This window comes from Rhodoferax sp. (assembly GCF_010365055.1).
Taxonomy (GTDB): Bacteria; Pseudomonadota; Gammaproteobacteria; order Burkholderiales; family Burkholderiaceae_C; genus Rhodoferax.
In genome coordinates, this window is the sequence record NZ_JAAFHA010000017.1 from 1 (window position 1) to 55,848 (window position 55,848).

Sequence of the window (55,848 nt, forward strand, 5' to 3'; positions counted from 1 at the left end):
CCGCCGCCGCTGCTACCGCCGCCGCTGCTACCGCCGCCGCTGCTACCGCCGCCGCTGCTACCGCCGCCGCTGCTACCGCCGCCTCCGCTGTTGCCAGACGCCTTACCCTGCTGGCGATTCTCATAACCAGCACCGTAAGGCATGACAACAGCTGCACCGGTATCCTCCTGGCTGCTTGCGCCGCCGGGCTGAACCGGGCTGGTGACTTGGCCTTCTTTGTCAACAAGCAGTACCGTGGGATCAGCCGCCGGCGCAATGGGTTTGCGCACCGACAGATTCAACGGACGGCTTGACATGGGCTCTGAGTCCCTTGGCAGGGACTGAGCACCAATGCCAGACACAAAGGTCACAAGCAGCAATGAGCAGATGAAAGTGCGGGTGTTCATGGTGTTTGTTTTCCGGGTAGGTGTATGGTCCAGCGCGCGTGTCGCTGCAGGATGTCAGAAAAGCCTTGTTGTGTCTCTGTTTGTCGCAGCGGGTATCGCCAGGTGTCAGACGCGCTCAAAGCGCCGGGGCGCGGCGTAAACTGCCTCAAAATCTACCATGAACGCCGTGACCAACCCCCATATTCTTGTTGTCGACGATGATCCGGACCTGCGCGACCTGCTCGCGACTTATCTGGGTGCGAACGGCTTTGTGGTGGCCAGTGCGGGCGACGGCGCGGCCATGTGGGCGGCACTCAACGGGCCAATGCCCGATGCCATCGTGCTCGATTTGATGCTGCCAGGTGAAGACGGCCTGTCGCTGACGCGTGCCCTGAGGGCCAAATCGTCGGTGCCGATTCTGATGCTGTCGGCACGTGGCGAAGAACTTGACCGCGTCATTGGCCTGGAAGTCGGCGCTGACGATTACCTTGCCAAGCCCTTTGGCCCACGTGAACTGCTGGCACGGCTGCGCGCGCTGCTGCGCCGCAGCCATGTGCCAGAGCCCGAGCTGGCCGCAGCGGCAGTGCCGCCCCGTTTTGGCCCCTTTGCGCTCGACACCCTGGGTCACCGGCTGTTGCGGGGCGGTCAGGAAGTGGCGCTGACCAGTGCCGAATACGAGCTGCTGGCCGCTCTGGTGGCGCACCCGAACCGCGTGCTCTCACGCGACACGCTGGTGGATATGTTGCGCGGCTACGAGCGCGACCCGTTTGACCGCAGCATCGACAACCGCGTCACCCGGCTGCGGCGCAAGATTGAACCTGAACCCGCTGCGCCCGTGTTTATTCGCACCGTGCGCGGGGAGGGTTATCTTTTCAATCCCCGGGGTGGACAGCCTTGAGAGCCCCCCGAAGTCTGGCGCGCCAAAACACGCTGGCGCTGGCCATCGCTTTTGTGCTGATCGAACTGCTGACCATCACCCTGTTTGCGCTGTGGGTCTTGCTGCCGCTGGCACGGCGTTCCGCGGACGACCTGGCCGGGCTGATGGTGTTGTCAGCGCAGACCTGGGCCGAATTGCCCCCCCAAACCCGCCCGGCATTTGAAGAAGAGCTGCTCAAAAGCCACGCGCTGGCGCTGCGTGCAGACCGGCCCGGCATGGGGCATGACGAATGGCTTCCACCGTACTTTTATGTGCTGGAGGACGCTTTGAATCGCCGTACCGGCCTGCAGCAACATCTGCGCAGCGAGACGCTGGACAGTGGCACCTGGTACTGGGCGAACGTGTCGACCGGCAGTGGCCTGTTGACGGTGGGTTTGTCGGCGACCCGCGTTGACAGTCAGCCGTTGATGGCTTTCTTTATCGCGCTGCTGGTCGGTTTGATCTTCGCCTTTGGCGTCGCCCTCTGGCTGGCGCGCCGCCTGACCCGGCCGCTGGCGCAACTGGAAGCCGCCAGCGCGCTGATCGGGCAGGGCGGCAGCCCGACGCTGCTGCCCGAGACCGGACCGCGCGAGATGGCGGCCTTGAGCCGGCGTTTCAACGCCATGGCGCAACAGGTGCGAGAGTTGCTTTCAGCCCGCACCACCTTGCTGGCCGGCGTGTCGCACGACCTGCGCACCCCGCTGGCGCGCATGCGCCTCGCCCTTGAAATGCTCAAAGACAAGCCCGACCCCCAGCTGATCGAGCGCCTGGAGCGCGACATTGAGCAGATGAACCGTTTGATTGGCAATGTGCTGGACCTGGCGCGTGGGCTGGCGCATGAGCAACCGGTGCGCACCGCACTGGCAGACTTTCTGCATCAGATCGCATCGGACTTTTCAACGCCAGCCAGCCCGGTCACGGTGAGCTGCCCGCCGTGCCCGTGGGACATCGCCCCCACCGCCTTGCAGCGCGCCATCGGCAACCTGCTGCAAAACGCCCAGCGCTATGCACCGGGCTCGCCGGTGGAACTGGTGGCCGTGCTGGCGGGGCAACAATGCCGCATCGGTGTGCTGGACCGTGGCCCGGGCATTGCGCCGGATCAGCTGGCAGCGGTGTTTGAGCCCTTTCACCGGCTGGATGCCTCACGCAGCCCGGCCACGGGCGGATCAGGATTGGGGCTGACGATTGTCAAAGAACTGGCCCGCGCCAACGGCTGGCAAGTGACACTGGAAGCCCGCCCCGGTGGCGGCTTGCAGGCGTGGATTGAGCTGTCAAACGCAGCCGCGAAAAATTTACTATTAAAAATGTAGCTACTTACGCATATAGAATAAGGGCTAGAGCTCGATTTCTTATAAATTTTATGGAACAGACGCTGCCATGACCTTCCCCTCGGCCCTTGAAAACCTGAACGTGCTGTCGCAGCAGCCCTTGTTATCGCCCAGCGCCTTGCACGACGCCGTGCCCGCCACGGCGCGTGCCAGCCAGACCGTGAGTACGGCGCGCACCACCGTGGCCAACATCCTGCAGGGGCAGGACAAACGTCTGCTGGTGGTGGTGGGGCCGTGCTCGATTCACGACATCAAGGCCGCCAAAGACTACGCGCAGCGTCTCAAAGCGCTGGCCGATGAATTGACGGACCAGTTGTTCATCGTGATGCGGGTCTACTTTGAAAAACCCCGCACCACGGTCGGCTGGAAGGGCCTGATCAACGACCCACACATGGACGACTCGTTTGACATTGAAGCGGGGCTGCGCGTCGGGCGCCAGCTGCTGGTGGACCTGAACGACATGGGCCTGCCCTGCGGCACCGAAGCGCTGGACCCGATCACGCCGCAGTACCTGGGCGACCTGATCGCCTGGAGCGCCATTGGCGCGCGCACCACCGAAAGCCAGACGCACCGCGAGCTGGCCAGCGGCTTGTCGAGCCCGGTCGGCTTCAAGAACGGCACCGACGGCAATCTGGAGGTGGCCCTGAACGGCATGCTGTCGGCAGCGCAGCCGCACGCGTTCCTGGGCATCAACGGCGAGGGGCAAGTGGCCTTGACGCAAACGCGCGGCAACGCCTTTGGCCACTTGATCCTGCGCGGTGGCGCCGTGCCCAACTACGACTCGGTGGCGGTAGCGCAAGCTGAAAGCGCGCTGCAGGCGGCCCACCTGCCGGTCAACATCGTGATCGATTGCAGCCACGCCAACTCGCGCAAAAACCATGCGCTGCAGACGCTGGTGCTCAAAGACGTGGTGCACCAGATTGCCGATGGCAACCAGTCGATCAAGGGCGTGATGCTGGAATCCAACCTGTTCGAGGGCAACCAGAAGCTCGGCAAACCGCAAGAGTTGCGCTACGGCGTCTCCATCACCGATGCCTGCCTGGGCTGGGACAGCACCGCCGCCAGCCTGCGCGAAGCCGCAGCCCGCCTGCGCACCATGGCGCCGCGCTGACGGCCGGCGCAGACTACCGTGCAACGCGCTGCCGTGCACCCATGAAGGAAAAGAACGCCCTCGCGCGACCCGACCAGGGCCTGCAACGACCCGGCTTCAGTTCCGGTTTCGGCGTGCTGGCCGCCACGCTGGGCTCAGCGGTCGGTTTGGGCAATATCTGGAAATTCCCGTATCTGACCGGTGCCAATGGCGGTGCGGGCTTTTTGCTGGTGTATTTGCTGGCGACCTTGCTGGTGGGTCTGCCGGTGATGATGGCCGAGATTTCGCTCGGACGTGAGGCCAAGGCCAATCCCATTTCTGCGCTGCAAGCGTTGGCGCCCAAGGGCCAACCCTGGTGGCTGGTCGCCATGGCCGGCATGCTGGCTGCTTTCTTGATCCTGTCGTTCTATTCTGAAGTCGTCGCCTGGGTCTTTGCCTACGTGGTCAAGGCGCTGCGCGGCTCCATCCTCAGCAGCGATCCACAGGTGACCGAGGCCGCTTTTGGCGCGCTGATCAGCGACCCCCTGCAGTCGCTGCTCTGGCAGTGGGCGGTGCTGGTTTTTATCGGCGGCATCCTGCTGATGGGGGTGACCAAGGGCATTGAGGCGCTGACCAAAAAATTGATGCCGCTGTTGTTCCTGCTGCTGTTGCTGCTGTGCGCGGTCAGCCTGTCGCTCGACAAGGCGGCCGAAGGACTGGCGTTCCTGTTTCAGCCCGACTTCAGCAAAATTACTGCGTCGGTGGTGCTGACGGCCATGGGACTGGCTTTTTTCAAGCTGTCGATCGGCATGGGCACCATGATGACCTATGGCAGCTATTTTCGGGACGACCAGAACATCCCGCTCACCACCTTGCGCGTCATGAGTGCCGATCTGTGTGTCTCGATGTTGGCTGGGATTGCCATCTTCCCGGCGGTCTTTACGTTCGGCTTTGCGCCAGCCGCCGGCCCGGCGCTGGTGTTCATCACCATTCCGGCCGTTTTTTCCCAGATGCCCATGGGGCAATGGCTGATGGTCGCCTTTTTTGTGCTGGCAGCCGTTGCCGCCACCGGGGCCATGCTGTCCCTGATGGAAGTGCCGGTGGTCATTTTGCACGAGCGTTTTGGCCTGTCGCGCCCCAAGGCGACCCTGCTGACGCTGTCACTGCTGCTGGTCTTGGGTGCCAGTTGCGCGCTGAGCAACAGCGCGCTGGCTGACTTCAAGCTGTTCGGGCTGACCATGTTCGACTTGTTCGATTTCGTGTCGTCCAACATCATTCTGCCGGCCGGGGGCATCTTTATCGCCCTGTTTGTCGGCTGGGTCTGGGGTGCGGGCAAGTTCCGGGGGGCGCTCACCAACCACGGCCAACTGGCCAATGAAAAACTGGCGAACGCGGTGTTTTTTCTGTTGCGCTATGTCTCTCCGTTGCTGATCCTGATCGTGATGCTTAAGGGCTTGAATCTCTTTTAAGGCGCTTCATGTCGCCTGGAAGAAATCCGAGCACCCTGGCAGCAGGCCATCAGATCGACAGTGAAACGCTTTTCTCGTAGGAATGGATGTCGGGGGTGACCTGCTCGGGCAACATGGAGCCGGTGTCACGGTAGCGGGAATGCCACGACAGCGCTTCCTCCAATATATGCGGCGTGTGGCCGCCCCGCTGTTTCGCGCGGGCCACGTAGGCCTGCAGCATTTGCCGGTAAGGTTGCGCCACGCAGTGGTCAATGATGACTTCGGCACGCTCGCGCGGTGCCAGACCGCGCAAATCAGCCAGACCGACTTCGGTCACGATGATGTCCACGTCGTGTTCGGTGTGGTCCACGTGCGACACCATCGGCACGATGCTCGATATCTTGCCGCCCTTGGCGATCGACTTGGTCGCAAACACCGACAGGTAGGCGTTGCGCGCAAAGTCGCCCGAGCCGCCAATGCCGTTCATCATGTGCGTGCCCAGCACGTGGGTGGAGTTGACGTTGCCATAGATGTCGGCTTCCAGCGCGGTGTTGATCGCGATCAGCCCCAGGCGCCGGATGATTTCGGGGTGGTTGCTGACTTCTTGCGGACGCAGCACCAGCCGGTCCTTGTATTTGCCGATGTCGTTGAACACCTGCCGGCTTTTTTCCGCCGACAAGGTGATCGAGGAGCCGGACGCAAAGTCGAGCTTGCCGGCGTCGAACAGGTCAAAGGTGGAGTCCTGCAGTACCTCGGAGTACATCGTCAGGCGCTTGAACGGGCTGTCGATAAAGCCCGCCATGACCGCGTTGGCGATGGTGCCGATGCCGGCCTGCATCGGCAGCAAGCTCTCGCTCAAACGGCCCTGGGCCACTTCTTCCTTGAAAAAATTCACGAGATGCGCTGCGATGGCCGCCGTCTCAGTGTCGGGCGGCAGGATGGTGGAGGAACTGTCGAGCTTTTCCGTGAAGACGATGGCGACGATCTTTTCGGGTGGAATCTCGATCGCAGTGGTGCCGATGCGGTCATACGGCGTCATCAAAGGCATCGGTTCGCGGCGCGGGCGGTGCTTGGGGATGAAAATGTCGTGCAAGCCTTCGAGTTCCAGCGACTGGGTGAGGTTGATTTCGACGATCACCTTGTCCGCCAGAATGGCAAAACTGGCGCTGTTGCCGACCGACGTGGTCGGGATGATGGCGCCGCTCTCGGTGATGGCGATAGCCTCGATGATGGCGACATCGATCGGGGCGATCTGCCGCGTGCGCAGCAGCTCGACCGTCTCCGACAGGTGCTGATCGACATACATCACCTCACCCCGATTGATGGCCGCGCGCAGCACCGGATCGGCCTGGAACGGAATACGCCGCGCCAGCACGCCCGCTTCGGTCAGTGTCTTGTCGACATCACTGCCCAGCGAGGCGCCGGTCATCAGCGTGATCTTCAACTTTTCATAGCGCGCCCGTTCCGCCAGTGCCAGCGGCACGACCTTGGCGTCGCCCGCGCGGGTGAAGCCGCTCATGCCCACCGTCATCCCGTCCTGGATCCATTCGGCCGCCTTGGCGGCGCTGGTCACGCGCTCTTTCAAAAATGGCAGGCGGATGCGGCTGTCAATATTGTTGTGCATTTCTTTGTTCCTCTTTAGTTGGTGTTTTTGCCATCCGGTCAGGCAAGCGTGGATCAGCGCCAGCGGCGCGGGGACCGGCGCATCGCCCAGCGATTCGCGCAAGTGGATTCAATAGGTCGATCAATCACTATCAGAGGCCGCTCATGGGCGTGGGGGTCGGCCACAATGGCCAGCACTTTGTTCACACGCGACCACCGCAGCATCCGCGGCAGGACTGTCTTGCGTGCGCAAGGGCAATGCCTGACCATCGAGGCCGCGCGCCGCATTCGGATCCAATGATTAAAATGGCTCACTAACATGTTAGTAGTTTAATCACTAATATATTAGTAAGTAAAGAGACGTCATGGAGTCCCGTTTGAAGCCCCGAATTGCTTATCGCAACCTGCCCCAGCGCTTTCTCAAAGCGCGGGAGTGCCTGATGGCTCACTTCCGGCCGATCCTGAATCACTATGGCCTCACCGATCAGCAGTGGCGAATCCTGCGCTTGCTGGATGAGCACGATCTGCTTGAACCGCGTGAAATCTGCAGTTTGTGCCAGATTCACAGCGCCAGCATGGCGGGCGTATTGGCGCGCATGGAGGCGCTGGCGCTGATTCAACGCAGCCGGGTGGCCGGCGATCAGCGGCGGGTTGTGGTTCGTTTGGCGCCGAAGGGGGATCAGCTGGTGCGCGAAATGGCGCCGTTGATCGATTTGCAGTACCAACTGATTGGCGACGCTATCGGGGTGGAAATTTTTGACGATCTGTTTCATTCACTGGAGGCGTTCATCGGCGCTGGGCACGAATCGGTTGGGCATATTGAACTGCCGTCAACGATGCCCGCCGCAAAAGACACCGTGGCTTCTCGTTAAAATTACGTCTTGCACAAGGGATGAGATGGGCCGCTACCGGGGCCCGTTGCCTGCGGCACCCTGCCGATCGATAACTGTTTCACAACTGGGAAAAGAAATGAAAAAACGCGTTTTGTGTTTGATGGCTGGCCTGCTGGCCGCGATGGTGTTGACGGGCTGCGGCAAGAAGGAAGAGCCTGTGGCCGTGGCTCCGGCGCCTGCCCAAGCGATTGTCATTGGCCTGGATGACAATTTCCCGCCGATGGGTTTTCGTGATGACAAGAATGAGCTGGTCGGCTTTGACATCGACCTGGCCAAAGAGGCTGGCAAGCGCCTCGGTGCGACGGTGAGCTTCAAGCCCATCGACTGGAACGCCAAGGAAGCTGAACTCAATGGCAATCGCATCGATGTGCTGTGGAACGGCCTGACGATCACCGAAGAGCGCAAGGCCAGGATCCTGTTCACCAAGCCCTACCTTGAAAACCGCCAGATCATCGTGGTGACCGAGAAGTCGCCGATCACGACCAAGGCGCAACTGAGCGGTGCGGTGGTGGGCGTGCAGGATGGCAGCAGCGCGGTTGATGCCATTCAAAAGGACGAAGCTACCGCCAAGTCGATCAAGGAACTCAAGAAGTTCGGCGACAACGTCACGGCGCTGATGGACCTCTCGGCTGGACGTCTGGACGCATTGGTGGTGGACGAAATCGTTGGCCGCTATTACACCGGCAAGAAGCCGGGCGAGTACCGTGTGCTGGAGGAAAATTTCGGCACCGAAGACTACGGCGTTGGCACACGCAAGAGCGACACCGAACTGTTGTCCAAGTTGGACAAGGCACTGGACGACATGAAGGCCGATGGCACCGCCGCCAAAATTTCGACCCAGTGGTTCGGCAAGGACATCGTCAAAAAATAAGCAACTCAAGCTCCGGGACTGACATCGGTCATCCAGCCATCCGGTAGGCGCACGGCGCGTCTACCCGGCCGGATTTTTATTTCCGGGCCCTGAGACTTTGCCATGAATTACCTTGCCGACATCTTGCCCCCCCTGTTGCAGGGCAGCGGCGTCACGCTTCAGGTCTTCCTGATCACGCTGGTGCTCGCGGTGCCGCTCGGTCTGGGCCTGGCATTGATCAGAATTTCGCGCTTTGGCTTTCTGAGTGGGCTGGTCAATGGCTATATCTGGCTGATGCGCGGCACGCCGCTGATGCTGCAGATGCTGTTCATCTACTTTGCCTTGCCCTTCATACCCATCATTGGTGTGAGTCTGCCCGATTTCCCGTCGGCGATTGTCGCCTTTGTGCTGAACTATTCCGCCTATTTTGCGGAGATCTTCCGCGCCGGAATCCAGTCGATCGACCGCGGCCAGTACGAGGGTGCCAAGGTGCTGGGCTTGAGCTATCCCCAGACCATGCGCCGCATCGTGCTGCCGCAGGTGCTCAAGCGCATCCTGCCGCCGATGAGCAACGAGACCATCACGCTGGTCAAGGACACCTCCCTGATTTATGTGCTGGCCATGAACGACCTGCTGCGGGCGGCACGCGGGATTGTTCAACGCGATTTCACGACGATGCCGTTTGTCGTGGCGGCCGCCTTCTATCTGATCATGACCCTGGTGCTGACCTACGGCTTCCAGCGTCTGGAAAAGAAATACGCTGTCTATGATGAATAGCTTGATGATTCGCGCGGTCGATGTGCACAAGCGATTCGGCGCGGTGGAAGTGCTCAAGGGGGTATCGCTGGACGTCGACAAGGGCGAGGTGCTCGCCGTTATCGGTCCGTCAGGATCGGGCAAGAGCACCTTCCTGCGCTGTTTGATCCATCTGGAGACCATCCACCGCGGCAGCATCGAGATTGAGGGCGAGGCGCTGGTGACCACCGATGTCCAAGGCCATTGCAGCTACGTGCCAGAGGCCGAAATTCGCCGCGTCTGCCGCAAGATGGGCATGGTCTTTCAGCACTTCAACTTGTTTCCCCATCTGACTGTACTGCAAAACCTCATTGAGGCACCGCTGACGGTGAAGGCGGCGCGCCTGGACGAGATCGTGCCCAAGGCGGAGGCCCTCTTACGCAAGGTCGGGCTGTTCGACAAGCGCGACAGTTATCCCTCGCGCCTGTCTGGCGGCCAGAAGCAACGCGTGGCCATCGCGCGGGCCTTGGCGATGGAGCCAGACATCATGCTGTTCGACGAGCCCACCTCGGCGCTGGATCCTGAACTCACCGGCGAAGTGCTGAGCACCATGCGCGCACTGGCCGAGGAGCGCATGACGATGATCGTTGTGACGCATGAAATGGCCTTTGCCCGTGAAGTGGCTGGCCGTGTCGTCTTCATGGACGGTGGCACCATCGTCGAGGCGCGCCCGGCGCGCGAGCTGTTTGCTGCCCCCGCCCATCCCCGCACGCGGGCGTTCCTGGAGAAAATGCTCTAGCCCTGCGGCTCGTTGCGAGTGCCGTGGCATGGCCGGCGGCGCGACCAAGCGGCCATGCCCCGCGTTGAGGTTTCGCAAGGAGCGCCGCCAGAAAAGCCTGGACACTGCTTGGCATGCACCCACGCCATTCTCTTGTTCGGGCCGTGTTTCTGGCGCTCTTTGGAGCTGCTGCCGCGCTGTCGGCGTGGGCGCAGAACAGTCCTGCTGACAGCGCCCCCACTGTCGATCTGCGCCAGCAGGCCATCGCGTACGAAAACGGCGAAGGCGTGCCGCGCAACCTGGAACTGGCCATCTCCCTGTACTGCAAGGCCGCGTTGTTGGGCGACGCCCAAGCCCACTACAACCTGGGCTGGATTTATGCCAACGGGCGCGGCGTGCCACGCAACGACGCGACGGCTGCCTATTTTTTTCAGTCCGCCGCCGCGCAGGGGCTGGAGGCCGCCCAACGCATGTTGAAGATCGTCGGCGGGGCGACCACTGACGTACCCGAGTGCCTGCGTCCGCCGGCACCCTTGCGAGCGCCCGTGTTGCCAGAGCTGGCGCCGGAGCCGGGTGTGGACTACCACGCAGTTGCGCCCCGCAAGATTTTTGAGCTGGTGATGAAAATGGCGCCCCAGTACCAGGTGCAGCCGCAGCTGGCGCTGGCCATCATTGCCGCCGAGTCCAATTTTGACAGCCAGGCGCTGTCCCCCATGAATGCGCAAGGCCTGATGCAACTGATCCCCGAGACCAGCCAGCGCTTCAAGGTGCGCAACCCGTTTGATGCGGCGCAGAACATCCGCGGTGGTCTGGCCTATCTGCGCTGGTTGCTGGCCTATTTCGAGGGTGATATTGCCCTGGTGGCCGCAGCCTACAACGCGGGCGAGGGCAAGGTGGAGCGTTACCGGGGCGTGCCACCGTACCAGGAGACCCGCGCCTATGTACGGCGCATCCTGCGCGCGGTGGGCGCGCTGGTGCATCCGTTTGACGCCAGTGTGACGCGGCCCTCACCGGCGCTGGCCCTGATCCGGCCGCCGTGGCAGGTCAACTGAGCCGGCTCAGGCCGCCAGCGCCGCTTCAATGTCTCTGGCCATGCCGGCGGGCGTGTCGGTCGGCGCATAGCGCTTGAGCACCTGGCCGTCCTTGCCGATCAAAAATTTGGTGAAATTCCATTTGATGGCCTTGCTGCCGAGCAGGCCGGGCGCCTCTTTGGTCAACCACTGGTAGAGCGGGTGGGCTTGCGGGCCGTTGACGTCGATCTTGGCCATCATGGGAAAGCTCACGCCATAGTTCAACTGGCAAAACTCGGCGATTTCGTCGTTGCTGCCGGCGTCTTGCGCGCCAAACTGGTTGCACGGGAACCCCAGCACCACCAGCCCCTTGTTGCCATAGGTTTCGTGCAACTCTTCCAGGCCGGCAAACTGCGGTGTGAAGCCACAGGCGCTGGCCGTGTTGACGATCAGCATGACTTTGCCCCTGAACTGGCTCAAGGACACCGATTGGCCATTGATCTGCCGGGCTTCAAAATCGTACGCAGTGCTCATGGACGCTCCCGATGGGTGGATGGGGCGGCCAGTGTCGCACTTCTGGCGCAAAGCCGCAGGGCGGTCGTGGGCTGACCGTGACGGCGGGCGAAGCGCTAGATCCCGTGGCTCTCCAGCATGACGATGCCTTTGGGTGTATGTAGCGTCGCGGTGATATTGGCTGGGCCGGTTTCAAGGCCAATGTCGGTGAGTCCGATGGCCTCAAACGCCGCTTGCAGCTTGGCAGCCGTCGGATGCGTGATGCCAAGCTGCTGCAGCGTGACACCGGAGCGCGGCAAGCTGTTTCTGGGGTGAAGGCGCAAGGGCTCGGCCGCATCGGGTCTGCCCCATTGAATCAAGCTGGGCAGCGCGCCGTTGAACAGGCGTTGCCCGTCGTCGCGCACCGTGATTTGCCATTGCAGCACACCACGGCGGGTGTGGCGCTTGCCTTGCACCGCCGGTCCGCTGTCGATACCCTGCGCTTTCAACGCGGTTCGCGCGGCCTGGATGTCGCTGGTATTGACCACAAAATGCACGAGACGCGGCTCAATCGCAACGGCGGCTTGCAGCGCCGCATCGTCCATGTCAAACCAACGCTTGGCCGGCGAATTGGCCGGCCTTTTGGCGGCCGGATTGATGGCGATGATTTCAAGATAGGCCAGCGGATGGACCGGCGTTGCGATCTTGAACAAGCGGTTGTGTGTGCCATACAGCGCCTGTTCATCGCCCGGGCCGGGGGTGATGCCGAGTTTGTCCTCGCACCACTGCACCCCCAACTCCAGCGTTTTGGCGACGACGACCAAATGATCAATTTGTGTTTTCATGACTCAACCATAACATTTGCTGCCACCTTTACGGCGCGTCCCACCGGCCCCAAGCAAGGATATACGGTCGGTCGGCGGTCCTTGCATGAGCGCCAGTGGCTGCCGACGTTCCAAGTCGGTCCCCTCAAGCCGGCTGGCGAAACGACAGCACTGACAGCAGCGACGCCAGCAGGATCAATGCGCCGCCGATCAGGGTGCGCGTGGACAGTGTGCCGGCCCCCAGCAGCACGGAGGAGCCGCTGGCAAAGACCACTTCAGACAGCATGATGAGCGAGGTCGCGCTGGCGCTCAGGTGGGCGGCGCCGTATTGCAGCGCGAAGTTGCCCGCCAGGAAAGCCAGGCTGATCAGCAGCACCCAGGCGACCCAGGCCAGGTCGGGCGTGGGCAGCGGCGTGACCACGTCCAGCCCCAAGCCCAGCACGGCAGCCGCGCTGGCCAGCACGGCGCCGCCCGCAAACATGGCCAGCATGCGGGATTCGCCCGGGGTCTGATTGAGCCGGCGCAGCAGGATGTTGGTCAAGGCAAAACAAAAGCCGCCCATCAGGGCCAGCCAGTCGGCCAGGCTCTCGGGCACCGGCCAGGGCGACGCCGGCGTCTTGAGCACAATCACCACACCTGCCAGCGCCAGCAGCAGGCGAAGCAGCGAGCCGGTGGTGGGCTTTTCGCCCAGCAGCGGCCAGGCCAGCAGCACCACCCAGGCCGGCATCAAATAGAACAGCAAGACGACCCGCACCACGTCGCCCACCGTGACCGCCCAGTTGAAGCCGACGTTGGTCAATCCGGCCGCCAGCAGGAGCCACCACAGCTCGGGGTGGCGCAGAAAACCGCGCCAGGCGCGCGGCTGCACCAGGCCCAGACAGAGCAGGGCAAAGGCATAGATCAGGGCGGTGGTCCACAGCGGGTGCAGGCCCAGGTCCTGCAAGGCGCGAAACGGCCACCAAGACACGCCCCAGACGAAGGCGTTCAGCGTCAGTGCCGCCGCGGCGAGTGCCGTCTTGCTCAAGGGAGGGCAGCGAAATAGGGCTTGGCTGACTTCAAGCGCATCAAACCTCAAACTTGTCGTTGCGCGCAATGCTCAGCAGATGCTCGATCTCCACCCGATGCACCACGCAATTGTGCGCGTGCCAGCGCCGGATCAGCCACATGAAGCCGGCGATCACCAGGCCAAAGCCGGTGATGGCGGCGAAGGTCGGCACGCCCAGCCCGGTGGACAGGCTGTAGGCCGCGCCGAGCCCCAGAATGCAGGCCTGCTCGTTGAAGTTCTGCACTGCGATGGAGCGCCCCGAGCCCATCAAGTTGTGACCACGGTGCTGCAGCAGCGCGTTCATCGGCACCACCAGGAAGCCGCCCAGCGCGCCCAGCAAGATCAGAAACGGCGCCGCCACCCAGACGTTGCTGATAAAGATCAGCAGGATGATCAGGACGCCCATCACGATACCCAGCGTGATGACCCGGGGACCGTCCTCCAGCCGCATGCGCATCGACGCTACCACCGCGCCGGCCGCCATGCCGATCGCCACCACGCCTTGCAGGGCCGAGGCTTGTGTGACGGAGTAACCCAGCGCAGCGGCGGCCCAGGCAAGCACTATAAAGCGCAAATTGCCCGCCACACCCCAGATCAGCGTGGTGGCGGCGAGCGAGATTTGGCCCAGCTTGTCGCGCCACAAACGGGCGTTGCAGGCCCAGAAATCGGGCAACAGCGAAGTGATGCGCCGCGGCAACGGCCGCATCTCGACCCCGGTCAGGGGGATATGGGTGTTGAACCAGGTCGCCAGCAAATAAACAAAAATCAGCACGCAAATCGCGGCCTCGGGCGCGTTGTTCACGCCGGTGTCTATCAGGGGCATATCAATGGCCAGGAGCCAGGGCGCGATCACCGGCCCCACCAGTTGCCCGCCCAGCAACACGCCCAGAATGATCGAGGCAATGGTCAGTCCTTCAATCCAGCCATTGGCCTTGACCAACTGCGAGGCCGGCAACAATTCCGTCAGGATGCCGTATTTGGCCGGCGAATAGGCCGCGGCACCCAAGCCCACAATGGCGTACGCCAGCAAGGGGTGCGAGCCAAACAGCATGAACAGGCAGCCCACCACCTTGATGAAGTTGCTGATCAGCATCACTTTGCCCTTGGGCATGGAGTCGGCAAAGGCGCCGACAAAAGGCGCGAGCACCACGTAAAACAGCGCAAACATGGGCACCAGGGCGGCTTGCTGCCATTCGGGTGCATGGCTGCTTCGGAGCAATTGCACGGCAGTCACAAACAGGGCGTTGTCGGCCAGCGAGCTAAAAAACTGCGCCGACATGATGGTAAAAAAGCCGCGTTTCATTGTCTACAGGCGCGCATCAGTGGCTGATGCAGTGGGTATGGGGTGTCTTGAACGATGCGGGTTTATAGCACGCCCCCGTAGTGTCAAAATCCCTACCTCACGCTTTAACCCCAGAGTGCCCATGCCGCGTCCAATCCAAGCCACCATTCACACGGCTGCACTGCGCCACAATTTGGCGCGCGCGCGCCTGGCCGCGCCGGAGGCAAAAGTCTGGGCCATCGTCAAAGCCAATGCCTACGGCCATGGCATTGAGCGCGTGTTTGAGGGTTTGCGCGCGGCCGACGGCTTTGCCCTGCTGGACTTGGACGAGGCGCAGCGCGTGCGGACCCTGGGCTGGCGTGGACCGATTCTTTTATTGGAGGGCGCGTTCGAACTGCGCGACCTGGAACTGTGTTCGCGGCTGGACCTGTGGCATACGGTGCACTGCGACGAGCAGATCGACATGCTGGCGAGCCATAAGACCAAGGTGGCGCAGCGGGTGTTTCTGAAAATGAACTCCGGCATGAATCGCCTTGGCTTTACGCCAGCGCGTTACCGCGCCGCCTGGACGCGCCTGAATGCCCTGCCGCAGGTCGATGAAATATCGCTGATGACGCATTTCAGTGACGCCGATGGCGCCCGCGGTATTGCAGAGCAGATGGCGGTGTTCGCCGAAGTCACGCGCGACTTGCCGGGCGAGCGCAGCTTGAGCAACAGCGCCGCCACCTTGCGCTTCACGTCCGTCAAGCCAACGGACGACCTGCCGGGCGACGGATCTATCGCCTCCGACTGGGTGCGCCCCGGCATCGCCGTTTATGGCAGCGCGCCTGACTTTCCCCAGCACAGCGCGGCCGACTGGGCGTTGCAGCCCGGCATGACACTGACTGCAAAAATAATAGCTACTCAATCAATAGATACTGGGGCTAGCGTCGGATATGGCTCAACATTTGTGGCGGAAAAGCCGATCCAGGTCGGGGTCGTCGCCTGTGGCTACGCCGACGGTTACCCGCGCGTCTGCCCCACGGGCACGCCGGTGCTGGTCAATGGCGTTCGCACGTGCACGGTGGGCCGCGTGAGCATGGACATGCTCGCCGTTGACTTGAGCGCCGTGACCGCCGCCGGTGGCCATGTAGGGATCGGCAGCGATGTGACGCTCTGGGGGCGCGCCGCCAATGGACTGGTACTGGGCATTGACGAGGTGGCCCAATCGGCTGGGACGGTGGGCTACGAACTGATGTGCGCACTGGCACCGCGTGTGCCCGTGCTGGTGGCCGACTGATGGATTACGTCGCGCTGCCCCTGGCCCGACTCAAACTCGGCAACACGCTGCCCGTTGATGTGTTGGCCCCTGACGGGCGCCTGTTGTTGCGCCGCGGGCAGGCGATCCTGTCGGAGCAGCAGCGTGAGACCTTGCATGCCCACCAGGCCTGCATGACCGCCACTGATGCCCGCGCCTGGCAAAAAAGCTATGAGCGGCTGATCAACACACTGGTGCGGCGGGGCGTCGATCTTGACACCATCCTGCAAGCGGATCTTCCCAGTGAACTTGTGGAGGCCGATTACCTGTTCGGCGCCCAAGTGCTGGGGGGCTGGCTCGATTTGCAGGAGATTCTGCGCGGGCTGCTGTACCAGGGCGAGGCTGCCATCAACCCCTTGCCCCGGCTGGCGGGCATTGAGACTCGGGCGCTCGAGTTGCTGAGCAGCGATCCGGATGAATGCCTGTTTATCCTGTTTCAGGCACTGGCCGAGGTCAGCTTGGGTTACTGTGCGACCCACGGCCTGCTGTCAGCGGTGGTTTGTGCGTTGACTGCAGAAAAACTTGACATGGTGGCGCTTACCGGCGGCGGCCTGTTTCGTGCCGCCCTGGTCATGAACATCGGCATGGCGCGGGAGCAGGATAAGCTGGCCATGCAGAGCTCGTTGCCGACCGAGGCGCAGCGAGAGTTGGTGCGGCAACACCCTCGCAAAAGTGTCGAACTGTTGCGGCACATGGGGGTGAGCGACGAAGACCAGTTGGACATCGTGCGCTGGCACCATGAATCCGACGAGTCACACGGGCTGGCGCACAACGCAATGGCCAGGCGCCTGCTGCGCCTGGCGGATGGGTTTGTCGCCAAGATGGCGGCGCGCAAGACGCGACTTGCGATGTCGGCCTTGGGCGCGGCGAAATCGGCATTTTTGGGCGCGACGCCAGACACCGCCAGCATCGGTTCGGCCATGGCGACGGCACTCGGGTTTTATCCTCCGGGCACTTACGTGCAATTGGTCAACGGCGAAAAAGCGGTCGTCGTTGCGCGCGGGTCGCGCGCCAATCTTCCACACGTCGTGAGCATTGTCAATGCGGGCGGCATGCCCTTGAGCAAATATCTCTACCGCGAGACCAGCAATGTTCAGTTTGGCATTCGCACGCCGATCAATGCAGAGCGGATCAAGGTCAAGGTCAGCCTGGAGAAGGTGCAAAAATTGCGCAAGGAACACGCGCACTGACGTCGATGGACGCGGCCCCTGAGCGGGGTGACAATCAATCCGGCGTCAGCGAAGCGCTTGCGCTGGTGGGCCGTATTTATGGCCGGGAGGATGCAAGTGGAATTCAAGGACTATTACAAGACCATGGGCCTGGAGCGCAGTGCGACGCAGGACGAGATCAAGCGCGCGCACCGCACCCTGGCCCGCAAGTACCACCCCGACGTCAGCAAGGAGCCCAACGCCGAAGCCCGTTTCAAGGAAATTGGCGAGGCCTATGAGGTCTTAAAGGACCCGGAAAAGCGCGCCGCCTATGACCAGCTGGGTGCCAACTGGAAAGGCGGACAGGAGTTTCGACCGCCACCGGACTGGAACGCCGGGTTCGAAACGGGCGGTGCGGGATTTGGCGCGGGTGAGGCCGGCGACTACAGCGACTTTTTCGAGTCACTGTTCAGTCGCGGCTTTGGCGCGCAGCGCGGTGGTCGGCACGGGGGTGCCGCCTTTCATGCGCCGGGACAGGACCGGCACGCCAAAATCCAGATCGACCTGGAAGACGCCTACCACGGCGCCACGCGCCGGGTCACGCTGCAGGTGCCCACGCTTGACGCCCAGGGCCATGTGGCCACGCGCGAACACACCATCGAGTTCAACATTCCCAAGGGCGTGCGCGCCGGACAGCAAATTCGACTGGCGGGCCAGGGTGACGCCGGCATGGGGCAGGGCGCGCCAGGTGATTTGTACCTGGAGATCGAGTTTCGCCCGCATGCGCACTACCGCATTGACAAGCATGACGTTTACCTGGACTTGCCGGTGGCGCCATGGGAAGCGGCGTTAGGGGCGCAGATCGACGTGCCCACACCGAGTGGCTTTGTGGACCTGAAGATTCCGCCCGGTTCGGTCGAAGGCCGCAAGCTGCGCCTGAAGGGGCGCGGCATTCCGGCGCGCACGCCCGGCGACTTTTACTTCGTGCTGAAAATTGCCTTGCCCCCGGCCGACAGCGAAGCGGCCCAGGCGTTTTACCGCAGCATGGCCACACAGTTCAAAGGTTTCAACCCCCGTGCCAGACTGGGAGCCGCCGCATGAGTACCACGCCAAAGCGCGCCGCCACCCGCGCCGCGACAGCAGAACCGGCCGCCGAGCTGACCCTGCTGGAGATCAGTCGCACCTGCGCTGTGCAGACCGATTTCATCGTCGAGTTGATTGAGGAAGGCGCCTTGGCACCGATGGCTGGCAATGAGCCAGCGAACTGGCGCTTCACCAGCGCGCAGACCCGCCACGTCACGGTAGCGGCGCGCCTGCAGCGCGACCTGGGCGTGAACCCGGCCGGTGCCGCGCTGGCGCTGCAGTTGCTTGATGAAGTGGAAACATTGCGGGCGCAGCTCGTAGCCAGTGCACTGGTCGATGACTCCGCTCCATCCGGCACGCGATCAGATTGACACAACTTTTGCTGTCTGGCGCTGACCGAGTTTGACCGCCTCAAACCACAGCATGCTGGTCAACCCCAAGCCCAGCGCGGCAGTCAAGTAGGGCAGGGGCAGCGGTTCAAACACAAACAAGCGCGCCAGCCACGGCAGATACAGCGCCAGCGCCATCAGGGCGAGCGCCGCGCTCGTCACGATCCAGAGCGTACGGTTGGGCACCCACAAACTGGCCCACAGTGAGCCGACACGGCTGCGGTTGGAGAAAATCAGCGCCAAGTTGGTGCAGACCAGTGTCGCAAAAGCGAAGGCACGCGCCGCGCCTTCGGTCAACTGGCTGGCGCCCCAAACGGTAGCGCCCATCACGAACGCCAGCGCGCCAAGACCTTGCAAGAGCGCCAGCAGCAGCGTCATGCCGCCAAACAGGGGCGTGTTGACCTTGCGCGGGGGGCGCTGCATCACACCGGACTCGGTCGGCTCGTTCTCGAACACCATGGAGCAGGCCGGGTCGATCACCAGCTCCAGAAACGCAATGTGCACCGGGAACAGCATGGTGGGCCAGCCCAGCAGCACGGGCAGCAGCGCCATGCCGGCAATGGGTACATGCACCGCCAGGATGTAACTCATGGACTTGCGCAGGTTGTCAAAAATGCGCCGCCCCAGCCGCACCGCGCGCACGATGGAAGCGAAGTTGTCGTCCAGCAGCACCAGCGACGCGGCCTCGCGCGCCACGTCGGTGCCGCGTCCGCCCATGGCGACGCCCACATGCGCGGCCTTCAGCGCCGGTGCGTCGTTCACGCCATCGCCCGTCATGGCCACAATCTCGCCATTGGCTTTCAGCGCCTGAACAATGCGCAGTTTTTGCTCGGGGGCGATGCGGGCGCAAACACTGACCGTTGCCATACGTTGCTGCAGTTCGGCGTCGCTCATGCCCGTCATGGCGTCACCGGTGAGCACCGCTTGCGCGTCGCCCGTGTCCAGCTGCGCCGCTCTGGCAATGGCGCTGGCGGTGGCGGGGTAATCGCCGGTGATCATGACCACGCGGATGGCCGCCGTTCGACACTCGGCCACGGCCGCTGGAACATCGCCGCGCAGCGGGTCCGCCAGCCCCAGCAGGCCGACAAATTCAAACTCAAAATCATGCTCGATCGCGGGCCACTGCTCGCCCGCAAAGCGCGCCTGGGCCACACCCAACACCCGCAAACCGCTGGCGGCCATCTCATTCACGGCCGCCGCGATGCGTGCCTGCGCAGGGCCGTCCAGGTGGCACAAATCCATGATCGCTTCCGGCGCCCCTTTGGCCGCCACCACATGCACCTCCCCCGCCACCGCTTTCCAGACGTGGGACATGGCACGCAATTCAGAGGTCAGGCCGTATTCCTGCATCAGGGTCCAGTCGTGGTGCAGATGCTCGGTGTCTTTGAGGAAATGCTGGCCGAGCCGGTGAAAGGCCTTTTCCATCGGGTCAAACGGCTCGGCGACGCTGGCCAGAATCGAGAACTCCACCAGGGTGTGAAAGCTCTCGGGCAGATCCGCAGTGCCGGCGTAATCGACCATCAAACGTTCCCGCGGGCCGTCGTTCGCGCGGCTGGCATCCTCGGCGTACAGTTGCGCCACGGTCATGCGGTTCTCGGTCAGCGTCCCGGTCTTGTCCACACACAGGACCGAGGTTGCACCCAGGGTCTCAATCGCGGCGATGCGTCGGGTCAGCACGTTTTGTTTTGACAGGCGCCAAGCGCCCAAGGCCGGAATCACTGTGAGCACCACCGTGAACTCCTGCGGCAGCATGGCCATGGCCAGCGCGATGCCGGCCAGCAACGCGGCCATCCAGTCACCGCGCAGCAGGCCATAGGCCAGCACCAGCAGCAGACTGGCGCCAAAGGCAATCAGCGCCAGCACTTTCACCAGCCGGGCGGTCTGCTTTTTGAGCGGCGACGGTTCACTGGTGAGGGTCTCCAGCGCGGTGCCGATGCGTCCGATCTCGCTGCGCGGGCCGGTCGCGGTCACGCGCGCGCTGCCGTGCCCCTTCACCACCAGGGTGCCGGAGAACAGGTAGGGCAAACCGTCCCCGCCGGGGCGCGCTGCGGGTTGCGCAGTGGGTCGCAGTGTCGCGATCTTGCTGACCGGCACCGGCTCGCCGGTCAGCAGGGATTCGTCGACCTGCAGGTCGGTGCCGCTGATCAGCAGCGCATCGGCGGCAATGCGGTCGCCCTCGGACAGCAGCAGGATGTCGCCCTGCACCACGTCGCGCCCGGCAATGCGCAGCGGTCGCCCCTCGCGCAGCACCAGCGCGCGCGGGCTGGTGAGATCGCGCAAGGCGGCCATGGCCCGCTCGGTCTTGCCTTCCTGGTACAGCGTCAAGGCCAGCACCACCAGCACCAGTCCAAACAACACCAGTCCTTCGTGCAGGTCACCCAACACCAGGTAGAGCGTGCCCGCTGCCAGCAACAGCATGAACATCGGCTCTTGCAGGGTCTCCCGGACGATGGCGTGCAGGGTGCGACGCTGGTCGCCGGGCAATGCGTTGGGGCCGTCGGCTTGCAAGCGCTGGGCGGCCTCGCCCGCACTCAAGCCCGCATCAGGCGGCGGTAGAACCATTGCTTGCCTCCTTCCACGGCCAGCAGGTAGGCGATCAGCAAGGGCATCAGCAGTCCGAAAAACCCCATCGGCAGCGGCGTGAACCCCAAGTAAGGAGCCAGCGGGGTGAACGGCAGCGACATCGCCGTGACCACCACCGCCAGAGACGTCAGCACGAGCCAGCGGTTGGGGTGGCTGCGCAAGGGGTTGCGCCGGGTGCGAATCACAAAAATAACCAGTACCTGGGTGGCGATGGACTCAACGAACCAGCCGGTGCGAAACAAGGATTCATGCGCGTTGAAAAGGCTGAGCAGCAGGTAGAAGGTCAGAAAATCAAACAGCGAGCTGATGGGGCCGATGGTCAGCATGAAATTGCGGATGAAACCCATGTCCCACCGTCTCGGCTGCGCCAGGTCCTCCTCGTCCACGTTATCCATGGGCAGCGTGATTTCCGATACGTCATACATCAGGTTGTTGAGCAAAATCTGCAGTGGCAACATCGGCAGAAACGGCAGAAACAAGGTGGCCGCCGCCATGCTGAACATGTTGCCGAAGTTGGAGCTGGTGGCCATCATGATGTACTTCATCACATTGCCAAAGGTGCGTCGGCCTTCCAGAATGCCTTGGTGCAGCACCATCAGGTCGTGCTCCAGCAGAATCATGGCCGCCGCCTGCTTGGCCACGTCGACCGCGCCTTCCACCGAAATACCGACATCGGCCGTGTGCAGGGAGGGTGCGTCGTTGATGCCGTCACCCAGATAGCCCACTACATGACCGCGCGCTTTCAGTGCCAGGATGATGCGATTCTTTTGCGCCGGGTTGACGCGGCAAAACAGGTTGACGCCTTCCACCCGTGCCCGCAGGGCATCGTCTTGCATGGCCGACATCTCCGCGCCGGTCAGCACGCCCTCAATGGGCACGCCCAGTTGGGTGCAGACATGGCGGGTGACGCGCTCGTTGTCACCCGTCACAATTTTGACGGCCACGCCGCTGGCGGTCAGTGCCTTGAGCGCCTCGCCCGCGCTGGCCTTAGGCGGGTCCAAAAAGGCCGCGAAACCGGCAAAGATGAGCGCACTCTCGTCTGACACCACCGCATGCGGGTGATCGCTGGGCACCTCGCGCCAGGCGATGCCCAGCGCCCGAAAGCCCTCTTCACCCAGACTGTCAAACAGCGCGTTGATGCGCGCGCGCGCCGCCTCATCAAGCAGCACCGTGGCGTCCGCACTGTCCTGGTAGTGCGTGCACAGGCGAACCATGTCTTCGGGCGCGCCCTTGACGACCAACCGGCGCGCAGCGCCGCGCTCCACCAGCACCGACACGCGCCGGCGCTCGAAATCAAACGGCACTTCGTCAATCTTGTGCCAGCTTGATACGTCGATCTCTTCGTGCGCCAGGATGGCATCGTCGAGCGGGCTTTTCAGGCCGCTCTCGAAAAAACTGTTCAGGTAGGCAAGTTCCAGCACATGGGGGTCATCCTCGCCCTGCGCATCGACATGGCGCTCCAGCCGGATTTGGGCCTCAGTCAATGTGCCGGTTTTGTCGGTGCACAGCACATCCATCGCGCCCATGTCCTGAATGGCGGACGGGCGTTTCACAATCACTTTCAGCGCGGCCATGCGCAGGGCGCCGCGGGTCAACGTCACCGATACCACCATCGGCAACAACTCGGGCGTCAGGCCCACCGCCAGTGCCACGGCAAACAAGAATGATTCGAGCAAGGAGCGGTGCAATGCCACATTGACCAGCAAGGTGAACAGCACCAGCAGAAACGTCAAGCGCATGATGAGCATGCCGAAACGCCGGGTGCCGATCTCGAACGCGGTGGGAGGCGATTTTTCTGCCAGGCTGACTGCGACAAGCCCCAGCGCGCTGGCGCTGCCGGTGCGGCCAATCGTCACGCGCGCCGAACCACTGATCACGGAACTGCCCATGAACACGGCGTCCGGCGCATCCAGGGCCCAGGCCTCGGCTGGGGCCGGTTCGGCGCCGGCATCGCCGGGTTTGACAACGCGCTTTTCGACCGGAAAAGGTTCGCCGGTCAGCTGCGCCTGGTTGACAAAGAAGTCATCCGCCTCCAGCAACCGCGCATCGGCTGGCACCAGATTGCCGGCCGACAGCAGCACCACGTCGCCGGGCACCAGCTCGGTCACCGGCAACTCGCACGGGTGATCGTCGCGCAGCACGGTGGCGGTGACGGCCACCTTGAGGGCCAGTTGTTCAGCCGCGCGGCCGGCCCGGTAAGCCTGCACAAAGTCCAGCGTCACGCTCATCATCACAATCACACCGATGATGACGGCGCCCGTGAGGTCACCCGTCAAGGCCGACAGGCCGCTGGCCGCCAGCAGCACCAGCACCAGTGGATTTTTGAAGTGCGCCAGAAACTGGAGCAACACGGCCTGTTGGGTGGCGGCTTGAAGCCGGTTAGGGCCGTATTGCCTGAGCCGCTGGGCCGCATCGAGCTGGGTTAATCCACTCATGGCTCGCTCCCAATGCGCAGATGAAGCCGCGCTGGGTTCAGCAACGAATCGATGGCGGCAACAAGGGGGAGGACAACGGTCATGATGAGAGCGGCTTAGCTTCGATTATCTTGGCGTGGCAAATTGCGCCGGTATTGACGGTGCGCAAGATCGCGGCATTTTGCGGTGCAGCCGTGATGAGGCTGAGTCATTGAGATTTCGCAAGCAAGAGCCGGTCGTCTCTGTCAATCCTATTTGAGAGGTCTCATGGATTGACTCGGCTTGAGCGCATCGGCTGCCCGAGCTTTTGCACAGTCTGTGCCTCACTACAGGAGAATAAATATGACTGGCTGGTATGAACTGAGCAAGAGCAGTGACGGGCAATCATCAGGTCATTGGCACCAGCCAGATGTACGCCACCGAGGCAGCGCGTGAATCTGACATCGCTCGCGTCAAGGCGGACGGCGCGTCCAAGACGGTCAAAGAAAAAATCTGACATTTCCGCCCATCTCGCGGGCGTCCTCCATACACACTTCGTTGAGAGATTAATGGGTCATATCGGGCTCTAGCCCTTGTCCCGTATGCCTTGGTAGATATTATTATGGTAGCAGTGTTTAATAACCACGGACCGCAGCGGCAGCAGCCGCCGGCAGCTTGAACTTCTCCAGCAGCGCTGTCGCCGCCGCCGACAGCAGCATGGTGTCGACGCCCACCGCCACGAACAAGGCCCCGGCCGCCAGCCACTTGCGTGCCTGATCCTCGCTGGTCGCCAGTGTGCCGGGCGCCTTGCCGGCCTTGAGAATGCGGGCGATGCCGTCTTCAATCGCGGCCTGGACCTCGGGATGACCGGGGTTGCCTGGAAAACCCATCGAGGCCGACAAATCGGCCGGGCCGATAAAGACGCCGTCGACGCCCGGCGTGGCGGCGATGGCGTCCAGGTTCTCCATGGCCTCCACCGTCTCGGCCTGCACCAGCAGGCACACCTGGTCATTGGCTTCATGAATGTAGTTGGGGTAGCCCTGCCAGCGCGACGACCGTGCGATCGGACTGCCCATGCCGCGAATGCCCTGCGGCGGGTAACGCATGGCTTGCGCCAATTGGGCCGCCTGGGCCGCCGTGTCCACCATCGGCACCAGAAGGGTCTGCGCCCCCAGTTCCAGGTATTGCTTGATCAGCGCCGTGTCGCCCACCGGCACGCGAACCACGGGGTGCGAACCGGGGCCAGCCAGCGCACTGGTGGCGCTGGCAATGGCTTGCAGTTGCCCGAGGACCGAGCGCAGATCGTTGGGCGCGTGCTCGCCGTCGATCACCAGCCAGTCATAGCCGGTGCCGGCCAGGAGTTCGGCGCAATAGGGGTCAGCCAGGCCGAGCCACAGGCCGATCTGGGTCTGCTGGTGCTGCAGGGCTTGTTTGAAGGTGTTGACAGGTGTTTTCATAGGGGTTGTTTTTTCATCTGGTGTGCGTGCCATGGCGGCGCTGGCCGCTCTAATTTTGATAGCTTTCGGCAAGCTGGTCAATACGGCTGCTGACGCCTACGTGCAACGCTGCCACATTTCGCCCTAAGGCGCCCTTGAGACTCGGCCGCGCGCAAGCTGGAAGCGCCCGAAACCGAGCAGACTGTCCACATCACGGACTTGTGGGTGGCCGCTGACGGAATGGGCGTCCCCGTGGGTTTGATCAAAATCAAACGCGCGTGGAAGGGCATTCCTAGAATGAGCCGGACAGTATCAAACTGCGGCTGCGACCGGTCGCGATGTTCAATTCATCACTAAGTTATCCGTGACCGCGCCACTGCTTCTTGCCTGCATCTGTGCGGCACTGCTGTTTCAGCTTGCGGTCGGGATCGGCGTCATGGTGTGGCGACGACGCGGTGTGGCGGCCAAGACGCCGGCCGCCGAGGGCGTCCAAACCCTGCCCGTTTCATCGGGCGCCTGGCCCGGCTGGCGCGAGTTCCGCGTGCTGCGCCGCGAATTCGAGGACGACACCCACACGCAGTGCTCCTTCTATCTTGAGCCGGCCGACGGCGCTGCGCTGCCACCGTTCAGGGCGGGCCAGTTCCTCACCTTCATGCTGCAGGTCGTCGACGCAGGCGCGCCAGGCGGGCAACGCATGATCACGCGCTGCTACTCGCTGTCCGATCGGCCGGAGCCGACGTGCTACCGCATCACCATCAAACGCATCCCGGCCCCAGCCGACCGACCGGAGGTTCCGCCCGGCGCGGCCTCGAGTCACTTTCATGACCGGATCCGCGAGGGTGATGTGCTCCAGGTCAAGGCGCCGTCGGGTCACTTCTTCATCGATCCCGACCCGCAGGTGCCGGCCGTGTTCATCGCAGGTGGCATCGGCATCACGCCGATGATGAGCATGCTGCGCTGGTGTCTGGCCGAGCAGCCCGAGCGCACGCTTCACCTCTACTACGGGGTGCGCCAAGGCGGCGAACATGCGTTCAAGCTGCAGCTCGAACAGTTGGCCAACTCGCATCCCAACTTTCGCCTGAGCGTGGTCTACAGCCGCCCGGGCCCGAACGACGTGCTGGAGCGCGACTACCAGCATGCCGGGCACGTGGACATCGATCTGCTGCGGCGGACCTTGCCGCACGGCCGGCATCAGTTCTATGTCTGCGGCCCGGCGGCCATGATGGAGAGCCTGGTGCCGGCGCTGGCCCGCTGGGGCGTGCCATTGCAGGACATCCACTTTGAAGCGTTTGGCCCGGCATCGGTGCGTTTGCCGGGTGCCACACCCCAGGCGCAGCCTGCGGGTCTGGCCGCCCCGCTCGCCATACATTTTCGCCGCTCTGGCCGCACGCTGATGTGGGACGGGCAGGACGAAACCTTGCTCGATTTCGCCGAACGACACGGCGTGGCGGTCGATTCGGGTTGCCGTTCTGGCAGTTGCGGGAGCTGCGAGACTAAGTTGCTCAGTGGCCGCGTGCGCTACGCCAACCCGCCAGAGCATGACATCGCACCAGGGCATTGCCTGCTGTGCGTGGGCATGCCGGAATCAGCCTTGGAAATTGAGGCCTGACGAGAATGAAAGCCAGACTGATTCGCCGCGAAGTCCTGCCCTTCCTGCTGTCTTTGGGCATGCTGGCGCTGGCCACCGTGTTGATCGACGCCTTGTTGCACTTGGCCAACATCGCCTGGATCGGTCGTTATCTGGGGATTCCAGGGACGCTGCTGATTCTGGGTTCATTCGGCTATTCGCTGCGCAAACGCCAGCTGATCAAATCGGGGCATCCGGTGCAGCTGCTGCGCTGGCATGAGCGCATGGCCTGGCTCGGCTCCTTGCTGGTGCTGGTGCACGCCGGCATTCATTTCAATTCGATTCTGGCCTGGCTGGCGGTCGTGGCCATGCTGATCAACGTCGCCAGCGGGCTGACCGGCAAATTTTTGCTCGACCGTTCGCGCCGGCGACTGGAAGAAGCACGGCAGAGGATGCGCCAGCACGGCATGGCCGCCGATGAACTCGACGAGCACCTGTACTGGGACAGCCTGACGTTTGACGCGGTCAAGCAGTGGCGCTCGGTTCACTTTCCGATCACGCTGGCGTTTGCCGTGCTCGCCCTGGCACACATCACGGCCGTCTTTTTATTCTGGGGCTGGAAATGAAACGCGGCTGGCTCATGGTCCTGATAGCGGCCAACCTGCTGGTGCTGGTCGTTCTGGTCTTTACCTATCCGCACCTGATGGTGAGCCCGGGTCAGGTGGTGGCGGCCCACGCCGAAATTGCCACCGACTGCTTCGCCTGCCATGCGCCGTGGCGCGGCGCGCTGCGTCAGCTGCCATGTCCTGCCCGACATCGGACTGCGCACCAGCAAGGGCGTGGCCATTGTTCAACGCACGCGCAAGACCTCGTTCCACCAGGCGCTGATCGAGCAGGACTGCATGGCCTGCCACAGCGATCACGCAGCCCCCAAACTCACCCAGCGCAGTCGCAAGCCGTTCTCGCATTTATTGCTCAAAACAGCGGTGCGCGAGCAATGCCAGAGTTGCCACCAGGCGCCGACCGACAAGCTGCACGGTCAGATCACAGGCAACTGCAATCAATGTCACAGCCAGCAAGCCTGGAAACCCGCCACGTTTGAACATGACAAATTGTTTTTGCTCGACAGGGACCACGCAGCCTCATGCGAGACCTGTCACAGCAACAACGACTACCGCCGCTACACCTGCTACGGTTGCCATGAGCACAGCCTGGACAACATACGCTCGGAGCATCAGGAAGAAGGCATTCAAAACTTCGACAATTGCGTTGAATGTCATCGCAGCGCCAAGGAGGAGCCAGAGAACAAAGGGTCGGGCAAGCGCAAGGACAAGGAAGACGACGACTGAGTCTGAATTTTTCAGAGGTGAAACTGGCTGTAGCTCCCGTCATTGCTGCATAATTTGCTATTAATAATGTAGTACGCACAAACTGGCAAGCCGGCTCCGCCGATATCTGTTTTTCCATACAGTAACATCGCCTGCATGGCCAAAGAAAAAACCGTTTACGTTTGCTCCGACTGTGGCGGCACCAGCCCCAAATGGCAAGGCAAATGCCCCAGCTGCAACGCCTGGAACACGCTGATCGAGTCGGTCGCCGAGAGCAGCGCGCCCGCCAAAAACCGCTTCGCCTCGCTGGCCAAAACAGCCGAAGTCGCCATTCTGAGCGACATTGATGCCGTGGACATGGCGCGCACGCCCACCGGTCACGAGGAGCTTGACCGGGTGCTGGGCGGCGGCATGGTCGAAGGCGGCGTGGTGCTGATCGGCGGCGACCCCGGCATTGGCAAGTCGACGCTCTTACTGCAGGCGCTCGATTCGCTGCAGCGCAGTGGCCAAAGCACTTTATATGTGACGGGCGAAGAAAGCGGCGCCCAGATCGCCCTGCGCTCGCGCCGCCTCGGGCTGGACCACTCGCAGGTGCGGGTGCTGGCCGAGATTCAGCTGGAAAAGATCCTCGCGATTCTCGATGCCACGCAGCCCGATATCGCCGTCATCGACTCGATTCAAACCGTGTATTCCGAGCAGCTCACGTCCGCCCCCGGCTCGGTGGCGCAGGTGCGCGAGTGTGCCGCGCACCTGACGCGCTACGCCAAAGCCAGCGGACGATCAGATGGGGTCACCCGAGGCCGGGCGACTTGCATTGTGCTGGTCGGTCACGTCACCAAAGATGGCGCCCTGGCCGGGCCGCGCGTGCTGGAGCACATGGTGGACACGGTGCTGTATTTCGAGGGCGACACGCATTCGAGTTTTCGGCTGGTGCGCGCCATCAAGAACCGTTTTGGCGCGGTCAACGAGATTGGCGTGTTTGCCATGACCGAAAAAGGTCTCAAGGGCGTCTCCAACCCGAGCGCCATTTTCCTGAGCCAGCACGCCGAGCCGGTGCCCGGCAGTTGCGTGATGGTGACGCTGGAGGGCACACGGCCGATGCTGGTGGAAATTCAAGCGCTGGTCGACAGCGGTGGGCCCTCACCCCGGCGTTTGAGTGTCGGGCTGGACAAAGACCGCCTCGCCATGCTGCTGGCGGTGCTGCACCGCCACGCCGGGGTTGCCTGCATGGATCAGGACGTGTTTGTGAATGCGGTAGGCGGCGTGCGCATCTCTGAGCCCGCTGCTGACTTGGCGGTGCTGCTGGCGATCACGTCGAGCTTGCGCGGCAAGCCGCTACCGAAAGGATTTTTTGCCTTTGGCGAGGTCGGCCTGGCCGGCGAAATACGGCCAGCGCCGCGCGGGCAGGAACGGCTCAAAGAAGCGGCCAAGCTCGGTTTCAGCGTGGCGCTGGTGCCCAAGGCCAATGCGCCGAAAAAGCCGATTGAAGGCTTGACGATTCATGCGGTGGAGCGGGTCGAGCAAGCCATGGACGTGGTGCGCGGGCTGTAGTTGCTTGATGCCAATGCCGCCCGAGGCTTGACGCGTCACGGATTGCAGGTGATTTAGGCCTTCAGCCCGCGACTGTATTGCCTCTTATGCTATATTATTTATAGCAATGTCCTGGCATGGGCAGATTCCTGGGGCACTTTGAATCTGCGCACCCCTTCATTGGCGAACGATGCTGTTGCCGGAGTTTCTGACGGCATCGCCGGTTCTGAAGCCAGGGTCCTGCTCGAAGTTGAAGCTGTGCTTGCGCCCATCCTGATACTGCACGCTGACGGTCCACACCTTGCGCGATTTGACGTTTTCTTCAATCTTTTGACCCGCATAAGCACCGCCCGCGGCACCGGCAACCGTGGCCAGGTCCTTGCCCATGCCGCCGCCCACCTGGTGGCCCAGCACGGCGCCAGCGACGCCGCCCGCGATCAGGCCCACGGCGCTGCCTTCGCCTTTTTGCGTGCTCACGTTGACCGCGGTCACCCGGGCGCAGTCCGGGCAGCCGACTTGCGCTTTGTGCGCCGGGGCGGGGCTGGCGGCCTGGGCTCCACGGTGCGCCTTGGCCGCGGCCATGGCTTTGTCGTACTCGCTCTTGGCGTCGCGCCGGCATTGCAGGCGCGCCGCGGACGACGCCTCGTCATTGCAGTTCTTCTTGTCGGCGGCATAAAGTGCCTGCGCCTGCCGACTCTCGGCCGCGTACTGGGCTTTGGGCGACAGCGTGGTTTGGGCCAGCGCGCTCACGGCCAGGCCGGAAAAAATCAGCCCGCAAGTCATTGTCCACACAGTTTTATTCATTAAATTGATTCCTGGGATGTAAGAGAAACGCCATTGCTCGGTTGGGCAATAACAGGTGAAGCATAGCGCGTGCGCGTGCGCGTGCCAAATTGAAGGCGGGAGCGCTTTAAGACTTGCTTAATCTGCCGCTTCTACGATGACGCCCTCTGAAGGTGCCATTAGCCATGTCGACCACTGCAAACCCAAACCCAAACCCAAATGTCAAGATTCTGGTGTGGGACGCGCCGGTGCGGGTTTATCGCTGGCTGCTGGCGTTGACCCTTGGCATGGGCGGCACCGGCTGGTGAATTGCGGCGGTGTTTGGCGCCCGGGTGCAGGTGAGTCGTTCCGAGCGCCTGGGTGGCCTGGCGGTGACGTTGGGCTGGCCGCGCTGAAAAGTCAACCCCAATGACTCGAATGAAAGAGCCGGGATGACGCAAAATGGAGCCTTCCATTGCAGCGCAAGAACGAGGCACCATGAGCAAATTGTCGTTACTGGATCTTGCGTTTTTCATCGCCGAGACGCAGGCGAGCCCCAAGCATGTGGCGGGCCTGCTGATGTGCCAGCGTCCAGCCAATGCAACGCCCGCCTTTGCAAAAAATCTGTACCGTGAATTACTGACGTTTACCGATGTCAAGGCACCGTTCAATCGCGTCATCAAGTTTTCATTGACCGCCATGCCGCACTGGCAGTACAGCCACACGGTCGATCTGAAGCAGCACATTTTTTATCACAAGCTCGCCAGCGGCTGCAATGACCGGCAAGCGTTGTACGACTTTGTCGCGACGCTGCACCAGCCCATGCTGGACCGCTCCCGCCCCTTGTGGGAGGTGCATGTGATTGACGGCCTCGATATTGACCAGAAAAAAGCTTACTTTGCGCTGTATCAAAAAATGCACCACGCGTGCGCCGATGGCATCACGATGTCGCGCTGGACGTCAGAGAGCATGGCGCACACGCCCGATGATCTGGAGCTGACACCGGTGTGGACCCAAAAACACGGTGGCCATGGCGACCGCAGCAAACAGGCCATGCAGCAATTGATGCAATCGTTGTGGAAGGACGTGGGCGGCACCACGCTGCGATTCCTGGGCATCGCCCGGCTGGCGACCATGCTGTTGCTGGAGAGTGTCAAGCTCACCAAGAACGCGATTGCCCTGCCATTCGTCTCAACCGCCAGGACGCCGTTGACCGGGCAGGTGACGGCCGGCCGGCAGTTTGCCAGCGCTGGCGTGTCGATGGCGCGGGTGAATCAGATTCGCGAACGAACCCGTTCCACCGTCAACCATGTGGCGCTGACCTGCCTGGATGGCGCCTTGCACCGCTATCTCAAGGATCAAGGGGTGGAGCTCAAGCGCCCGATCACGATCCAGATGCCGGTCAACCTGCGCAAAGAAGGCGAGAAGACGGCGGGCAACAAGATCGGCATCATCCAGGTGGAGTTGTCGGCGCCCACCGACGACCCCTATGTGCGGCTGCGCAACATCGGGTTTTCACTGCGCAATGTGCGCACCATGATCGACAGCGTGGCGCCCGAGGCGATCGAGTCTTACACCATCATCACCGCGCTGGTGGCGCAGATTGCAGAACTGCTCCAACTCAGCAACACGCTGCCCCCGATGGGCAACACCCTGGTCTCCAACGTGCCGGGGCCCAAAAAATATTTGTACATCAAAGGCGCCAAGGTGGAGGAGATGCACCCCATCAGCACCCTGCCGCCCAGCAATCTGCTCAACATCACGCTGTTCAGCTACGCCGGGGAGCTGTTCTTTGGCCTGATCGCCACCGATGAATTGCCCAATTTGCAGCGTTTGGGCGACTACGTGCAAGAGGCTTTTGCCGAACTGGAGAGTTCTGTGCGCGACGCCCATGCGGCCTGAACGCGAGCTAGCCGCTGCGGGCTCGTAAAATCAATTTTTTACAGAATCTGCAAGCCCAATTTTTGAGGAGACACTGATGAACCCTGTACCCCCTTCGATGGCGGACCGAGACGGAAAAATCTGGATGGACGGCCAGATGGTCGAGTGGCGCGACGCCAAGATCCATGTGCTCACCCATACCCTGCATTACGGCTGTGGCGTTTTTGAGGGCGTGCGCGCCTATAACGCCGTTGGCGGCACCGCCATATTCCGGCTCGAAGAGCACACCGAACGCCTTTTCAACAGCGCCAAGATCCTGCGCATGAAGATTCCGTTCAGCATGGACGAGGTGCTGGCGGCGCAAAAGGCCGTGGTGCGCGAGAACAAGTTGGAGGGCGGCTACATCCGCCCCTTGAGCTGGATTGGCGACAAGAAATTGGGCGTTTCCCCCAAAGGCAACACCATTCATCTGATGGTGGCCGCCTGGCCATGGGGCGCCTATCTGGGCGAAGAAGGCATGAAGCGCGGCATTCGGGTCAAGACCAGCAGCTTCACGCGCCACCACGTCAACATCACCATGACGCAAGCCAAGGCGGTGAGCAACTACAGCAACTCGATTCTGGCCAACCTGGAAGTCACCGACGAGGGTTATGACGAGGCGCTGATGCTCGACTGCTCGGGCTTTGTGGCAGAGGGCCCCGGCGAGAACGTCTTTGTCGTCAAAGACGGCGTGGTGTACACGCCCGACCTGTCCTCGGGCGCGCTCAACGGCATCACCCGCAACACCATTTTGCACATTGCGAAGGACCTGGGGCTGGAGGTTATCCAAAAGCGCATCACCCGCGACGAGTTCTATATTTGTGATGAGGCCTTCTTCACCGGCACGGCCGCTGAAGTCACCCCGATTCGCGAACTCGACCGCATCGAACTGGGCAGAGACGACTATGTTGGCAGCCGCGGCCCGATCACCGAAAAAATCCAGAGCGCGTTCTTTGACATCGTCAATGGCCGCAACCCCAAGTACGCGCATTGGCTGAGTAGAGTTTGAGACCTTGCGGGACAGACCGCAGTGACGCGAAGCGCACCAGCTCTGTCCCCAACCATTTAAGGAAGAATATGAACAAATCCGTTGTCGAACTCCTGGCCCAGGACCTCAACCACCAAGGTGGCGTGTACTGCCCCAGCCCCAAGGCTGACATGAAACTCTGGAGCAGCCACCCCAAGGTTTACCTGGACGTGGCCCACACCGGTGAGGCCAAGTGCCCGTATTGCGGCACGGTTTACAAACTCAAGGCGGGTGAGCATTTCGCCGGGCACTGAAGGATCGGGGGCTCCCCCCCATTCTTTGATCATCGCCCCCCAATGGATTGGGGACGCGGTGATGACCGAGCCGCTCTTGCGCCACCTGCAGGGGCGCGGCGAGCGTCTCACGGTCGGCGCGCTGCCCTGGGTGGCGCCGGTGTACCGACTGATGCCCCAGGTGGCCGAGGTCATTGAGCTGCCCTTCGCCCACGGCGGTCTGCAACTCAAGGCTAGGGGCCGCTTGGCCCGGCAACTCGCTGGCCGTTTTGACATGGCCTATATTTGCCCGAACTCCCTGAAAAGCGCCTTGCTGCCGCTGTTGGCGGGTATTCCAAAGCGGGTGGGTTACCTCGGCGAAGCCCGGATCGGTCTGCTGACCCATCGCCTGAAAAACCCGCCCAAGGCCCGGCGCCCGCCGATGGTGGCGTTTTACTCGGCGCTCAGCGGTGCGACCGACGCAGTCAACGACCGACCGCAACTGCAGATGAATGCGGCGGAGGTTGACACCGCCCTGGCGGCGCTGGATTTGCAGCGCGGCGGCTATGACGTGTTTGCCCCCGGGGCCGAATACGGCCCGGCCAAGCGCTGGCCGACCGGGCATTTTGCCGAGCTGGCCCAGCGTCTTGAACTGCCGGTCGTGCTGCTGGGTTCGGCCAAAGAACGCGACTTGTGCGAAGAAATCGCTGACTTGGTCAACACCGAGCAGCCCGGCAAGTGCCGCAACCTTGCCGGTGAAACCTCGCTCGCCCAGGCGTTCAGCGTTACCGCCGCTGCCAACTGCCTTGTCAGCAATGACTCCGGCCTGATGCATGTGGGCGCCGCCTTGGGTGTGCGGCAAGTGGCCATCTTTGGCTCCAGCAGCCCGCTGCACACGCCGCCCCTGAATGACCGCGCCACCGTGCTGTGGCTGAAAAACGATGCAAGTTACCAGCCGCCGCTGGACTGCGCGCCTTGCTTTGAGCGCGAATGTCCGCTTGGGCACACGCGCTGTCTGGTGGATATCACGGCCGCCAATGTGCTATTAAAAATATAGCTCTACACTCAATGTAGACGAGGGCTGCGGCCTGTTTTTACATAAAAAAAGCCACCCGAAGGTGGCTGTGAAAAAGTTCCCGAGGGAACCTCGTTGGATGCGGTGAAGGTCTGAATGCCTGCCTACCGACTGACCGAACCCCAACGCTTATGCACTGTGACAGCAGTTGGGAAGACTGTACCGGGACTTCAAGTCAGGCGCTATCCCCCATTTGGGGGATAGCGCTGCTGTTTTTGCAGATAAACGTCACTTCTTGCGACTTTTATCGAGAGCGGAGCGGCGCCAGCGGCAAGTGAATGACAAAGCAGGCACCGCCCTCGCCATCGGGGCGATTTTCGCAAGACACCGTGCCACCATGGCGCAGCGCGATGGATTTCACCAGGGCCAGACCCAGACCGACGCCTCCGTCGCGCTCCGTCGCGCCAGGCAAACGGTAAAAGGGCTCGAAAATCCGCTCCCGTAACGCGGTTGGAACACCCGGGCCATGGTCACAGACACTGATGATGGCCTGGCTGTCGGTCTTGCGCAGTGCCACCTTGATCTCGCCCGCGGCATGGCGGCGCGCATTCTCCAGCAAGTTGCGCACCGCGCGACGCAGCAATTTGGTGACCCCTTGCACCGGCAGGTCGCTTGGCCCGGTCGACTCGGCTGCCGGGTCGCTCACCATTTGTACATCGAGCTCGGCGTTGACCCGCGCGCATTCCTCCGCTGCCAGGCCAATCAGGTCAACCGATTCAACCGTGCCCAGGTCGGCTTCGCGCGCATCCAGGCGGCTGGCCAGCAGGATCTCTTCAATCAACTGGTCCAGTTCATTGATGTTGCGTGAGATCTCGCTTTTGAATGCCGGCGACGACGGTGCGCCCATCAACTCCAGTCCCATCCGAATGCGGGTCAGCGGCGAGCGCAACTCATGCGAGGCGTTGGCGAGCAATGATTTTTGCGATGCCAGCAACGATTCATGCGACTTGACCAGGGTCTCGATGCGCTGGGCTGCGTGGTTGAAGCGTGCGCCCAGAAAGGCCACCTCGTCGGTGCCAGCTTCCGGCACGCGGATCGAAAGGTCGCCTTCGCCCCACTTCTCCACACCGTTTTGCAGCAACTCCAGGCGCCGCGTGAGCTTGCGAATGATCGGGTAGGTGGCAAGTGCCACGGCGAGGCCGACCAGGGCCAGGGTCCAGAAAAATCCAAAGGGCAAGCGACCCCAGGGCGGCGGTGGTGGGCGTGGCAGTTGCAGGTGCACAATTTCCCCGTCGTTCATCACCACGACAAACTCGGGGTCGAAGCCATACTGGCTGTAGGGCAAGAGCCAGCGATCCTGCGTATCGGGCGCCCGGTCGCCATGCTCCCCAAAGCCGATGTCCGGTGGCCGCCGCATGCGGGCGTGCCCATTGCCTATGATTTTGCCGAGATGGTCGCGGATGACCACATTGCGCAGCGGCGGCTCTGCGGTCAGGCGCCAGGCCCAACCCACCAACAGGGTCAATACCGCCAGCGCCAGCACCACGGCCAGCCAGATACGCACATACAGTTTTTTAAAACACTTGCTCATTCTTGCTGGCGCGCAAACACATAGCCGACGCCGCGCACCGTCAGGATGCGCTTGGGATCCTTGGCATCGAGTTCGATCGCGGCGCGGATGCGGCCCATGTGCACGTCAATCGAACGGTCAAACGCGTCCAGTTCTCGCCCGCGCACCGCTTCCATGATCTGGTCGCGCGTGAGCACCCGCCCGGCGCGCTCGGCCAACGCCACCAGAAGATCAAACTGGTAAGAGGTCAAGTCGCAGGGTTGGCCCGCCACGCTGACGGAGCGGGCGTCGCGGTCAATTTCGAGTGAGCCAAAATGCAGCTGTGTTTCAACTTTTGGCGCGCCCTCCACATGGCGGCGCAACACGGCGCGAATGCGGGCCAGCAACTCGCGGGGCTCAAACGGTTTTGGCAGGTAGTCGTCAGCACCGATTTCCAGCCCGATGATGCGGTCCATGGGGTCGCCCTTGGCGGTCAACATCAGCACGGGTATTTGCGCCATGGCCCCGGGCAGAGCGCGGATGCGCCGACATACCTCCAGCCCGTCCATGTCAGGCAGCATCAGGTCCAGGATGACCAGGTCAGGCGGGCTGGCTTGCAGCTGGCTCAGCCCCGTTTGGCCATCGCCAGCATGGCTCACTGCAAAGCCTGACTGCCCCAGGTATTCACTGACCATCTGGGCCAGGCGCGCGTCGTCTTCGATCATCAATAGGTTTTGGGTCATAGGGGCAGTCTAGGTCCGGGTCGAAGCAAGCGCTTGAAGTGTCAGTAAAGTTGCAGTAAACGAGGCCGCTACTGTATCGGCTTCACGCCCCAGATGTCGGTGGCGTATTCACGAATCGTGCGGTCCGAAGAGAAGGGCCCCATGCCCGCAACATTCAGAATTGCGCTGCGTGTCCATGCTGCCGGGTGCCGATAGAGGTCGTCCACCTTGTCCTGGCTGGCACAGTAGTCGCCGTAGTCGGCCAACAGCTGGTAGTAATCGGTCTCCAGCAGTGTATTGACCACATCACGGTAACGCTCGGGTTCCTCAGGCGAAAAAGCGCCTTCAGTGAGGCGGTCAATGGCCAGCTTCAGATCAAAATTACCCTCGTAGTAGCCGCGCGGCTGATAGCCGTAGCCGCGCAGTTCGGTCACTTTGTCGGCACGGTTGCCAAAGACAAAAATATTGTCCAGGCCCACGTTCTCGGCAATCTCGATGTTGGCGCCGTCCCAGGTGCCAATGGTGAGGGCGCCATTGAGGGCAAATTTCATGTTGCCGGTGCCCGAGGCCTCGGTGCCGGCGGTTGAAATCTGCTCGGACAAATTCGCCGCGGGGATGATGATTTCCGCCAGCGAAACCCGGTAATTGGGGATGAAGACGACGCGCAACAGCGAGCCGATCAGGGGGTCGTTGTTGATGACGCGCGCCACGTCATTGATCAACCGGATGATGAGCTTGGCCATGTAATAGGCCGAGGCCGCCTTGCCGGCAAAGATCACGGTGCGCGGCACCCAGTTGGCGTGGGGTTGCGCCAGGATACGGTGGTAGCGGGTGATGACGTGCAGCACATTGAGCAGCTGGCGTTTGTATTCGTGCATGCGTTTGACCTGCACGTCAAACAGACTGTGCGGATCCACGATGACGCCCGGGCTGCGCGCGATCAGCTCCGTCAGCCGGCGCTTGTTCTGCTGCTTGGCCAGCCGAAAGGCGTTTTGAAATTCCGGCTCATCGGCCAGATCGCGCAACTGCGCCAGCTGGTCCAGATCACGCCGCCAGTCTGGGCCAATGCGGCTGTCGATCAGGGCCGACAGCGACGGGTTGGCCTGCGACAGCCAGCGGCGCGGGGTGATGCCGTTGGTCTTGTTGCAAAAGCGGTCTGGATACATCTGCACAAAATCAGAAAAAATGGTGTCCACCATCAGTTGGCTGTGCAGCGCCGATACGCCATTGACCTTGTGGCTGGCCAACACCGACAGATGGGCCATGCGCACCCGGCGCGTGCCGCGTTCTTCGATCAGCGAGATGCGGCGTAAGAGGGCGTGGTCGTCCGGAAAGCGCGCATGAACTTCGGCCAGAAAGCGGGCGTTGATGTCAAAGATCAAACCCATGTGACGGGGCAGCACGCGGCTCAGCAGGTCCACCTGCCAGGTCTCCAGGGCCTCTTCCATCAGGGTGTGATTGGTGTAGGAGAAGATGCGCGTGCACAGGCTCCAGGCGGATTCCCAGTCCAGCTGGTGTTCGTCCAGCAGCAGTCGCATCAACTCAGGCACGGCCAGCGCCGGATGCGTGTCGTTGAGGTGAATGGCCACCTTGTCGGCGAGTTGCTCCAGACCGTTATGGCTTTTGAGATGACGCCGCAAAATATCCTGCAGCGAGGCGCTGACAAAAAAGTATTCCTGGCGCAGGCGCAACTCATGGCCGTGTTCGGTGCGGTCGTCCGGGTACAGCACGCGCGAGACATTTTCCGACTGGTTTTTTGCCTCCACCGCCTGGATGTAATCGCCCCGGTTAAAGGCATCGAGGTTGACGCCGCCACTGGCACGCGCCGACCACAGGCGCATGGTGACCACGCTGCGCATCTGGTGGCCCGGCACGCCGCTGTCGTAGGCGGTGGCAATCACGTCTTCGGTATCCACCCACTGGGAGTGGCCGTTTTGCGGCACCAGGTGCCCGCCAAACCGAACGGTGTAACTGAACTCAGGGCGCATGAATTCCCACGGATAGCCATTGACCAGCCAGTAGTCGGGCTCTTCGACCTGCTGGCCTTTCACGATGCGCTGGGCAAACATGCCATATTCATAACGGATGCCGTAGCCCATGCCGGGCAGGCCCAGCGTGGCCATCGAGTCCAGAAAACAGGCCGCCAGACGACCCAGGCCACCATTGCCCAGGCCGGCATCGGGCTCCAGGTCGATCAGGGCGTCAAAGTCGGCACCCAGCAGGGCGCAGGCCTGTTTGACCGGCTCGTAGATGTCGGCCGCCATCATGGCGTTGGTCAGGGCGCGACCGGTGAGGAATTCGAGCGACAGGTAGTAGACCCGCTTGGCATCCTGCTCTTCGGCCTGGGCCAGCGACTCGCGCCAGCCGTCCATGATGCGGTCGCGCACGGCATGAAACACGGCAAACAGCCAGTCGCGCTGGGTGGCCGAGCGCAGGTCCTTGCCGACCTGGTAAACCAGGCGGTTCGAGATGGAGCGGCGCAAGGCTTCAACGCTGTTGGTCGGCTTGTCAAACTGGAAAATGGGGGTGGCGGGCATGGTGAATGGCTCTGGAAAGATACACAGGTGAATTATTTTGCGCTGGGCCGCAATGATTGGTACATGGCCAGGTAGTGCAGCGCGGCAGTGTGCCAGTCAAAGCGCAGGCGCATGCCGCGCTGTTGCACTGCCGACCAGTCGTCGGGGCGTCGAAACAGGGCAAAGGCGCGGCGCACGGCGCCGAGCAAGCCGGCCGGGCTCATGTCGTCAAACACAAAGCCTGTGGCACTGCCTTCGTCAAGATTTTCCAGGGTGCAATCGACGACGGTATCGGCCAGACCGCCGATCCGGCGCACCAGTGGCAAGGTGCCGTAGCGCAAAGCGTAGAGCTGGGTCAGGCCGCACGGCTCAAACTCCGAGGGCACCAGTATGACATCGGCGCCAGCGATGACGGCGTGGGCGGTGGGCTCGTCGTAGCCAATGCGCACGCCGACCTGACCGGGGTGCCGCACTGCCGCATCGACAAAGGCCTGCTCCAGCGCCAAGTCACCCTGGCCCAGCAAGGCCAGCTGCCCACCGCGTTGCACCAACTCAGCCAGCACCTGGGGCAGCAGATGCAGACCCTTTTGTGGCGTCAAGCGACTAACGACGCCAAATACCAGGGCGGCCGGCCGCGGCTCCAGCGAAAATTTGGCTTGAAGTGCTGATTTGGCGAGGGTTTTGCCCTGCAACTTGTCCGCATCAAAGCGCGCAGGCAGCAGAGCATCATTGGCCGGGTTCCATACCTGGTCATCCACGCCATTGAGAACGCCTGACAACGCGTTGGCACGCTCGCGCAGCAGGCCGTCAAGACCGTGGCCTTGCGCCGGCGCCATGATTTCGCGGGCATAAGTCGGGCTGACCGTGGTGATGCGGTCCGCGTACCGAAGCGCTGCTTTCATGAAGGAAACCCGGCCAAAAAACTCAATGCCATTGACATCAAGCCAGGCCTTGGGCAGGCCCAGCCGGGCAAATTCAGCCGCTGGAAACAAGCCTTGATACGCCAGGTTGTGAATGGTGAAAACTGTCGCTGGCGTGTCTTGATTGGCCTCGGCAAAGGCCCGTACATAGGCCGGGGTCAGGCCGGCGTGCCAGTCATGGCAGTGGATGACATCTGGCAGCCAGTCTGGATCCAGCCCTCGCCCTAAGGCAGCCCCGGCCCATCCCAGCGCCGCGAACCGAACGGCGTTGTCGGCCCAGTCCTGGCCATCCGATCCAACATAAGGGTTGCCCGGACGGTCATACAACGCCGGCGCTTGAACCAGATAGACCGGAAGCTCAAAGCCGGGCAGGGTGATTAGCGTCAGGCTGGCGGGGGGCAGGTCAGGGGCCTGGCCCCAAGGCATCTGGCCCTCAGGCAAGGGGGCAATGGGCCGCGTTGAGATGACCTGGTCGCTGATGGCCGGGAACGCCGGCAGCAGCAAGCGCACCTCGCAGCCCAAAGCCTGCAGAGCCGGGGCCAGACCGGCACTGACATCGGCCAACCCGCCGGTCTTGAGAAACGGAAACAGCTCAGTGCAAACGTACAGAACCTTCATGCTTGACCCAAGCGCAAGGCCTCCAGCATGGCCACTGTGACCAGCACCACGCCCTCGGGGCTCACATGAAAACGACGCGCATCCTCCTCGGCGTCAAAGCCAATGGTCATGCCCGCAGGAATATGGCAGCCTTCGTCAACCACCACCTTGCGTAAGCGGCAGTGCCGGGCGACATCTGCGTCCGGCAGCAGAACCGACTCTTCCACGCTGCAGTAGGAGTGCAGGTGCACGCCTGTAAACAAGACGGAGCGCCTTACCTGCGCGCCCGACACAATGCAGCCCCCGGAAACCAGCGAATCAACCGCCATGCCACGGCGCCCTTCATCATCAAAGACAAACTTGGCCGGTGGCGAGGTCGGCTGGTAAGTCCAGATGGGCCATTCCTTGTCATAGAGATCGAGCTGGGGAATGGTGGCTGTGAGATCGATATTGGCAGCCCAGTAGGCATCGACGGTGCCGACATCGCGCCAATAAGACGGGTCCTCCGGACTGGGTTTGACGCACGACAGGTCAAACGAGTGGGCCATGGCCTCGCCGCGTGCCACCATGGCCGGAATCAGGTCTTTGCCGAAGTCGTGGTCGGAGGCAGGATTTTCAATATCGGCCTGCAAGGCGGCAAACAGGTAGTCGGCGTCAAATACATAGACGCCCATGCTGGCCAGCGCGCGCCCCGGCTGGTCCAGCATGGGTTGGGGGTGGGCCGGCTTCTCATCAAAACGGGTGATGTGGCGCGTGGCATCAACGGTCATGACGCCGAAGGCGCTTGCCTCGGTCAGTGGCACCTCAACACAGGCCACGGTGCAGGGGCCGCCCAGGGCCACGTGGTCTTCAATCAGGCTGGCGTAATTCATTTTGTACACGTGGTCCCCCGCCAACACCAAAATATATTTGGGATCGTGTTCGCGCAGGATGTCGATATTTTGATAGACGGCATCCGCCGTGCCCCGGTACCATGAGGCTTCGTCAACGCGCTGCTGGGCGGGCAGCAAATCGATGAACTCATTGACTTCGCTGCGCAAAAACGACCAGCCATGCTGCAAATGGCGCAGCAGGCTATGCGACTTGTACTGCGTCAACACGCCGATGCGGTGCAGCCCCGAGTTGACACAATTGGAAAGCACAAAATCGATGATCCGGAACTTGCCGCCAAAGTGCACCGCCGGTTTGGCGCAATTTTCGGTCAGGTCCTGCAAGCGCGAGCCACGCCCCCCCGCCAATACGAGGGCGATGGTTCGACGGACCGGGCGGTGATGAGCACTGTCTTTCATGAAAACCTCCAGAAATGGATTATTGAAAATTCCCTTGGCTTGGCAGATTGCGTCCGTGCGCGCGCGTCATGTCCGCCAGGCGCCGAGCCGGCGCATCGCCGACCTGGCGCCAGTCAAAACGCCATTGCCAGCAACCCTGCGCCACGCCGGGCGTGTTCATGCGGTGCAAGCCGTCCAGCCCCAAGACATCCTGGAATGGAAATATGGCAGTGTTGGCTTTTGACTGCGAAAGCGACTGCATCATGGCCCAGTGAATCTCGAAATCGGCCAGGGGGCCGAGATAGGCGCGGGCGCTATGGCGTTGCCCTGCGCCTGCCGTCTGCCACCAGCCCAAGGTGGTGTCGTTGTCGTGCGTGCCGGTGTAGGCCACCGTTTGCTGGTCAAAGTTGTGCGGCAGGTAAGGGTTGGCAGGGGTGTCGCCAAAAGCAAATTGCATCACGCGCATGCCTGGGAAGCCGCAATCCTGGCGCAAGTTGGTGACCGCCTCGGTGATGATGCCCAAGTCTTCCGCAATGATGGGCAGGCGGCCGCTGACTCCCTGCTGCAATCGCGCCTTGGCCAAGGCGTCAAACAAGGCTTGGCCTGGCCCCCGACGCCAACAACCGGCGACGGCCGTGGCCTCGCTGGCCGGAATTTCCCAATAGGACTCAAAACCACGAAAGTGATCCAGCCGCACCACATCCACCAGCTCAAGCAGGTGACTGAGCCGCTCCTTCCACCAGGCAAAATCCAGCGCGGCCATGACGTCCCAGCGGTACAAGGGATTGCCCCAGCGCTGCCCGGTGGCGCTGAAGTAGTCGGGCGGCACGCCCGCCACCACCGTCGGTTCGCCCTGCGCATCCAGCAGAAACAGGTCGGTGTTGAGCCAGACATCGGCACTGTGATGCGCGACAAAAATAGGTGCATCGCCCACAATCAAGATGCCGTGGGCATGGGCATAGTCGCGCAAACGCTGCCACTGCAGCATGAAGCGCCACTGAATGAAGCTGAAGAACCCCAGCTCGTCTGCCATTGACTCGCCCACGGCGGCCAGCGCGGCCGGGTCAGCCTGTGCCAGCCCCACTGGCCACTGGGTCCAGGGTTTGCCATGGCGCGTCTCCAGCGCCATGAAAAAGGCATAGCCCTCCAGCCAGTGCGCTTGCTGCACCCGAAAGCGCGCGAACTCAGTCCAGTCGCTGGCCTGCGTATGTTCCAAGAAGCCCTGCCAGGCTTCACGCAGACGCTGCATGCGGTACGGCGCCACGCGCTCAAAGTCGCAGCGCCCCACTTCAAACCCGGGGGGCTCCTGGGGCGACAGCCAACCGTTATGCACCAGTTCGTCCAGGTCCACCAGCAGCGGATTGCCAGCGAAGGTCGAGGGGCTGTGATAGGGCGAGTTGCCCGGCCCCACCGGCGACAGCGGCAGTATCTGCCAGAGCCGCTGCCCGGCGGACACCAACCAATCGACAAAATGGTAAGCCTCAGCGCCCAGATCACCCGAGCCATGCGGGCCGGGCAGCGAAGTCAGGTGCAACAGCACGCCGCTGCTGCGCTGCGAAAAAATAGCCGCCACGGCCGCTTGCGCCGGGCTCATGCCTGCGCCTCAAGATGAAGCGCCGCTCTGGCTACAGGCTGGACCAGCCCGAGCACCGTGCGTGGCGCGGCAGTGATGGCCTGCGTGCAGGCGGGCGCAGCGTTCCATTGGGCATCCGGCAACACCCAGCCGGCGGCACTGTCCAGCACGGTGTGCCAGCGCCCCGGTGGCAGCGCAAAAATTTGCGGCTGGTCGCTCGCCTGCAGCAGCAGCAACCAGCGCAGCGGCATGGCGTCAGTCGCGTCAGCCGCATCGGTGACTTCGATCAGGCCGGCAAAACTGCGCGACTTCGGATCGTCCCAGTCGCTCGCAGCCATCGCTGCTCCGTCCGGCCGGCGCCAGACGATGTCCGCCGGCGTGGACCCAGCCGTGGCGCGACCGGTGAACCAGCGCGCATGGCGCAGCGCCGCGTGGGTTTGGCGCAAATGGATCATCCCGGCCACAAAATCGGTCAACTCCGGGTGCGCGCCCGGCCAGGCCAGCCAGCTGGTCTCGTTGTCCTGGCAGTAGGCGTTGTTGTTGCCCTGCTGGGACTGGCCCAGTTCATCGCCTGCCAACAACTGCGGCAAACCCTGTGAACAAAAAAGGGTGGCCAGCAGCGCGCGCTGCCATTGCCCACGCACGGACTGCACCGTGGCGTCTTCTGTCGGACCCTCCACCCCTGCGTTGGCGCTGAAGTTATGGTATTGGCCGTCGCGGTTGTCTTCGCCATTGGCCTGGTTGTGCTTGTGGCGGTAGGAGGTCAAATCGGCCAGCGTCATGCCGTCGTGGGCGCTCAGCAGGTTGACAGAGGCCAGGGGACTGCGGCCGTCATGGTCAAAGTAATCGCTGGAGCCCGTGAGCCGACGCGCCATCTCGCCCCGCGTGCTGTGGTGGCCCAGCCAGAAGGCGCGGCTGTTATCGCGAAAGCGGTCATTCCATTCATGCCAGCGGGCGGGGAACTGCCCGAGTTGGTAGCCGCCCGGCCCGACGTCCCACGGCTCGGCAATCAGCTTGATACCGGCCAATACCGGGTCTTGCCCGATCGCTGTCAACAGGCCGGACATTGGATGAAAATGCTGGCGAAGTGCCGGGTCGCGTCCCAGCGCAGTGGCCAGGTCAAAGCGAAACCCATCCACGCCAAACGCTTGCACCCACCAGCGCAGGCTGTCCATCACCATCTGTACCGCGCAGGGTTGGGTCAGGTTGAAGCTGTTGCCGCAACCACTGAAATTGAGGTACTGGCCGGCCGCATCCAGCGCGTACCAGCTGGCGTTGTCCAGGCCGCGCCAACTCAGGGTAGGGCCAAAGGTGTCGCTCTCGGCGCTGTGGTTGAAGACCACATCCAGAACCACTTCGAGTCCATGCTGGTGCAACTGGTCCACCATGTGCCTAAATTCGGTACGGTCATCGGCGAACTGGCCGCTGGCATAAGTCGGCTCAGGAATGAAATAGCCCAGCGTGTTATAGCCCCAATAGTTGCGAAAGCCCTTTTTCAGCAGATGCGCTTCGGTGACGAAAAGCTGCACCGGCAACAGACATAGCGTGCTAATGCCCAGGCGCTGGTAATGCGCCAGCATCGGCGCACTGACGACTCCCGCGTAGGTGCCGCGCAAGGCGGCCGGCACGTCGGGGTGAAGCTTCGTCAGCCCTTTGACATGTACTTCGTAAAGGACCGTGTTGGCCAGCGGCACCCCGGGGCGGGGGCTGATGGCGGCGCCCGCCTGCAACTCGGCCGCCAGGTCCAGAACCTGGGCCTTGGGCATGCGTGTCGCGTTGTCGTGCAGGTCGGGCGCGGCGGTAAGCGTGCCCACTGGGGCGTCCGGCGCGCCCAGGTAGTCGCGCTCCAGCGACAGCTGTTGCGTGGACCCGACGAGCGAACGCGCAAAGGGATCCAGCAGCAATTTGGCCGGGTTAAAGCGCTGGCCGTGGGCAGGCTGATACGGCCCATGGGCCCGCAGCCCATACAGCTGTCCGGCCTGCAGGCCAGGCACAAAGCCGTGCCAGACGCCATCGCTGTGCGTCGGCAGACGAAGGCGTGTCGTCTCCAGCCCGCCGTGCTCGTCAAACAGGCACAGCTCGATCGCCTCGGCGTGGCGGGAATAGACCGCAAAATTAACGCCGCTATCGCCATCAAGCGTCATGCAGGTGGCGCCCATGGGCCAGGAACGCCCGGTTTTGCACGGCAACCCGGGCGCGCCAAGAAAGGCAGGTGCATCGCTGGTTCTCATGACGTGAAGGCGTGTTTGAAATTAGAAATAGGGTTGCCAACTTACAGCTGTCGGCTTCTGGTAGCCAGCCAAACCAGCAACAACACGGGCAGGCCCAGCAGAGAGGTTCCAATGAAGAAGTGCTGGTAACCAAACGCATCCACATACCGGCCCGAGTAGCCAGCCAGAAATTTGGGGGCGAGCAGCATCATAGAACTGAACAACGCGTACTGGGTCGCCGAGTAATTGATATTTGTCAGGCTGGAAAGGTAGGCAATGAACGCGGCCGAGGCAATGCCACTGGCCAGGTTGTCGGCCGAGATCACCAGGATGAGTGCCGTGACATCATGGCCTCGCGTGCTCAAGGCTGCAAACAGCAAATTGGTGGCGGCACTGAGCACCGCGCCCAGCATCAGCACCCGCATCACACCGAGCCGCATGGACAGAACGCCGCCCACAAAAGCGCCGACCAGCGTCATGATGACGCCGAAAATCTTGGTCACCGCCGCGACCTCGTCCTTGCTGTAGCCCATGTCGACATAAAACGGATTGGCCATGATGCCCATCACCACGTCGCTGATGCGGTAGATGGCAATCAGAGCCAGAATCAGCAGCGCCTGTTTGCCGTAGCGATGCAAAAAATCGGCAAAGGGTTCAATCAGGGCGCCTCTCAGCCATTCGTGAACGTTCTTGGCGGAGGGCATGGCGCGGCGAATCGGTTCGGGCGACAGCAGCACCGTCAACATGCCCAGCAACATGCTGGCTGCCATCACCAGGTAAGCAGTCTGCCAGGCGCCATGCTGGTAGCCGACCACGCCGGCCACCTCTGCCCGCGCCGCCACCCACAGCACCCCGGCGCCAGCCCAGATCATGGCCAGCCGATAGCCGGTTTGGTACGCTGCGGCCAGCGCTGCCTGGCGATCGATATTGGCCGATTCAATGCGAAAGGCATCCAGTGCAATATCTTGCGTGGCGGAACCAAAGGCCACCGCCAAGGCACCCCAGACCACCGGTTGCAGCGCCACCTGGGGGTCATTAAAAGACATGGCAACCAGCCCACCCATGATCGCCAGCTGCGACAGCAAGAGCCAACTGCGCCGGCGCCCCAGCCAGCGCGTCAGCAGCGCAATGGGCAGCCGGTCCACCAGCGGCGCCCACAGCCACTTGAATGCATAAGCCAAGCCGACCCAGCTCAAATAGCCAATGGTCGTGCGGTCCAGGCCGGCCTCGCGCAGCCAAAAACTCAAGGTGCCCAGCACCAACAGCAAGGGCAGGCCGGCCGAAAACCCCAGCAGCAGCATGCGCAGCGTGGGCGGCTCCAGATAAACCTTGAAGGTGTCAACCCAAGTCGGTTTGATTTGTGGGGGATTGGCAGCACTTGATGTCATGCTGGAATAATACGCGGAGCCCTGCCGTTCCTTCAGACCCATGATGAATACCCCACACCACTGCCCCTTGTGTCGATCGCGCCGTCTGGCGCTGCAAAGCTTGGCCCTGACGCTGGTTCCGCCCGGCGCAACCTTGCCGATCGCGCTGGCCCGCGAGGGCGTCGATGTCGGTGGCAACTCGGCCTTCAGCAATCTGGTGCCCGCCGAAACGGTCGAGCGCTCAGCCGGTCAGCAGTACGCGCAGTTGCTGCAGCAGGCCGCATCCCAGCGGGCGCTGGGCAGCAAGGATCACCCCCAGGTGCGGCGACTGCGCGCCATTGCCAGCCGCATCATTCCGTTTGCCAGTGGCTGGAACCCGCGTGCGAGCGGCTGGCGCTGGGAAGTGAATCTGATTGGCCGCCAGCAGATCAACGCGTTTTGCATGCCGGGCGGCAAAATTGTCTTCTACAGCGGCATCCTGGATCAGCTCAAGCTCACTGATGCTGAAGTGGCGACCGTCATGGGACACGAGATGGCGCATGCGCTGCGCGAGCATGCCCGCGCCCGCATGGGCAAGAACGCCGCCACCGGCATCGGCGCCAGCCTGTTGGGACAAGTGCTCGGCTTGGGTGATCTGGGCCAAACTGTTACCAACTATGGCGCGCGGTTGCTGACGCTGCAGTTCAGCCGCAGCGACGAATCTGACGCTGACCTGGTGGGCATGGAGTTGGCGGCGCGTGCCGGTTTTGACCCGCGCGCGGGCGTCACCCTGTGGCAGAAAATGGCCGCCGCCAATCGGGGCGCGCCGCCGCAGTGGCTGTCAACGCACCCCTCGGGCAACACCCGCATTGGCGATATTGAACGCAACCTGCCCAAAGTGACGCCGCTGTATGAGCGGGCCAGGCGGCCTTAATGTCGGGGTGACCGGACCGGTGAAATAATCGGCTTTTTCCTGCACTGAACAAGACCCGACCTATGAACCTCACCGAATCCCTGTTGCACGCCCTCAAGGCGCACGGCGCCCAGCAAATCTTTGGCATCCCCGGCGACTTTGCGCTGCCGTACTTTCGCATCATCGAACAGTCCGCCATCCTGCCGCTGTACACCTTGTCGCACGAACCGGGTGTCGGTTTTGCGGCCGATGCCTGTGGCCGCATCAGCGGGGGCCTGGGCGTGGCGGCGGTGACTTACGGCGCCGGCGCCTTCAACATGGTCAATGCGGTGGCCTCGGCGTATGCGGAACGGTCGCCGCTGGTGGTGCTGTCGGGCGGTCCCGGCAAGGGAGAATCGCAATCGGGGTTCTTGTTGCACCACCAAGCGAAAACCCTGGATTCGCAGTTTCAGATTTACAAGGAAATCACCTGCGACCAGGTTCGGCTCGATGACGCCGCGCGCGCGCCGGCCGACATCGCGCGCGCACTGGCCAATTGCCTGCGCCATTCGCAGCCGGTGTACATCGAAATTCCGCGCGACATGGTGGCCGAGCCCTGTTTGCCGGTGATGGCCGAGTCAGCCCCGGCGGTCGATCCCGATGCGCTCGACGCCTGCGTGACAGAAATCTTGCAGCGCTTGGGCGCTGCCAGCGCCCCCGTGTTGATGGTCGGCGTCGAAGTGCGGCGCTTTGGGCTGGAAGCCAAAGTCGCCGAACTATCACGCCGACTGGCCCTGCCAGTGGTCACCAGTTTCATGGGCATTGGCCTGCTGGCGCAAATTGAGGCCCCGCTGGTGGGCACCTACCTGGGAGTCGCCGGCCTGCCCGAGGTGACCCAACTGGTGGAGAACTCGGATGGTTTGTTCCTGCTCGGTGTGATCGTGTCGGACACCAATTTTGCCGTGTCGGAAAAGAAAATCGACATGCGCAAGACCATTGGCGCGCTGGCGGGTCAGGTCACGATGGGTTACCACACCTATTCCCACATACCGCTGGTGGCGCTGGTGGACCGCCTGCTGGAGCGGGTGCCCGCCACCGACAAGAAGTTTTCCGTCAAACGCCAGGCATTTCCGCATGGCCTGGTGGCGGACGCCGCGTCCATCACGCCGACCGACATTGCCACTGCCGTCAACGACCTGATGGCCGAGCACGGCAAACTGCCGATTGCCTCTGACATGGGCGACTGTTTGTTTACCGCGCTGGACATTGAGCACACGGCGCTGATCGCACCGGGCTATTACGCCACCATGGGTTTCGGTGTCCCGGCCGGGCTGGGCCTGCAAGCTGCGACCGGCGAGCGCCCGCTGATCCTGGTCGGTGACGGCGCGTTCCAGATGACCGGCTGGGAGTTGGGCAATTGCCGACGCTACGGCTGGGACCCCATCGTGCTGGTGTTCAACAACGCCAGTTGGGAAATGCTGCGCACCTTCCAGCCCGAGTCTGACTTCAATGACCTGGATCACTGGGGTTTTGCCGACATGGCGGCCGGCATGGGCGGTGATGGCGTGCGCGTCAACACCCGCGCCGAGCTCAAAGCCGCGTTGGACAAGGCGATTGCCACCCGCGGGCGTTTTCAGTTGATCGACATCACGATCCCGCGCGGTGTGCTGTCAGATACGCTGTCGCGCTTTGTGGCAGGCGTCAAGCGGCTCAGCGCTGCGCAGTAGGGCACGCTTCAGTCGGCCCGGTCGGCAAGTTCAGCGGGCGTGGCGTTGTGACGTAAATATATAAGAAACTGGCCTCCAGCCCTCGTCAATACTGGATATGTAGCTATCTAATCAATAGCTAATGATGCATCGCCCGGGCCGGTCTCACCAATTGGCTTCGCGCTCGGGTGTGGCGCTGATCTTGTGAATGGACAGGTCGGCGCCGTCATATTCTTCTTCCTGGCTCAGGCGCAGCCCCATGGCGGCTTTGAGCCCGGCATAGATGATGAGTCCGCCCGCCGCGGCCCACGTCACCCCTATGGCGGTGCCAATCAGTTGCGCGCCCAGATGCACGCCGCCCAGGCCGCCCAGCGCCTTGGTGCCAAAAATGCCGGCCGCGATGCCGCCCCAGGTGCCGCACAAGCCGTGCAAAGGCCACACGCCCAGCACATCGTCAATCTTCCACTTGTTTTGCGTCAGCGTGAACATGCGCACAAACAGCGCACCGGCCACCGCGCCCACCACCAGTGCACCCAAGGGGTGCATCAGGTCGGAGCCGGCACAGACGGCCACCAGCCCCGCCAGGGGCCCGTTGTGCACAAAGCCGGGGTCATTTTTGCCCGCCACCAGGGCCGCCAGCGTGCCGCCCACCATCGCCATCAGCGAGTTCACCGCCACCAGACCCGAGATTTTGTCCAGCGTTTGCGCGCTCATCACGTTGAAGCCAAACCAGCCCACCGTCAGCACCCAGGCGCCCAGCGCCAGAAACGGAATGCTCGATGGCGGATGCGCCGAAATGCCGCCATCCTTGCGGTAGCGGTTGGCGCGCGCGCCCAGCAAGATCACGGCGGGCAGAGCAATCCAGCCGCCCACCGCGTGCACCACCACGCTGCCGGCAAAGTCATGAAACTCGGCGCCGGTGACGCTCTTGATCCAGCCCTGTACGCCAAAATGCTGGTTCCAGGCGATACCCTCGAAAAACGGGTAAACCAAGCCGACGATGACCGCCGTGGCGATCAGTTGCGGCCAGAATCGGGCGCGCTCGGCAATGCCGCCCGAAATGATGGCCGGAATGGCGGCGGCAAACGTCAGCAAGAAAAAGAACCTGACCAACTCGAAGCCATTCTTGGCGGCCAGCTGCTCGGCGCCGACAAAGAAGTGGGTGCCATAGGCCACGCCATAACCGACCAGAAAATAGGCGACGGTCGAGACGGAGAAGTCCACCAGAATCTTGACCAGCGCATTGACCTGGTTCTTGCGGCGTACCGTGCCGAGCTCCAAAAATGCAAAACCAGCGTGCATGGCCAGCACCATGACGGCGCCGAGCAAGATGAACAAGGTGTCGGCGCCCTGTTTGAGTGCTTCCATGAAAACCTCTTGGGATGAAATGAGTTGAATTGGTGCGCTGACTTGGCGAAAACGCGAAATGCACCAATTTAAAGCAAAAACCGAGCCAGGACAAAGACGGCAAACCCATCGCTGCGCAAATGATGACTCAAATCGGCGCCATTCCGGCGGGTTCACATCGTCTTGGCAAGACATCCAGTGACCGGGACAGGCTCGCCCGCCCTTCTTGATAGTTGTCAATATGTTACTAAATATTGCAAATTGGTAACAGAGTGATACGAATTGTCAATAGAAATGACCTCGCTTCTCTCTAAATTGACCTGGCGCCTGAACCACAACCTGTTGGCCTGATGGCGCTAGGGCATTCAATTGGGAAAACATGATGAACAAATATGCGGGGCTGAAAACCGACTTGCGGGGGATTGACGCCATGGCGGCTGTTGATGCATCCGAATTTAAGAACAGGCAGGAGAAATCAAACACAAGGAGACATCTGGTAACAAATAGAATTTTCTCGTTAGGCGTGCTATCGGTAGCTCTCGGCAGTATTTTTTGCGCACCCGGCGTGGCCGCAGCGCCGATGTTGAGATGGGCCACAGTTGCCAATAACGGAACAAGTGCGCCGGACTTGGTAAGCGGTGAGAAGTTTTTCAGCTACAACCAGCCCTCGATCAATGACGCCGGCTTGCTCGTGTTCCGGGCGCGTGCCCGCGCGCCTGTGGGCGGTGAAGGGGGCGGGGGAGGCGGGGGCGGTGAGCCGGTTCGCGGGGTCTTCGCCCGGGACATGTCCGTTGCCAACGCGCCGGTCACGACCATCGCCAGCAACAAGGCGCCATTCGATGTGGTGCCAGCTCCTAACAACATCACCAATCCCGGGCCAGCCACCTTCAACGAGTTTCCGGCTTTCCCGCGCATCGACGCCCGCTCCAGCATGGCGGCGTTCCGCGGCCAGTCCACGCCGGCGTTCGAGTACCAGAACGGCGTCAACCCGGATGGCACGGCGATCACCACCCGGGGCGGCACGTCCGGCGTGTACACCAATCCGACTGGCCCCTTGATCACCGGCGCCAGTCTGTTGGGCAACGTCAACAACACTGTCTATCCGTCGAATCCCGACCTCAGTTACTTTCAGGTACCGGGGACGACCCCCGGTACCCGGTTCGATCAGTTCCCCGGCTCGCCAACGGCCACCGGCAACACGGTGGCCTTCAAGGGCAACTGGACCGACAGCGGCGGTGTCGGTCAGACCGGCATCTATTACCGCGATGTCATTGCCGCTGGCGGCCGGTCGCCGGTCTACAAGATTGCCTCCAGCGGCGATGCGATCCTGGACAACAACGGCAACCCGGTCCTGGACGGCACCGGCAACGCGGCCAAGTTCGGCTCCACTGCGCCGCCCAGCGCATCAGATGGCCGGGTGGTGTTCACCGGCCTTGATAACGAAGATGCCCCCACCGCGGGCGGCATCTTCGTCAGCTCGCTGGCAGACCCGCTGCACACGCTCAAGTCACTGGTGAGCCTGGGGGTCACAACCGTGGGCGATGCGCTCGGCTCGGTGTTCAAGACCGTGGGCGAAGGCCTCTCGTTCGATGGCAAGAACGTCGGATTTTGGGGTTCCTGGGGCGACACGACCCGGGCTGTCACGGTCAATTGTTCGAGCGACGGCAATGCCGCGATCAAGGCGGCCTGTCTGGCCCAGGACACCAATGGAACGGCTGGCGACGGCATCTACGACTTCGCAGTGCCCGAGCACCAGGGCATCTTCATGGCCGACACCGACACCGGCGCCATCTCCATGATGGCGCAGACTGGCTCGCAGTTCGCAGACTTCCTATTCTGGACGTTTTCGGGGGCGCCAAGCGACTCGGGTGGGGACGGCACCGATGACCGAGAGCCGCCACGGTGGCGCTCGTCGGCGTTTGTGGCTGTGGACGATCTCAACGCCATCTTCAAGGCACTGAGCAGCGGCGGCGAGACAGGCTTGTATGGCAACTTCGGCAACGACGTCTTCACGATCCTTGAGACCGGTATGGACGGAAGCCTTGTCGACGCGAACGCCTCGGGCATGCAGATCACGTCCCTCGGCATCGAACGCGACGGTTTCCGCAATGGCTGGCTTGCCATTAACGCAGGCATGGCGAACGCGGAGGAAAGCTGGTCAGGCGTGTATGTCAACCGTATTCCTGAACCGTCCGTGGGTGCGCTGATGGTGCTGGCACTGGGTGCGCTGGCCTTGTCAAGGCGCCGCCGCGCGGGCCCGTCTGGCAGCTTCAAGTCTGACGCGTTGGGTAACGCCTGATACTTTCACTTACCCGCGGCATTGAGCAACCTCAACAAAGGCTGGGGCGTCCGTTAGCAGAATCAATTGCATTGATCTGTTAGCGGACGTTTTTTTTCGGGGTGAGCACGCCTCACCATTTTTTCACCAGGAGCGAAGCATGAAGACACGAAAAACCAGTATGACCCGATTGGCACTGGTCGGCGCAGCCTCACTGTTGGCCGTCGGGATGAGCGTCAGTGCCATGGCGCAGGACCAGACCCGGGACAAAACGCAGGACCAGACTCGGGACCAGGACAGGGACCGCCTGCAGGACCCCATCTACGGCAGTCAGTTGATGACGCTGCAAGAGCGCAACGAATACCAGGCCAAAATGCGCGGCCTCAAGACGGCGCAAGAGCGCGAGGCCTACCGGCTGGAGCATCACAAACAAATGCAGGAACGGGCCAAAGTCAGGGGCGTCACGCTGCCTGAAACCCCGCCAGGCCAGCGTCCGGTGATGGGCTCGGGTCCCGGGGCCGGCCCCGGCTCCGGCGCAGGCATGGGGGCTGGCGCGGGTGGGGGCATGGGTGGCGGTGCTGGCCCTGGCGGGAAAAAATAGGCCCGTCCTGCCGTAGAGTGGTTGGTCGTTGATTTGACCGCATCGGTCAGATGTAAGCTTGTGATTTGTTCCTGCCCATGGAGGCAGGCGCCCGGGCGTGCCGCTCATCAAGGCTAACATCGGACGATGGAAGCTTTTCTCGTTTCAACCGGTATCGTGACCTTGGCCGAAATGGGTGACAAGACCCAATTACTCGCACTCCTGCTGGCGGTGCGCTTTCGCCAGCCTTGGCCGATTGTGCTGGGCATCTTTGTCGCCACCCTGGCCAACCACGCCCTGGCCGGTGCCGTCGGCGCCTGGGTGACCACCGTGCTGGGGCCGGATGTGCTGCGCTGGGTGCTGGGCGGCTCGTTCATCGCCATGGCGGTCTGGATGCTGATCCCCGACAAACTCGACGACGACGAGACCCCGAGCGCGCCGCGTTTCGGCGTGTTTGGCACCACGGTGATCGCTTTTTTTCTGGCCGAAATGGGGGACAAAACCCAGGTCGCCACCGTCATGCTGGCGGCGCAATACCACGCTTATTTTTGGGTCATTGCCGGTACCACGCTGGGCATGATGCTGGCCAATGCGCCAGTGGTCTGGCTGGGTGAACGCATGACACGAGTGCTGCCGCTGCGCGCGGTGCATGTTGTGTCTGCCGTGATCTTCTTGGGTTTGGGGCTGGCCGCCTTGCTGGGGTGGATTTAAACCCTGGCGCTCAGGCGACGAGCAGCGGCGCAACGTGCGATGACGGCGCCGGTCTGTGAAGGCCGATCAACCGCCTTTTTTGCAGCGCTTGCCGGGGTTCTTCTTGTTGTTGGTGGCGACGCCGCGCTCCAGGCTGCGCATCTGGCCGTGACCGGCGGTGTAGCACACGCCTTTGGGGGCGACAGGACGGGGGCTGGCTTTGCGCTCAGCTTCGGTACGAAATTCTTTGGCCATGAAATACTCCAGATAGTTTTAAAAAACAGGCGATTATCCCCGCATTGGGGATTGGGCGGCGAGCCCGGCTTGGTTTGCCTTAGGCGTGATCGCTTGGGTCAGCGGCGTCAGCCCCGGACGCGCGCGCCGCGCGGTGGCCGGGTTTGGCCAGCAGCTCCAGGTAAAACGCATCACCACCCTCTTTGGCGAGCGCATCAATCAACTCGGTGATCGTGGCGAAGTGGACCACCGTGGCACTCGCTTCGTCGCTGCCAAACTTGCAGTCAAAATCCCAGTAGTCCACGCCTTCGGGCAGCGGCACGCGCCGTTGCCGTTTGACGTACTTGCGGATCTCGTGCTTGGTGGCTTCCAGCACCCGGTCACGGTTTTTGCCTTCAATGTCTAATTTGAACGTCTTTTTCACGCTGGCTTTCTCAAAAATTTATGCGGCACCGCCCCACCCGGGGCGTGATTCGCGAACCCTTGATTATGCGTTGACGGCTTAGCCGCGGTGCCCTGCGGCCACGCGCGCTTCAGGCCTTGGCACTCCTGGGCGTCGCGCGGGCGATGAGGGCGCCGGCATCAATGCCGCGCGGCAGGGTGCCGTAGTTGTGCTGGCCGACCTGCCCCAGGCGCGACTGGCAGAAGGTCTCGCTCACCAACGCCGGGGCGTGGCGCACCAGCAAGGAGGCCTGCAGCGCCAGCGCCATGCGGTCCACCACGTCACGCGCGCGGTATTCAAAATCGCGCAAGTCTTTCAGATCGGTCGCCAGCGCGGCGATATGCTGGTCCAGCAAGGCTTGCTCGCCGCGCGCCAGGTTCACTTCGGCAAAAAAAGCGTCCAGCACAGCCGGTGTTTTTGACAGGGCGCGCAGCACGTCCAGACACTGCACATTGCCGCTGCCCTCCCAGATGGTGTTCACGGGCGCCTCGCGGTACAGGCGTGGCATCATGCTGTCTTCCATCACGCCGCTGCCGCCAATGCACTCCATGGCTTCGTAGGCATGGTTGGGCGTGCGCTTGCAGATCCAGTATTTGCCCACCGCCGTGACCAGGCGCACCAGCAGGTCTTCCTGTTCATTGGCGCGGTTGT

The 55,848-nt window shown here is 62.4% G+C and carries 51 protein-coding genes; 29 read left to right on the forward strand and 22 right to left on the reverse strand.

Annotation, left to right across the window (positions count from 1 at the left end; all coding sequences use genetic code 11):
• The coding region (locus tag GZ093_RS06240) for a hypothetical protein (RefSeq protein ID WP_296483573.1) at positions 1 to 386 on the reverse strand (386 nt) is incomplete at its 3' end.
• Positions 387 to 543: 157 nt separating this feature from the next.
• Here GZ093_RS06240 and GZ093_RS06245 point away from each other — a divergent pair.
• From GZ093_RS06245 to GZ093_RS06260, 4 genes are all read left to right on the forward strand, one after another.
• Entirely contained in the window at positions 544 to 1,263 is a 720-nt protein-coding gene (locus tag GZ093_RS06245; protein ID WP_296483575.1) for a response regulator, read from the forward strand.
• A complete protein-coding gene (locus GZ093_RS06250) occupies positions 1,260 to 2,591 on the forward strand; it encodes an ATP-binding protein (RefSeq protein ID WP_296483577.1) in 1,332 nt (443 codons plus the stop codon). The genes GZ093_RS06245 and GZ093_RS06250 overlap by 4 nt, the downstream gene beginning before the upstream one ends.
• Before the next feature lie 67 nt (positions 2,592 to 2,658).
• Positions 2,659 to 3,720 carry a 3-deoxy-7-phosphoheptulonate synthase gene (locus GZ093_RS06255; RefSeq protein WP_296483578.1) on the forward strand — a complete coding sequence of 354 codons (1,062 nt, stop codon included), beginning with the start codon at positions 2,659 to 2,661 and terminating at the stop codon, positions 3,718 to 3,720.
• A 41-nt stretch (positions 3,721 to 3,761) separates the two neighbouring features.
• Positions 3,762 to 5,147, forward strand: a complete 1,386-nt coding sequence (locus GZ093_RS06260) for a sodium-dependent transporter (protein WP_296483580.1) — start codon at positions 3,762 to 3,764, stop codon at positions 5,145 to 5,147.
• 49 nt (positions 5,148 to 5,196) lie between these two features.
• On the opposite strand, the gene GZ093_RS06265 is transcribed toward GZ093_RS06260, so the two are convergent.
• Positions 5,197 to 6,750: an acetyl-CoA hydrolase/transferase family protein gene (locus GZ093_RS06265; RefSeq protein WP_296483583.1), complete on the reverse strand. Its 1,554-nt coding sequence runs from the start codon at positions 6,748 to 6,750 to the stop codon at positions 5,197 to 5,199.
• Between the two features lie 343 nt (positions 6,751 to 7,093).
• Between GZ093_RS06265 and hpaR the strand changes: the two genes are divergently transcribed.
• The 5 genes from hpaR to GZ093_RS06290 all read left to right on the forward strand — a co-directional run bounded on the left by hpaR (position 7,094) and on the right by GZ093_RS06290 (position 11,036).
• Positions 7,094 to 7,600, forward strand: a complete 507-nt coding sequence (gene hpaR, locus GZ093_RS06270) for a homoprotocatechuate degradation operon regulator HpaR (protein WP_296483586.1) — start codon at positions 7,094 to 7,096, stop codon at positions 7,598 to 7,600.
• Positions 7,601 to 7,697: 97 nt separating this feature from the next.
• Positions 7,698 to 8,492, forward strand: coding sequence for an amino acid ABC transporter substrate-binding protein (locus tag GZ093_RS06275; RefSeq protein WP_296483588.1), 795 nt, complete (start codon positions 7,698 to 7,700; stop codon positions 8,490 to 8,492).
• A gap of 102 nt (positions 8,493 to 8,594) precedes the next feature.
• Positions 8,595 to 9,248, forward strand: coding sequence for an amino acid ABC transporter permease (locus GZ093_RS06280; RefSeq protein WP_296483591.1), 654 nt, complete (start codon positions 8,595 to 8,597; stop codon positions 9,246 to 9,248).
• Entirely contained in the window at positions 9,241 to 10,005 is a 765-nt protein-coding gene (locus GZ093_RS06285; RefSeq protein ID WP_296483717.1) for an amino acid ABC transporter ATP-binding protein, read from the forward strand. Before GZ093_RS06280 ends, GZ093_RS06285 begins: the two co-directional genes overlap by 8 nt.
• A gap of 113 nt (positions 10,006 to 10,118) precedes the next feature.
• The gene (locus tag GZ093_RS06290; protein WP_296483593.1) at positions 10,119 to 11,036 is read left to right on the forward strand and encodes a transglycosylase SLT domain-containing protein; all 918 of its coding nucleotides are present in this window, start codon (positions 10,119 to 10,121) and stop codon (positions 11,034 to 11,036) included.
• A 6-nt stretch (positions 11,037 to 11,042) separates the two neighbouring features.
• On the opposite strand, the gene GZ093_RS06295 is transcribed toward GZ093_RS06290, so the two are convergent.
• From GZ093_RS06295 to lplT, 4 genes are all read right to left on the reverse strand, one after another.
• Positions 11,043 to 11,528: a glutathione peroxidase gene (locus GZ093_RS06295; protein WP_296483597.1), complete on the reverse strand. Its 486-nt coding sequence runs from the start codon at positions 11,526 to 11,528 to the stop codon at positions 11,043 to 11,045.
• A 95-nt stretch (positions 11,529 to 11,623) separates the two neighbouring features.
• Positions 11,624 to 12,331, reverse strand: a complete 708-nt coding sequence (locus tag GZ093_RS06300) for a VOC family protein (RefSeq protein ID WP_296483600.1) — start codon at positions 12,329 to 12,331, stop codon at positions 11,624 to 11,626.
• Positions 12,332 to 12,455: 124 nt separating this feature from the next.
• On the reverse strand, positions 12,456 to 13,334 hold the full coding sequence (locus GZ093_RS06305; RefSeq protein WP_296483603.1) for a DMT family transporter: 879 nt from the start codon (positions 13,332 to 13,334) through the stop codon (positions 12,456 to 12,458).
• Positions 13,335 to 13,374: 40 nt separating this feature from the next.
• Entirely contained in the window at positions 13,375 to 14,658 is a 1,284-nt protein-coding gene (gene lplT / locus GZ093_RS06310; protein ID WP_296483606.1) for a lysophospholipid transporter LplT, read from the reverse strand.
• A gap of 121 nt (positions 14,659 to 14,779) precedes the next feature.
• Between lplT and alr the strand changes: the two genes are divergently transcribed.
• The 4 genes from alr (at position 14,780) to GZ093_RS06330 (ending at position 18,536) form a co-directional block, all read left to right on the forward strand.
• Positions 14,780 to 15,916 carry an alanine racemase gene (gene alr / locus GZ093_RS06315; RefSeq protein ID WP_296483608.1) on the forward strand — a complete coding sequence of 379 codons (1,137 nt, stop codon included), beginning with the start codon at positions 14,780 to 14,782 and terminating at the stop codon, positions 15,914 to 15,916.
• Positions 15,916 to 17,124, forward strand: a complete 1,209-nt coding sequence (locus GZ093_RS06320) for a hypothetical protein (RefSeq protein ID WP_296483611.1) — start codon at positions 15,916 to 15,918, stop codon at positions 17,122 to 17,124. Before alr ends, GZ093_RS06320 begins: the two co-directional genes overlap by 1 nt.
• A 96-nt stretch (positions 17,125 to 17,220) precedes the next feature.
• Positions 17,221 to 18,183, forward strand: coding sequence for a DnaJ C-terminal domain-containing protein (locus GZ093_RS06325; RefSeq protein ID WP_296483615.1), 963 nt, complete (start codon positions 17,221 to 17,223; stop codon positions 18,181 to 18,183).
• Positions 18,180 to 18,536: a chaperone modulator CbpM gene (locus tag GZ093_RS06330; RefSeq protein WP_296483618.1), complete on the forward strand. Its 357-nt coding sequence runs from the start codon at positions 18,180 to 18,182 to the stop codon at positions 18,534 to 18,536. The genes GZ093_RS06325 and GZ093_RS06330 overlap by 4 nt, the downstream gene beginning before the upstream one ends.
• Here the strand turns inward: GZ093_RS06330 and GZ093_RS06335 are convergent.
• Both GZ093_RS06335 and mgtA read right to left on the reverse strand, forming a co-directional pair.
• Entirely contained in the window at positions 18,528 to 21,116 is a 2,589-nt protein-coding gene (locus GZ093_RS06335; RefSeq protein ID WP_296483622.1) for a cation-translocating P-type ATPase, read from the reverse strand. The two genes, GZ093_RS06330 and GZ093_RS06335, sit on opposite strands and share 9 nt — an antisense overlap.
• Positions 21,086 to 23,572: a magnesium-translocating P-type ATPase gene (gene mgtA / locus GZ093_RS06340; RefSeq protein ID WP_296483625.1), complete on the reverse strand. Its 2,487-nt coding sequence runs from the start codon at positions 23,570 to 23,572 to the stop codon at positions 21,086 to 21,088. The genes GZ093_RS06335 and mgtA overlap by 31 nt, the downstream gene beginning before the upstream one ends.
• Before the next feature lie 20 nt (positions 23,573 to 23,592).
• On the opposite strand from mgtA, the gene GZ093_RS06345 reads away from it, so the two are divergent.
• On the forward strand, positions 23,593 to 23,766 hold the full coding sequence (locus GZ093_RS06345) for a hypothetical protein (RefSeq protein ID WP_296483629.1): 174 nt from the start codon (positions 23,593 to 23,595) through the stop codon (positions 23,764 to 23,766).
• Between the two features lie 158 nt (positions 23,767 to 23,924).
• Positions 23,925 to 24,047, forward strand: a complete 123-nt coding sequence (locus GZ093_RS06350; protein WP_296483631.1) for a YegP family protein — start codon at positions 23,925 to 23,927, stop codon at positions 24,045 to 24,047.
• Positions 24,048 to 24,165: 118 nt separating this feature from the next.
• Here the strand turns inward: GZ093_RS06350 and GZ093_RS06355 are convergent, their stop codons facing one another.
• The gene (locus GZ093_RS06355; RefSeq protein WP_296483634.1) at positions 24,166 to 24,987 is read right to left on the reverse strand and encodes an HpcH/HpaI aldolase/citrate lyase family protein; all 822 of its coding nucleotides are present in this window, start codon (positions 24,985 to 24,987) and stop codon (positions 24,166 to 24,168) included.
• 343 nt (positions 24,988 to 25,330) lie between these two features.
• On the opposite strand from GZ093_RS06355, the gene GZ093_RS06360 reads away from it, so the two are divergent.
• The 4 genes from GZ093_RS06360 to radA all read left to right on the forward strand — a co-directional run bounded on the left by GZ093_RS06360 (position 25,331) and on the right by radA (position 29,412).
• Entirely contained in the window at positions 25,331 to 26,575 is a 1,245-nt protein-coding gene (locus GZ093_RS06360) for a 2Fe-2S iron-sulfur cluster-binding protein (protein ID WP_296483638.1), read from the forward strand.
• Between the two features lie 5 nt (positions 26,576 to 26,580).
• Complete coding sequence (locus tag GZ093_RS06365; RefSeq protein ID WP_296483641.1) at positions 26,581 to 27,159, forward strand: hypothetical protein; 579 nt, start codon at positions 26,581 to 26,583, stop codon at positions 27,157 to 27,159.
• Positions 27,160 to 27,300: 141 nt separating this feature from the next.
• Positions 27,301 to 27,882, forward strand: coding sequence for a cytochrome c3 family protein (locus GZ093_RS06370; protein ID WP_296483644.1), 582 nt, complete (start codon positions 27,301 to 27,303; stop codon positions 27,880 to 27,882).
• Between the two features lie 135 nt (positions 27,883 to 28,017).
• Entirely contained in the window at positions 28,018 to 29,412 is a 1,395-nt protein-coding gene (radA, locus tag GZ093_RS06375; protein WP_296483647.1) for a DNA repair protein RadA, read from the forward strand.
• 156 nt (positions 29,413 to 29,568) lie between these two features.
• Here the strand turns inward: radA and GZ093_RS06380 are convergent, their stop codons facing one another.
• Positions 29,569 to 30,195, reverse strand: coding sequence for a glycine zipper 2TM domain-containing protein (locus tag GZ093_RS06380; protein ID WP_296483650.1), 627 nt, complete (start codon positions 30,193 to 30,195; stop codon positions 29,569 to 29,571).
• A gap of 164 nt (positions 30,196 to 30,359) precedes the next feature.
• Between GZ093_RS06380 and GZ093_RS06385 the strand changes: the two genes are divergently transcribed.
• The 5 genes from GZ093_RS06385 to waaF all read left to right on the forward strand — a co-directional run bounded on the left by GZ093_RS06385 (position 30,360) and on the right by waaF (position 34,369).
• On the forward strand, positions 30,360 to 30,482 hold the full coding sequence (locus GZ093_RS06385) for a hypothetical protein (protein WP_296483653.1): 123 nt from the start codon (positions 30,360 to 30,362) through the stop codon (positions 30,480 to 30,482).
• A gap of 169 nt (positions 30,483 to 30,651) precedes the next feature.
• A complete protein-coding gene (locus GZ093_RS06390; RefSeq protein ID WP_296483656.1) occupies positions 30,652 to 32,055 on the forward strand; it encodes a wax ester/triacylglycerol synthase domain-containing protein in 1,404 nt (467 codons plus the stop codon).
• Positions 32,056 to 32,131: 76 nt separating this feature from the next.
• Positions 32,132 to 33,082 (forward strand): branched-chain amino acid transaminase, encoded by a 951-nt coding sequence (locus GZ093_RS06395; protein ID WP_296483659.1) that lies wholly within the window; start codon positions 32,132 to 32,134, stop codon positions 33,080 to 33,082.
• 68 nt (positions 33,083 to 33,150) lie between these two features.
• Positions 33,151 to 33,354 carry a zinc-finger domain-containing protein gene (locus tag GZ093_RS06400; protein ID WP_296483662.1) on the forward strand — a complete coding sequence of 68 codons (204 nt, stop codon included), beginning with the start codon at positions 33,151 to 33,153 and terminating at the stop codon, positions 33,352 to 33,354.
• A gap of 25 nt (positions 33,355 to 33,379) precedes the next feature.
• Positions 33,380 to 34,369 carry a lipopolysaccharide heptosyltransferase II gene (waaF, locus tag GZ093_RS06405; protein ID WP_296483666.1) on the forward strand — a complete coding sequence of 330 codons (990 nt, stop codon included), beginning with the start codon at positions 33,380 to 33,382 and terminating at the stop codon, positions 34,367 to 34,369.
• Positions 34,370 to 34,631: 262 nt separating this feature from the next.
• Here waaF and GZ093_RS06410 read toward each other — a convergent pair whose 3' ends face one another.
• The 8 genes from GZ093_RS06410 to GZ093_RS06445 form a co-directional block, all read right to left on the reverse strand.
• Positions 34,632 to 35,918, reverse strand: coding sequence for an ATP-binding protein (locus GZ093_RS06410; RefSeq protein WP_296483668.1), 1,287 nt, complete (start codon positions 35,916 to 35,918; stop codon positions 34,632 to 34,634).
• Positions 35,915 to 36,619 carry a response regulator transcription factor gene (locus tag GZ093_RS06415; RefSeq protein WP_296483671.1) on the reverse strand — a complete coding sequence of 235 codons (705 nt, stop codon included), beginning with the start codon at positions 36,617 to 36,619 and terminating at the stop codon, positions 35,915 to 35,917. Before GZ093_RS06415 ends, GZ093_RS06410 begins: the two co-directional genes overlap by 4 nt.
• Positions 36,620 to 36,687: 68 nt before the next feature.
• A complete protein-coding gene (locus GZ093_RS06420) occupies positions 36,688 to 39,135 on the reverse strand; it encodes a glycogen/starch/alpha-glucan phosphorylase (protein WP_296483674.1) in 2,448 nt (815 codons plus the stop codon).
• Positions 39,136 to 39,167: 32 nt separating this feature from the next.
• The gene (gene glgA, locus GZ093_RS06425) at positions 39,168 to 40,652 is read right to left on the reverse strand and encodes a glycogen synthase GlgA (RefSeq protein ID WP_296483678.1); all 1,485 of its coding nucleotides are present in this window, start codon (positions 40,650 to 40,652) and stop codon (positions 39,168 to 39,170) included.
• Positions 40,649 to 41,920 (reverse strand): glucose-1-phosphate adenylyltransferase, encoded by a 1,272-nt coding sequence (gene glgC / locus GZ093_RS06430; protein ID WP_296483680.1) that lies wholly within the window; start codon positions 41,918 to 41,920, stop codon positions 40,649 to 40,651. Before glgC ends, glgA begins: the two co-directional genes overlap by 4 nt.
• Before the next feature lie 19 nt (positions 41,921 to 41,939).
• A complete protein-coding gene (gene malQ / locus GZ093_RS06435) occupies positions 41,940 to 43,493 on the reverse strand; it encodes a 4-alpha-glucanotransferase (RefSeq protein ID WP_296483683.1) in 1,554 nt (517 codons plus the stop codon).
• The gene (gene glgX, locus GZ093_RS06440) at positions 43,490 to 45,703 is read right to left on the reverse strand and encodes a glycogen debranching protein GlgX (protein ID WP_296483686.1); all 2,214 of its coding nucleotides are present in this window, start codon (positions 45,701 to 45,703) and stop codon (positions 43,490 to 43,492) included. The genes malQ and glgX overlap by 4 nt, the downstream gene beginning before the upstream one ends.
• Before the next feature lie 41 nt (positions 45,704 to 45,744).
• Positions 45,745 to 47,070, reverse strand: a complete 1,326-nt coding sequence (locus GZ093_RS06445) for an MFS transporter (protein WP_296483689.1) — start codon at positions 47,068 to 47,070, stop codon at positions 45,745 to 45,747.
• 43 nt (positions 47,071 to 47,113) lie between these two features.
• Here GZ093_RS06445 and GZ093_RS06450 point away from each other — a divergent pair, with 43 nt between their 5' ends.
• Together GZ093_RS06450 and ipdC are read left to right on the forward strand one after the other, a co-directional pair.
• Positions 47,114 to 47,962, forward strand: a complete 849-nt coding sequence (locus GZ093_RS06450; RefSeq protein WP_363260323.1) for a M48 family metallopeptidase — start codon at positions 47,114 to 47,116, stop codon at positions 47,960 to 47,962.
• Positions 47,963 to 48,024: 62 nt separating this feature from the next.
• Positions 48,025 to 49,647 carry an indolepyruvate/phenylpyruvate decarboxylase gene (gene ipdC / locus GZ093_RS06455; RefSeq protein WP_296483696.1) on the forward strand — a complete coding sequence of 541 codons (1,623 nt, stop codon included), beginning with the start codon at positions 48,025 to 48,027 and terminating at the stop codon, positions 49,645 to 49,647.
• 144 nt (positions 49,648 to 49,791) lie between these two features.
• Here the strand turns inward: ipdC and GZ093_RS06460 are convergent, their stop codons facing one another.
• Entirely contained in the window at positions 49,792 to 50,994 is a 1,203-nt protein-coding gene (locus GZ093_RS06460; protein ID WP_296483699.1) for an ammonium transporter, read from the reverse strand.
• 559 nt (positions 50,995 to 51,553) lie between these two features.
• Between GZ093_RS06460 and GZ093_RS06465 the strand changes: the two genes are divergently transcribed.
• The 3 genes from GZ093_RS06465 (at position 51,554) to GZ093_RS06475 (ending at position 54,542) form a co-directional block, all read left to right on the forward strand.
• On the forward strand, positions 51,554 to 53,272 hold the full coding sequence (locus GZ093_RS06465) for a PEP-CTERM sorting domain-containing protein (RefSeq protein ID WP_296483701.1): 1,719 nt from the start codon (positions 51,554 to 51,556) through the stop codon (positions 53,270 to 53,272).
• A gap of 139 nt (positions 53,273 to 53,411) precedes the next feature.
• Positions 53,412 to 53,852, forward strand: coding sequence for a hypothetical protein (locus tag GZ093_RS06470; protein WP_296483704.1), 441 nt, complete (start codon positions 53,412 to 53,414; stop codon positions 53,850 to 53,852).
• Positions 53,853 to 53,978: 126 nt separating this feature from the next.
• Entirely contained in the window at positions 53,979 to 54,542 is a 564-nt protein-coding gene (locus GZ093_RS06475) for a TMEM165/GDT1 family protein (RefSeq protein WP_296483707.1), read from the forward strand.
• 66 nt (positions 54,543 to 54,608) lie between these two features.
• Here the strand turns inward: GZ093_RS06475 and GZ093_RS06480 are convergent, their stop codons facing one another.
• The 3 genes from GZ093_RS06480 to GZ093_RS06490 all read right to left on the reverse strand — a co-directional run.
• A complete protein-coding gene (locus GZ093_RS06480) occupies positions 54,609 to 54,776 on the reverse strand; it encodes a hypothetical protein (RefSeq protein ID WP_296483709.1) in 168 nt (55 codons plus the stop codon).
• Between the two features lie 79 nt (positions 54,777 to 54,855).
• The gene (locus GZ093_RS06485) at positions 54,856 to 55,179 is read right to left on the reverse strand and encodes a DUF6172 family protein (RefSeq protein ID WP_296483712.1); all 324 of its coding nucleotides are present in this window, start codon (positions 55,177 to 55,179) and stop codon (positions 54,856 to 54,858) included.
• Between the two features lie 109 nt (positions 55,180 to 55,288).
• Positions 55,289 to 55,848, reverse strand: a 560-nt coding sequence (locus tag GZ093_RS06490) for an acyl-CoA dehydrogenase family protein (protein WP_296483714.1), incomplete at its 5' end; no start/stop codon positions are given.

What these genes read in the sequence shown, in the direction of transcription:
- GZ093_RS06460 (WP_296483699.1), bottom strand. Translation starts at nt 50,994, where the DNA reads ATGGAAGCACTCAAACAGGGCGCCGACACCTTGTTCATCTTGCTCGGC.
- GZ093_RS06410 (WP_296483668.1), bottom strand. Translation starts at nt 35,918, where the DNA reads ATGAGCAAGTGTTTTAAAAAACTGTATGTGCGTATCTGGCTGGCCGTG.
- GZ093_RS06330 (WP_296483618.1), top strand. Translation starts at nt 18,180, where the DNA reads ATGAGTACCACGCCAAAGCGCGCCGCCACCCGCGCCGCGACAGCAGAA.
- hpaR (WP_296483586.1), top strand. Translation starts at nt 7,094, where the DNA reads ATGGAGTCCCGTTTGAAGCCCCGAATTGCTTATCGCAACCTGCCCCAG.
- GZ093_RS06345 (WP_296483629.1), top strand. Translation starts at nt 23,593, where the DNA reads ATGAAGCCGCGCTGGGTTCAGCAACGAATCGATGGCGGCAACAAGGGG.
- GZ093_RS06280 (WP_296483591.1), top strand. Translation starts at nt 8,595, where the DNA reads ATGAATTACCTTGCCGACATCTTGCCCCCCCTGTTGCAGGGCAGCGGC.
- GZ093_RS06420 (WP_296483674.1), bottom strand. Translation starts at nt 39,135, where the DNA reads ATGCCCGCCACCCCCATTTTCCAGTTTGACAAGCCGACCAACAGCGTT.
- GZ093_RS06475 (WP_296483707.1), top strand. Translation starts at nt 53,979, where the DNA reads ATGGAAGCTTTTCTCGTTTCAACCGGTATCGTGACCTTGGCCGAAATG.
- GZ093_RS06290 (WP_296483593.1), top strand. Translation starts at nt 10,119, where the DNA reads ATGCACCCACGCCATTCTCTTGTTCGGGCCGTGTTTCTGGCGCTCTTT.
- GZ093_RS06390 (WP_296483656.1), top strand. Translation starts at nt 30,652, where the DNA reads ATGAGCAAATTGTCGTTACTGGATCTTGCGTTTTTCATCGCCGAGACG.
- GZ093_RS06285 (WP_296483717.1), top strand. Translation starts at nt 9,241, where the DNA reads ATGAATAGCTTGATGATTCGCGCGGTCGATGTGCACAAGCGATTCGGC.
- alr (WP_296483608.1), top strand. Translation starts at nt 14,780, where the DNA reads ATGCCGCGTCCAATCCAAGCCACCATTCACACGGCTGCACTGCGCCAC.
- GZ093_RS06245 (WP_296483575.1), top strand. Translation starts at nt 544, where the DNA reads ATGAACGCCGTGACCAACCCCCATATTCTTGTTGTCGACGATGATCCG.
- GZ093_RS06415 (WP_296483671.1), bottom strand. Translation starts at nt 36,619, where the DNA reads ATGACCCAAAACCTATTGATGATCGAAGACGACGCGCGCCTGGCCCAG.
- GZ093_RS06470 (WP_296483704.1), top strand. Translation starts at nt 53,412, where the DNA reads ATGAAGACACGAAAAACCAGTATGACCCGATTGGCACTGGTCGGCGCA.
- GZ093_RS06395 (WP_296483659.1), top strand. Translation starts at nt 32,132, where the DNA reads ATGAACCCTGTACCCCCTTCGATGGCGGACCGAGACGGAAAAATCTGG.
- glgX (WP_296483686.1), bottom strand. Translation starts at nt 45,703, where the DNA reads ATGAGAACCAGCGATGCACCTGCCTTTCTTGGCGCGCCCGGGTTGCCG.
- mgtA (WP_296483625.1), bottom strand. Translation starts at nt 23,572, where the DNA reads ATGAGTGGATTAACCCAGCTCGATGCGGCCCAGCGGCTCAGGCAATAC.
- GZ093_RS06355 (WP_296483634.1), bottom strand. Translation starts at nt 24,987, where the DNA reads ATGAAAACACCTGTCAACACCTTCAAACAAGCCCTGCAGCACCAGCAG.
- GZ093_RS06265 (WP_296483583.1), bottom strand. Translation starts at nt 6,750, where the DNA reads ATGCACAACAATATTGACAGCCGCATCCGCCTGCCATTTTTGAAAGAG.
- glgC (WP_296483680.1), bottom strand. Translation starts at nt 41,920, where the DNA reads ATGAAAGACAGTGCTCATCACCGCCCGGTCCGTCGAACCATCGCCCTC.
- GZ093_RS06300 (WP_296483600.1), bottom strand. Translation starts at nt 12,331, where the DNA reads ATGAAAACACAAATTGATCATTTGGTCGTCGTCGCCAAAACGCTGGAG.
- GZ093_RS06480 (WP_296483709.1), bottom strand. Translation starts at nt 54,776, where the DNA reads ATGGCCAAAGAATTTCGTACCGAAGCTGAGCGCAAAGCCAGCCCCCGT.
- malQ (WP_296483683.1), bottom strand. Translation starts at nt 43,493, where the DNA reads ATGAGCCCGGCGCAAGCGGCCGTGGCGGCTATTTTTTCGCAGCGCAGC.
- GZ093_RS06255 (WP_296483578.1), top strand. Translation starts at nt 2,659, where the DNA reads ATGACCTTCCCCTCGGCCCTTGAAAACCTGAACGTGCTGTCGCAGCAG.
- glgA (WP_296483678.1), bottom strand. Translation starts at nt 40,652, where the DNA reads ATGAAGGTTCTGTACGTTTGCACTGAGCTGTTTCCGTTTCTCAAGACC.
- GZ093_RS06445 (WP_296483689.1), bottom strand. Translation starts at nt 47,070, where the DNA reads ATGACATCAAGTGCTGCCAATCCCCCACAAATCAAACCGACTTGGGTT.
- radA (WP_296483647.1), top strand. Translation starts at nt 28,018, where the DNA reads ATGGCCAAAGAAAAAACCGTTTACGTTTGCTCCGACTGTGGCGGCACC.
- GZ093_RS06295 (WP_296483597.1), bottom strand. Translation starts at nt 11,528, where the DNA reads ATGAGCACTGCGTACGATTTTGAAGCCCGGCAGATCAATGGCCAATCG.
- GZ093_RS06450 (WP_363260323.1), top strand. Translation starts at nt 47,114, where the DNA reads ATGAATACCCCACACCACTGCCCCTTGTGTCGATCGCGCCGTCTGGCG.
- lplT (WP_296483606.1), bottom strand. Translation starts at nt 14,658, where the DNA reads ATGAAACGCGGCTTTTTTACCATCATGTCGGCGCAGTTTTTTAGCTCG.
- GZ093_RS06275 (WP_296483588.1), top strand. Translation starts at nt 7,698, where the DNA reads ATGAAAAAACGCGTTTTGTGTTTGATGGCTGGCCTGCTGGCCGCGATG.
- ipdC (WP_296483696.1), top strand. Translation starts at nt 48,025, where the DNA reads ATGAACCTCACCGAATCCCTGTTGCACGCCCTCAAGGCGCACGGCGCC.
- GZ093_RS06320 (WP_296483611.1), top strand. Translation starts at nt 15,916, where the DNA reads ATGGATTACGTCGCGCTGCCCCTGGCCCGACTCAAACTCGGCAACACG.
- GZ093_RS06370 (WP_296483644.1), top strand. Translation starts at nt 27,301, where the DNA reads ATGCGCCGTGGCGCGGCGCGCTGCGTCAGCTGCCATGTCCTGCCCGAC.
- GZ093_RS06335 (WP_296483622.1), bottom strand. Translation starts at nt 21,116, where the DNA reads ATGGTTCTACCGCCGCCTGATGCGGGCTTGAGTGCGGGCGAGGCCGCC.
- GZ093_RS06365 (WP_296483641.1), top strand. Translation starts at nt 26,581, where the DNA reads ATGAAAGCCAGACTGATTCGCCGCGAAGTCCTGCCCTTCCTGCTGTCT.
- GZ093_RS06380 (WP_296483650.1), bottom strand. Translation starts at nt 30,195, where the DNA reads ATGAATAAAACTGTGTGGACAATGACTTGCGGGCTGATTTTTTCCGGC.
- GZ093_RS06260 (WP_296483580.1), top strand. Translation starts at nt 3,762, where the DNA reads ATGAAGGAAAAGAACGCCCTCGCGCGACCCGACCAGGGCCTGCAACGA.
- GZ093_RS06385 (WP_296483653.1), top strand. Translation starts at nt 30,360, where the DNA reads ATGTCGACCACTGCAAACCCAAACCCAAACCCAAATGTCAAGATTCTG.
- GZ093_RS06400 (WP_296483662.1), top strand. Translation starts at nt 33,151, where the DNA reads ATGAACAAATCCGTTGTCGAACTCCTGGCCCAGGACCTCAACCACCAA.
- GZ093_RS06465 (WP_296483701.1), top strand. Translation starts at nt 51,554, where the DNA reads ATGTTGAGATGGGCCACAGTTGCCAATAACGGAACAAGTGCGCCGGAC.